The organism is Vibrio astriarenae, assembly GCF_010587385.1.
Taxonomy (GTDB): Bacteria; Pseudomonadota; Gammaproteobacteria; order Enterobacterales; family Vibrionaceae; genus Vibrio; species Vibrio astriarenae.
In genome coordinates this window covers 2,825,067-2,882,737 of the sequence record NZ_CP047475.1, presented here as the reverse complement: position 1 = coordinate 2,882,737, position 57,671 = coordinate 2,825,067, and the positions used below count along the sequence as shown (strand labels likewise).

Sequence of the window (57,671 nt, the reverse complement as noted above, 5' to 3'; positions counted from 1 at the left end):
AAGTGCTTCTGGAGTCAAACATCAAAGATAAAGTTGTTATGGTTACTGGTGCAGGAGGCTCTATTGGTTCAGAGCTATGTCGACAAATTGTGATGCAGAACCCTAAAGCTGTTGTGTTGTTTGAACTTTCTGAGTTTGGGTTGTATCAAATAGATAGAGAGCTTTCTGAACTAGTAAAAGAGAGAGACTTAACTTGTGAGATCATACCTTTAATGGGATCTATTCAACATGAGCATCGTTTGAAAACTGCCATGGAGTCTTTTGGTGTTCAGACTGTTTACCATGCTGCTGCTTACAAGCATGTACCTTTGGTTGAGTACAATGTAATTGAGGGTATTCGTAACAATGTCTTTGGTACGTTCTATACAGCAAAAGCTGCGATTGAATGTGGTGTAGAGTCGTTTGTTCTTATCTCAACTGATAAGGCTGTGCGCCCTACTAACGTAATGGGAACAACTAAACGTTTAGCAGAATTGGGACTTCAAGCTCTGTCCGAACAAGAAAATAAAAAATCAAAAGGCACACGCTTTTGCATGGTGCGTTTCGGCAACGTACTTGGTTCTTCAGGTTCTGTTATCCCACTCTTTAAAAAACAAATTGAAAATGGTGGGCCGTTAACCGTTACGCATCCAGATATCACACGTTTTTTCATGACGATACCTGAAGCCGCACAATTAGTGATTCAAGCCGGAGCAATGGGGAAAGGCGGAGACGTTTTCGTACTGGATATGGGCGAATCAGTCAAGATTGTAGATTTAGCGAAAAACCTTATCCAGTTATCTGGACTAGAGGTAAAAGGGGAAGACAATCCTCATGGTGATATTGAAATAAAATTTGCAGGCTTACGACCTGGAGAGAAGCTGTTTGAAGAGCTGCTTATTGGCGATAATGTAAAACGCACAGCGCATGAGCGCATCATGACGGCTAATGAGGTTTTTCTATCAATAGAAAAATATGAAGAACTACTTGAAAAGCTTGATTTAGCTTGTCATAGCTTTGATCATGAATCAATTAGAGAACTGATGCTTGAAGCTCCAGCTGGGTTCAAGCCAACAGATGGTATTGGTGATTTAGTTTGGAATTATTCACACTTGGCCAAAAATAGTGATAGTGAATTTATAGTTAACAGTTAATCAAAGAAGGCGCTCTATTGGGCGCCTTCTTTATTTTTGAAATTAGTATTAGAACTGATAGCTCCAATGTGCCCAGACAGCGATGTTACTTTCGTCAGTACCATCTCTATTCTCTATAAAACTATATTCTGTCCCTAGCTCTATTTCACCACGCCTAATAGGGAAAAGGTAGCTAAAGTCTATGTTCCATGTGTTCTCACCGTTGGGGGAAACTTTATTACCACCGCCATCTTCGACCCAATTATTATCACCATTCTTGTTCAGTTCTAGGTAGCGAAGATTTGCTTTCCATCTGTGGGTAGTTGCATGTGAAAAACCGATAAAGCCTAAAGTATAAGTATTGGCATCGTTGTCGTAGGTTGAACCAAGAACACGATTATAATATCGATATCCTGAACGGTAGTTATGGTGCTCATAAGCGCAGTTCCCTCCACGGGTACCGCAAGTAGGATTAGTTTCAGAGTATTCAATAAAGGATGTAATTGAGTTTCCCAGCGCATCATAGGTTATATCAGCACCATACAAATAACTTTTTGCTTGGAATGGCGGAAACCTATCAAGTCTTACTCCATCTTCTCCCATTGACTCCCAGTATAAACTATACGGAATGCCATATGCGGTGTCTCCCCACCTAGCATCTACAGCCGCAAGCTGATTAACTTCCCCTGCATCTTCGTACTTATTATTGGTATCGCCAATAAGCATTTTCCACCAAGTATTGGCATTGCATTTTTGATTTCCACCGCAAAGCTGGGCTGTACGTGATACTCCAAACTCAAAATTAGGATGGGGCTTTATGGTTCCGCGAAAAGTCCATAACAGAGTGTCTTCCATAAAGCGTTCATCATTCATCCACCCTATACCAGTCGTTAAAGTCCATGGGCCAAGCCACTCAAGTACCGGAACGTCAAAGGCTTCAGGGTTATGTCTTGTTAGATTCACTGAGGGCAGAGGTCGCGCATTGGTACTCATTGTTAGAGCCGTGTCCCAACCAGGTCCATACCACTGCTGTTGATATCCAGCACTTAACACCCAGTTGCCCATTATCGCAGCAATATATGAACCATCGAGGCGTACATCTTCGTCATCTTGTGCATCATAAGCATAGGTTGCTTCTAGATTGTAAGCCCACCAACTGCCTTGGGTGCTGTATCCTGCTGTCACTTCAGCTTGTTCACGCATTGGTGTACCAAAGTGCTGAAAACGTGAAGCTTCAGAAGCGACACCCGCTTCCAGCTTTACACTGGCTTGCTGAGAGGCCTGAAATGCACGTTTTACTCGTCTAACGGCATCTACTGCCACCCCCGATTTTGCTTGATGGGCGTTTTTATTCACATCGTTGATAACCCCGTCCCACATTAAGGGATAGGTTGTGATGGGAACATTAATGATTCCTGCATTAGCAAGAAGCTGAAGATCAGCCCTGAGGTGTAGGTCATTGGGTTCAATCCATGGTTTAGCATGTGATAGGCTTGCAACGACCAAGGTGGAAAGTGCTAGTCCTTTGGCAAAAGTGCGCATCGGTGATTCCATACTTGTTGGTGTGTTGTACATTGTTCACTCGATCATACCGTATCTTCCTATGCCCTAACAACACACCATTTGTTCTGATTCAGTTGAAGATAAACTCATAAAATACTGATAAAGTATTGCCAATTTAAAAACTAGTTGTGTTAGGGAATAAAAAATGAAAATTGCTATTGCAGGTACGGGCTATGTCGGCCTATCAAACGCAATGTTGCTTTCACAAAATCATGATGTGATTGCTGTTGATATCATCGAAGAGAAAGTGAGCCTTCTTAATAATATGCACTCTCCAATTGTCGATGCAGAAATTTCAGACTTTCTTGCAAATAAAGAGCTGAACTTTACCGCGACTCTAGATAAAGAGTTAGCCTATAAAGATGCGCAGTATGTTGTTATTGCAACACCAACAGACTATGACCCTGAGACAAACTACTTTAATACCAAGTCCGTTGAAGCGGTCATTAAAGATGTAATGGCGATTAACCCTAATGCAGTAATGGTGATCAAATCGACCGTTCCTGTAGGTTACACTAAGCGAATCAGTGAAGAGCTGGGCACTGATAATTTATTGTTCTCTCCTGAATTTTTACGTGAAGGTCGTGCGCTGTATGACAACCTTCACCCATCACGTATTATCGTGGGTGAGCGTTCTGAACGAGCGAAAGTGTTTGCAGATTTGCTTCTTGAGGGCGCTGAAGAGACAGATGTACCTGTGTTATTTACAGATTCTACTGAAGCAGAAGCCGTGAAGTTATTCTCTAATACCTACCTAGCTTTGCGTGTGGCTTACTTCAATGAGCTTGATACCTACGCTGAAACTCATGGTTTGAACTCACGTCAAATTATTGAAGGTGTCGGCTTAGACCCACGTATAGGTGATCACTACAACAATCCATCATTTGGGTATGGTGGGTATTGCTTGCCAAAAGATACTAAGCAACTGCGTGCAAACTACCAAGACGTACCGAATGAGATTATCGGTGCAATCGTAGACGCAAACCGCACTCGTAAAGATTTTGTTGCTGACTCAATAATCAGCCGTAACCCTAAACGTGTGGGTATCTACCGCTTAATCATGAAGTCAGGCTCTGATAACTTCCGAGCGTCTAGCATTCAAGGTGTTATGAAGCGCATCAAGGCAAAAGGCATTGAGGTTGTGGTTTACGAGCCTGTTTTGAAAGAAGATGAATTCTTCCACTCAAAAGTGATGCGTGATCTGGAAGAGTTTAAAGCAAGCTGTGACGTGATTGTGTCAAACCGTATGGTTGATGAGATTCGTGATGTTGAAGAGAAAGTCTACACACGTGACCTCTTTGGTAGTGACTAAGTCAGCACTTTGACTGAGTAATAAGTAAAAACGCCTTGGCTTAGACCGGGCGTTTTTTTTTGTTTATGCGAAGTTATCCTTTTTTATTTCAATGGTTTAAAGCGCTAACGTTCTTTGCTACTACATGTTGTATGTAAATGGTTACATTTGTGTATTGTTTTTTTATTGGACCTGTCTCAATGTTGAGATAAGTCGCAAGTCGATATGCAATTGGTTGAAATTAAAGTTAGTTTGTATGATTTCTGTTCCAAAAATGCGCTAGTAAACGTCATTTCACTAAAATTAGGGAGTATTAAAGTGAAACTGTCGTACTGGGCATTAGCTCTGCCTGTTATCGCGTTAACAGGTTGTAATTCAAGTAGTGGTGGCTCTCCAAACCCACCAACCGATTCTCTATCTCAAATCTCTATTATTTCGAAACCAACAGAGTTAAATGTGGGTGAAAGCCTGACTCTTGAGGCGCTTGCTACATGGGAAAGTGGCAAAACACAGGACATTTCAACTACAGGAAGCTGGGCCGTTACCCCGATGGATGCCGCTAGTCTGAATGGTAATGTCCTGACCGCTATCGCAGCGGTTGAAACGGCGAGCCTGACCATCTCTTACCAAGGAAAATCAGATAGCACGAACTTCACTATCCTCGCTGAAGAAGAAGAGGTGACGTTAGATAGTCTTCTGCTGTCTGAGGCTAAACCTGAAATGCTGATAGGTGAAACTCAATCGCTTAAGCTGACGGCGGTTTACAGTAACGATCAACAAGTCGATGTGACGGAAAAGGCGAGTTGGAACAGCTCAGATGCATCGGTGGCTGAGGTGCAGTTAGGTACTATCTCTGCTCAAGGTGTAGGAAGTTCTTCTATCCAGGCAAGCTTTGAATCTTTTTCTCAAACGGTTTCTATCGAAGTATTAGCGCCAATTCCTGAGCTAGAGTCTGTTGCCATCCGAGGTGGTAGCGACAGTGTTATTGATGGCTACAATGTGTCTTTTGAAGCGTGGGCACTTTACAGTGATGAAAGTGAAGAGAAGATCACTGAAAAAGCGAGTTGGACTAGCTCAGATGAAAATGTCGCTACCTTTAACGGTAACGTGCTGCAAAGTCATTCCGACGGTAATACTGAGATTACGCTAACGTTTGAAGAGAAAGAAGCCAAGCAAGCTTTTACCGTTCTTCCAGCCGTGGCCGAGTCAATCTTGCCAAATATTTCTAGCAACAACACGTTGCAAATTACTGAAGATGACAAGCTGTATAATACGGTGTCGATAGAATTATCGAATGGCAAAACTGAGACATTCTCTGATGCTGAGTTTGTGTTTAACACCAGTGCTCGGGATGAACAAGGTTATAAAATGCTTGAGATGGATGAGTTGTATACTCGTGCGCTGCGCAGTGGTGAGACTGAGTTTGAGCTAAACAATATCCCACGCCTGTTGCAAAAACGATTGGATGAGTTACATATCGAGTATGAGCTTGATCGCAATGGTGAAATCGGCTCAGCTAAGATCGCACTAGAAGTGACTGATAACCCCGATGTTTACCAGTGGAATAAGCACACGTTCCCACAGCCCGAGAATGGTAAGTTTGTCTCTACTTTCACACAGGGGGGTAATATCTACTTCATCTGGGATATGGAAGAGGGCAATATTTCATTAGGTGTTGCCGTTTCGGTATTCGACGGAGAAACACTATCTGAGCCAGTGATGGTGCTTGAAAACGTCAAGACTCAAAGTAGACCTCACACTTATATGATCAACGGTGGTGGTAATGGCTATTTTGTCCTTAATGTGGAGTGGGCAAATAGAGAACAGGCAAGTTTTATTGTTAATGTTGACAACTTAGAGGCTGAACCTCATAAGGTGGACTTTAGTTCTGCTAGCTTTGATTCTTTCCCTTATTTGCACCAAAGAGGGATGCTTGCGTTTAACAAGCAAGGTCACTTGATCCTGGCGTATCCTGACAGTAATAATGCAGGTTTGCTACCTTTCCATCGTTATCGTCCAGAGTTATCACAATGGGTTGAGCGTGAATTTGAATTGCCTATCTCGCGTTGGCGTATGGGCCAACAAATGGTGCATTCGAATCATATGATGGCAATTGATACACCGTTGCAAGGGAAGCCCACCTTTTACTTTGTTGAGCTCGATGAGCTTGAAGTTGGTTACTCCGTTCAGTTGCAATATCCACAAACTGACAAGACTGATAATTGCGGCTCGGATCCAATGCTTGGCGTCAGTTTGACTAGCGAATTAGACGTATTCTCGGTTTATTGCTTTGGTTATGAAGGACTGTCTGGTACAGCTTTAGAGCGATATTTATGGACAGCCCCACAAGATTACCCTCATGTATACACGCCAGAGCAGGGGGCTTCACTGATCGGGCATAAAGGTGATCATCGACCAAGTGTTGCGCATATCGGTGACAAAGTAGTTGGCTCTTATGCTTACGTGAAAAACGGTAATTCCTCGAACTCTCGTCATATTGATAGTGCGACGGAAGATGGGTTTTCAACACAGACATTTGAAATGACTAAAGATGGTCAAGTCATCAATTACGCTTATACCAGCTCAAGCTACAACCAAGTAATAGATTCGTCTCACATGGCTCAGCGTAATCCGCATGTCGAAGATGAAACCGTATACATTCATTATGATGCGATTTCGGTATGGAATGAAAAAGAGCAAACATGGAGTGTGGACGAGAACATGTTTGGTACTCAATACCTGTCGACTTTTAGTCAAAGTGGAATGGGCAATCGATATCTCTATAACCTCAATGGAGGTTGGCATTATATTTCCCATGACTCAAGGAACGGTGGGCGGATTGATTTTGTGAGTTTCCAGATGCGCAATCCGAATCTAGCGGACTAGTGCTGTCATTAATTATCTATGCTTTAGGCTCCTTCGGGAGCCTTTTTTGTTATTGAACTTGAAACAGTTATAGTAATTTTTTCAACAAAATAATTTGGAATAACAGATATAGTTTCTACTCTATCTTGGAGTTAGTTCGTCAAATCGAGCCGAGCCTTACGAGTGTGCTGCTAACCAATTTGTTTAGAACTTGGGTGGCTTATTATCAAGCAAGGAAGTGACTATCGTTGATAAGTCACCCCCAATTTTTAGGGCTAGGGAACTATGAATCGAATAAAAACAACCCTGATATTAGGGTTACTCACAGTGGGGTTGATTGGCTGCTCTGACTCAGATAGTGCGACCAACCCAGAACCAACACCACCACCTCAAGCACAAGAGTTTTCAACCGTATTATCATTGGTTGTACCTGACAGCAATGGCAACCCGCGAACGGATCTCACCAACGCAAAAGCAGATGTCTTCGTTACTACCTCCACAACTGAACAACTGGTCGCTGCACGCAATAGTGATGAAGTGAGAGTGGTTGATGGGCAAGGTGAGACTATTACGTCGATAGAGATACCGGCCACTGGTATAGCTGCGGCAGCGTTAATGTACAACGAGGGCTTCTTTGAAGCAGGTGGTATTGCCATTATTGATTTTGTGGTATCAGCCGATGGGAATTACGCCAATAAGGTAACAGCGGTAGTCGATCAAAGCGCAGTGCAATCTGGAACGATTTCAGTCGAAGCGCAATTAACCTCCAAACAATTTGACGCTGAAGAAGAAGGGATTGCTATCGCATCCGCTCCTGAGGTTAAAACCAGTGCCAGTGATGTCTCGGTGGATGAGGAAGCTAAAACTGCGGTTATTTTGGTGCCGATAGAGTCATCGACTCCGACCTTCTCAGATTCAGAAGAACTGCAAGAAGTTAATCAGGGGGGGAAAGCAGAAGTATCGATTCCGGCTAACACTACTCTGGTTGCGAAAAATGCCGCAGGAGAGACGGTACCGATCGTTGGCGCTCTCTCTACGAATGTGGCCTATTTCTCTGCCGATCCCTCTAATGCCGCTGATGAGTCTTTGTCTCCACTGAACCAATTTCCTGGCGGTTTATCACCAGAAAGTGTTGTCGGTATCGATGGTGGTGAAGAGGGAGGAAATTTCATTAGTGCAGGCTTTGTGGCTATAGAAATTGCCGATGAGGCGGGAAATCTAGTTCGTGAGTTTAGTTCTGGTAACGATGAAGACGCAAAACCGGTGCAAATTACCTTTACGGTTCCTGCTGGCACTAAAGATGACGAAGGTAACGAAGTCAAAGAAGGGAGTGTTATTCCTTTCTGGAGTTACGATGAGTCTACCGGACAATGGGCCTATGAAGGCGAAGTCACGCTCTCTGCTGCAAATAGTGATGGTAACTTCCCTGCCGTTGCTGCAGTTGATCACTTGTCCTATTTTAACCTCGATTATTTTGGTCAAGACCGCTGTAATATTCAGATGACTGTATCTGACTCTGTGGGTGAGACTTCAGAAAATCTTAACTTTGCTATGCGCCGCTCAGCTGGTGGCTGGAACAAATACAAAACGACGTATGACAATAGTCCTAATATTACAGTCGTAAATGTTCCTCCTTATGATGGAACCTTCTCGATGAACTTTCGTGGTGTAGATGGTTCTGCTATCTCAGCATTAAGCCTAACCGATGGCAGTGGAAATGCATTACCCAGTGGTACCGTCGGTGCTGATGGTGTGGTGACAGGCCTGAACTTCTGTGGTGGTGATGGTGAGCGAGGTAGACAGGTAAATTACGTCGTGACATTAGATGCGACGCCGCCGGTTCGCTATGACGTGCCTTTCTCTATTGTTGATCAGTGTACTGATAGCAACCTGTCAACGCAGCAACCGGGCTACATTTATATCTACGAAAATGGACGTTGGGTAACCTGGCTCTATAGTTCTTCCACTTCTACTGTCTCTAAAACGTTAGAAGAGGGCAGCTATTCCGCTACTATCTATGTTTGGAATGTTGAAAAAGGTTACTACGATAGTTTCGTAGAAACATTCAGCGTCGATAGTGATGCTCCGGTTGTCTTTACTAGAAACTTTATCTGTGACCCATCCGGGGGGACTGGTGCCAGTGCCGGTGGTGGTACAGGGAACTAAATCACTAAGGTATTTATCCAAAGAGGCCTAACGGCCTCTTTTTTTTTGCCGCAATATAAACGGCTTTTGGCTTGCGGAAATTTAATTTATTCAATTATCAATAGACAAAACTTTGAAGCTAGTTCAAAGAATTGTCATACTTATGCAACCAATTTATTTGAAACTGCGATAGTAAAGTTGTGATTAATACTTTAGTATATGCCAATCTGGAGTAGTGAACTCTTTGGCCTTTTAATTACTCGACTTATCAATAACGTAGTTGGAAATGGATTTGTTTTATCGACACAAGGTTGTGGCAGTAGAGCCAGCTTTTGCTCGTCTCTACAAAAGACGCGACTTTCAGCGCACGGCTTTGTGCTTTTCAATCGCACTCTCATTAGGCTCTCTTCATGCAGATGATGAAGTTGGGCGGTTAACCTATACCCCTTTCCATAACTCGATGGCTCAAACGGGGGGGACTGGCTTGCTGCGTACCCCTCATGCGCAAGTCTTACCCTTTGGCGATATTAACTTTAGTTATCATCATGAAGACAATATTGATACGTCAACGATTCACGGTATCGGTGCTCATAACACGGTCATGATGGGCGTGGGTATCTTCCCGCACTTAGAGCTTGTGGTTCAAAATACGCACAAAGACTTTAGTGGTGAGCCTTGGGAGCCAGCAACTTCAAGTGATCTCTCTGTTTCAGGTAAAGTGAACTTTGATTGGTTGATTCCGACCGATTGGTTCCAGTTTGCTGTCGGTATTCAGGATGTGGGTGGTGAAGCCAGCTTCCATGAGACTTATTATGCGGTTGCTAGTAAACGTTTTTATGATTTTCGTTTCTCGCTAGGTTACGGCTATAACGACGAAGAGACTCTGTATGAACACCAAATGGGCTCAGATTATCTGTCTGGCGCATTTGGAGGAGTTGAATATCAGCCTTTGTCTTGGTTACAGCTCGTGGGAGACTATGACGGTACGGGTCTCAATGCTGGTGTAAAAGCTTTTACACCATCTTCTTGGTTACCATGGGGGCTTCAGGCCAATATTAGTTACCAAGCTTATTCTGATTCATCGACTCCAGGGCGTGATAATCAATGGATTGGTGCAGGGTTAACTTTGCCGCTTGCTGGTTCAAACTATTCGACCCGTTACAATCGTGACACTTCAGTGGGCGTTGATTCAGAAGAGCCAACCGTTGCAGTAAGGGAAGCGTCGATGGCCGAGTTTGCACTTGCTTCTCGTGCTACCGATAAAGACCAGCCCAAAACAAGTATTGAGCAAGCTTTACTTGAACCGACACCAGTGGTACCAGCCGTTGCGCCTGAAGTTGCTGAGCAGCTACTGAGCCAAAGGCTTGTTGAGTATGGTTTTGAGAATGTTTCCGTTGGTAGTGCCGGCTCTGAGTTGATTGTTCGAGCTGAAAATAACTTATTTAACCAAAATGAGCTGGATGCAATCGGTGTCATTCTTGGTTTTATTAGTGAACAGTCCAGCTACCCCGCATTTAGCTTGTATCTGTTGAATAATAATATTCCGGTGATCAAAGTGGCGGGCAGTGAACAAGACCTGGCCGACATTTTCCATTCAAATTATACACCTCTTTCTAGGCTCACCGTCAGTGATGGTCATGATCAGCATGATCATGTTGCTTGGGTATCAGAGCGAGAGAATAGTCATACGTTGAAACCTCGAGTTATCCTCTCTCCAAGCTTGTACTCAACCATTGGTACTGAGCTAGGAGTGTTTGATTACTCTCTTGCACTGTCGACAAACTTACAAGTGCCAGTCTGGACTGGGGGGTTAGTCGATGTGCGTCACATGCTGCCTATCGCTAACTCTGATGATTATGAACCAGGGGAGTATTTTGGCAACGATCGTCACCAGAGTGAGATTGACCGAGCGCTGATCCACCAAGGCTTTAAGCTTCCTCAAGATGCTTTTGCACAAGTGAGTGTAGGGCAGATCAAAACGGATTATCTAGGTGGTACGGGTGAGCTGCGCTGGCAGTCGCCTGAGGGGACCCACAAATTTGGCTTAGAGGCCTCTTATTATGAACACAAGGACAACAGCAATGCGCGCAACGCAACGCCTGTTCTTGCACATTATCGTTATTATTTCGACCAGTATGATTGGGCCCTAGAGGCGAATGCTGGTGAATATTGGGCTGGTGATACAGGTTTTAAAATCACGAGTAAACACTGGTTCGGTGATACGGCAGTAAGCATCTTCTTTGAGCACACAGATAGCAGCTTTGCTGGGCTGAACATTGCTCTGCCTCTGACCTTCAGAAAAGACATGGCACCAGACCCAATTCAGATTCGCGGTATCGAACAGTGGACGTGGGGCTACCGCACCATGGTTCGAAACGAGAATAACTTCCTTGACGGCACCCTTGTGCAGGAAGTGGATCTACAAAATCGTATTGATCGAAATTACTACAACCGAGATAGGCTCTCTGCGCGTTATATCAACTCGAATTTAGAAAGGCTTCGAGACGCCTACCTGCTGTATCGATAAGTTGTGTAGTTTCAAATTTAATAGGCTAGGAAATAGGGGAAAACAATGATGAAAAAATCATTCTTGGCACTGGCAGTGGTGTCTTCATGCGCGGCATATGCCGCAACTGCACAAGAAACGAACCCGACTTTTTACGTTGCTGCACAAGTGGGTGGCAGTAGTGTAACGGATATGGATAGAACTGCGACTCAAGGTACAGGTATCGACAAAAACACAACAGTGTGGGGTCTATATGGTGGCTTGAAATTCGACACTGTGCCATGGCTAGCCCTTGAGGTAGGTTATGTTGATCTAGGTAAGATCAAGTTTGATAACGCGAACGCAGATTTCCAAGCTTCTGGCTTTGATTTTGGCGCGAAGTTTATCCACTCGGTGAATGAAAAATTTGACGTATTTGCTCGTCTTGGTGGTATTGCTTACGACTGGGATGCGAATGGCGATGCATGTTGTAGTGATTCGGATGTATCTGCAACCGTTGGTCTAGGTGGTGCATACAACTTCCAAGAAAATTGGAGCGCGCTACTGGATTACAAATTCTACAACAATATCGGGGGCTCTCCTGATTTTCACACATACAACATTGGTGTGCAGTACACATTCTAATTTGGGCTTCCCAATTAAGATTGTGTCTTAAGGGATTGAAATTTTTAAAGGTATAAGCAATGAAAAAAACGATATTAGCAACAATGATCGGTATGGCAGTGCTAACAGGTTGTGAGCGCTCAGATAACCAAAATGAGGTGGCGATTCCAGTGCCACCACCAGCAGCAGAAGAGTTTAATTCACCGCTTTCTATCTTCTTTGAAGGTATGGGTGAAGGCTCGTTAACAGATACAGAAGTTCGCTTCAACTTATCTGGTTCTGCAATTGAGCTTGATGCGCTAGACGTGAGTGGTGCTGAAATCGATAGCACTGAAGGCCGTAATGATACTGAAGTGAAACAGAATAAGTATGTATCTTCTACTGGTGGCTTCATTCTATCTCGTACTGATGCATCAAGTTTAGACGAAATTCAATTAGATCTAGTTGTCTTTGTTGATGGCTACTTCACAACGGGTCAAACAATCATCATCCCAGCAGCAGCTGACATTCCAGAAGATGGTGCAGGTTTTGTGGTTGTCACTGTTACGCCAAATGTTGTTGATGACTCAGGTGAGTCAACAACAGCCGTTACTGGTAGTACAGAAACCGTTAAAGTAAATGATGACGGTACAGTTGCTGAAGAGATTGTAATCTCTACACCAGTACCTCAAGAGGGTGATAAGAACGAAGAAGCCGTTGCTGGTGGTACCGTTGACCTTGCTATCCCTGCAGGCACGACTCTAAAAGATAGAGAAGGTAATGTGGTTACAGGTCCAATTGAAGCAAACGTGGTTTACTTCTCAAATGAGCCTGTAGGCACGACTGATCTTGATACTGAATCAGCTCTTCTCTCTTTCCCTGGTGGTTTAGCACCAAGTCAGATTCTTGATGAAGATGGTAACCCAGATGAAGAACTCTCAGAGATCACTTTCATTTCAGCGGGCTTCACAGCAATCGAAATGCGTACTGAAGATGGCACCCTTGTAAGGGACTTTGAGCCACCGATTGATCTAACTTTCCAAGTTTCTGCAGAGACAGTGAACCCGGACACAGGTAATAAGGTTCAGACTGGTGAGACTATTCCTGTGTGGTCTTATGATGAGCTTGAAGGTTTGTGGAAAGCTGAAGGTGATGCGGAAGTTGGTGTATTTAACGAAGATTCGAACACCTTTACTGTAACCAAGCAAATCAGCCACCTTTCTTACTACAACCTTGATTATAAAGCTGAGCGTTGTGATGTTGAATTCACGGTTAGAGATTCTGTAACTGAGAACTATAGACCTCGCGTACTATTCGTTCGTGATGGTGGTGGTTGGACTGGTCAAGCTGTAGTGAGTTTTGGCACACATACCTACCGTAATGTTCCTGAAAATGGTGAAGGAACAGTCGCTATTACTAAGTACCGCACAACCAGAGCAGCGAGCTTAATTAAGAGTGCAGTTGATAAAGATGGTAATGCAATCAACGTAAACACTGATGGTACGTTGACAGCAAACTTCTGTAGTTTAGATGGAGCTACATTCACAGTTGAGTCAGAAGTTGTTGATAATGCTGATTACTCTGTGTCACTACAAAGTGTTTGTGAAGGCAATGGTGAAACAACACCTCAGCCAGGTTATGTTCGTTATTACAAAGCGGTTGGTGACCAAAACTACTCTCTGGGTGGCTTCAGCATTGGTAAAGGCAGCACTAGCACATTGAGTCTAGAGCCGGGTACTTACGAGTTCCACGGTGAACTGCGTGGCAATAACTTGAAGGGTGAAACTAAGACGTTTAATCGAGTAGAGCTAACTTCAGGTCAGAACATTGTAGATACACTCGACTTTATGGTCCCAGCATCTGAATGTGTTGTTACCGGCGGCACAGGCGGTAACGGCGGTGGTGGCGGTACTGGTAGCTAATCCAGTATCAAATCCATTCGATTAAATAAAAAGGGAGCAGGCGCTCCCTTTTTATTTGGGTTTTTTTGAGTAAGTTGCTGGGCTTTACCCGTGTTGTAACGTACCTCGTAAGTCAGCTTTTGTATCTCGTGCTGATTAGCGGGGATAAGCCGCTATTTGCTTTCTTTACTGAGAGAGAGGCAATACCAGACGCTGGCACAAGCAATAAGCGTATAGCTCACCAACTCTGTCCCCTCTTCGGCTGTATTTTTGGCTGAACGAGCATACCCACCTTCTAATAAATGCTGCCAAAGATCCCCCATACCGAAAAGACGTGAGAAAACCATGAGCATTGACATGGCACCTAGCATGAGACCGAAGCTTGGGTGCTGCATATATTGGGCTAGTGAGTCGAGAGTGGCTTCACGATGCAGGAATAGGCTGTAATAGCACGCTCCGATAGCGATAATCCAGGCTGGATACTTCCAAAAACCATGGGTGATTTGATCGAATACTCCGTCAAGCTCTCTGATAAGTAAGCAGCTAAAGAAGGCGCTCATCAGAAATAGAAAACTTCTTTGAGCTTGGATTCTTCGGCCAGCGACAAAGAGCATGACAATTAAAAACAGAAGAATAAGGTCTTGGCAGTATTCGATGAGTGAATCCTCACCGGCTTTGCTGTCTAGTAGTCTAACGTCTGCATGTATTACCAATGCAGCTAAAGCGGTAATAGTGAAGCATAAGAAACTTTTCTTTATCAGGCTCAATAGAGGTTGGGGCATAAAGCATCCTTTTTGTATTTATTCCCTATAGTTAGGCTAGAAAAGGACGATGTAAATCTCAATTTTATAATCAGCTTCTTTGAAGCTATGCATTATTTTGTGTGAGTGATTCCTATGATGAGGCTTAGCCTAATAAAATAGGCTAATTCTAGTAAGAGAATTGGTGACTTGAGTCGTCTTGATAAACTCTTGCCATTGTTCACTCTACGTTCACACTATTAATGTTTATAATGCGCGCTCAATCTACAATTTCTATGCATTTTCAAGGACGTCCATGAATCCCCAAACTCATCTGTCGTTAGGCTCATTGTGTGCGTTAGCGCTCAGCAGCTCTGTTTACGCCTCTGATATAGAGCCTCTATTTGAAACCCCTGAATACCTTGAACATACCTGGGTGGACGAGGTGCTTGACGTGTTTGGTGCGGATGGTGAGTTTGATGAGAATAAAACCATCGATATGAGTTACTTGCCAACGGCTTACTACACACCTGAGAAGAAGTTTGGTGTGGGGCTGTTGATGGTGGGCTTGTATCATACCGAGGGCTCAAGTAGCACGGAGCAGCCTTCTTCTTTGGTGGTGAACTCGTTTATCTCTCAGAACAAGTCCTATGGCGTGTCGATTGAGAACATGACCTATTTCAATCAAGGTAAGCAGCGCTTGCTGCTCGATGTTGAGCTGCATAATGAAGCTTCCGTGTATTACGGCAAAGGGATCGCTGCGGGTGATGTGGATAGTAATAAGCATGAGTTCGATGAGATCTTATACTCCTTCAAACCAACGTGGATGACAGCCTTTGGTCATCATTACTACCTTGGCTTAGGCGGTGATGTGACTTATGCCAAGGCGGATAAGCTTGAGCACAGCGAAAGCGGTAGCGCAGTATCGAGTCGTGAACTGCCAAGTGGTACCAGTGCGGGTGTCGTGATATCGAGCATTTATGACTCGCGTGACTATCGCCTGAATGCCAGCAAGGGTTGGCTGTTTCAGTTAGATGCAGGCGTCTATCAAGACTTTGAGAGCGACAATACCTACAGCTTGTATGATGTAGAGTTGGCGAACTACGTGAACCTGAACCCCGTACCAGGCCTTATCGCATGGCAAGTGCAAGGTCAGTTTAGTGAGGGTGACGTGCCTTGGTATGCTTTGCCAGATTTAGGTGGTTCAAGTGCGATGCGTGGGTACATCAAAGGACGCTATCGTGATGATCATATGATGATGGGGCAGGTGGAGTACCGCGTGCCGATTGTTCAGCGCTTGGGAATGGTTTTTTGGGGCGCGGCGGGCAGTGTTGCCCCTTCAGTTTCTGCACTGAGTGATGATATTCTTACCTCTTACGGTACGGGCTTTCGCTTCCGTATCAAAGATAAAATCAATTTAAGAGCAGATGTCGGGTTCGGTCAGAATGAAACCGCCTTCTACCTCAACGTCAACGAAGTATTTTAGGGTAGTGATATGATGAAGTATTGTGCAGTGGGCTGTTTAACACTGCTGACCAGTTTTGCTGTGCAGGCTCAACCGCAGGCTTCATCAACTCCTCAGGGTGCAGTGCAATCTTGTGAGAAAACGGCGTACTACCATATTTATCTGAGTGGCATTCGTACCGGCTACATGAATCGCACAGAGTTCTGGGAAGGCACGAATGCGACAGTGACTTCACAAAGTAAAGCCAGCATCTTGGGTATTGGCACTCAATATGACCAAGAGGCGACACTGACTTGGTCGGAATCGAGTGATAGCTGGCTGACGACTTCATTCCATCAAGTGGTGTCTGGCTTTAAGAGCCGTGACATGAAGGTGAGCTTTTCTGATGATGGTAGCGAAACGCAGGTCGATCTTAATGGAGAAGTGACTGAGTATCAAAATAATGGTGAGCCGCTTCGAGACGTAGATACCCTGTCAGTACAGATCCGCCAGCATGTGTTGGATGGCGATAAGTCGTTCTCATTAACTCGCCAAGCAACGGATGGCCCAGAGCCGTATAACTACGAAGTACGAGAGTTGACCACTATTAAACTCGATAAATGGGGTGAGATAGAGGTGATTCCTGTTAAGCAGACTGGGGAGGAGCGTATTACGTTTTGGTATGCCCCGTCGCTCGATCATCAGCTGGTTAAGGCGCGTTATCATGGTTTTTTGCTGCAGGGTGGGGCGGAGCTTCAAAGGTATGAAAGCAGTTGTGAGGGTAAGTAACGGTATTGCTTTGAGTGTTGTGAACACTTTGAGTAGATGCTGAAACGAGTTCAGCATGACGGTGTGGGGCGGCATGGTAAACTCTTGAGTACAGCAATGCTAAACCTGGTTGAATTGCTATGACTTAGCCAAATGATAGTAATGTCGTCACCCTGAATTAGGGCCCTTAGACACATGAGTTCGTCACCCTGAATTTATTTCAGGGCCTGCTTATCGCGAGTTCTGTCCCTAGATTCTGAAATAAATTCAGAATGACAGATTTAGGGCGCTTATGCTCAAATAAGTGCGTCACCCTTAATTTATTTCAGGGTCTACTTACCACGTGCACCAAGTCACAAATTATCAACGCTCTATGTCGCTTAAGGGTGAAATCCACTGACACCTGTCGCGTTTAAAGTCGCATAAGTAAATCCCATGCCAACCTAATCCATAATCAAACCTCAGCAATCAATATGGATAGAGCGATGGAGAAGCCCCCCTTCGTATACATGATGGCATCAGCAAATAGAAAAGCGCTTTATATTGGTGTCACTACCAATTTACAGGGAAGAGTGTGGCAGCATAAGAACGGTGTCGTTGATGGATTTAGCAAAAAGTACCAAACCCACCGACTTGTCTTCTTCGAACAGTATCAGGATATCATTGCTGCCATTGCACGTGAAAAGCAACTAAAGAACTGGCATCGACAGTGGAAAATAACCTTGTTGAGCAACGAAACCCGCAATGGTTGGATTTATCGCTCGGCTTTTAAAGCAGCTGCTTCAATAGCCCATCCGCCTTAACGCGCTTAATCTTGCGAATCAATCGCTGTGCCGACTCCGGATAGTTCTCAATCTTCTCTACTTGCTTGTAAGTGCAAATTAGCTGCGTGTGCTCGAGGATCTGTTCGCGCTCAGCCTCTAACTTATCGTTGAGGAGGTGGTAGTGATCTTGAATTAGGATGGCGTTTTCTAGATCCAGCTTCCAAGCGCGTGGGTTGATGTTGTTACCTGTGATCAGCATGTAGCGCTTATCAATCCACATCCCTTTTAGGTGATAGCTGTTGGCATCGTGTTTCCAGAGGCGAATCGATAACTTGCGGCTAGCGATGTGTGACTCGTTGGCTTTGGCAAAGCGGCGTAGGTTCATCTCGTAGAGATATGGCACACCACCGATGGTTTTGAACTCTTCTTCTGGTGAAATGAAGAAATCGTTCGCCGTTTTATCACCCACTACGATCGTCACTTGAACGCCACGCTTGAGGGCTTTACGCACTTCTTTTGCCACACTGCGTGGGAAGTTGAAGTATGGCGTGCAGATGAACACTTCATCTTTGGCAGAAGCAATCAATTGAGTGATGGTTTTATTAAGCTTGTTGCGCTTGTTGCCTAGGCCAACTAGAGGTGTGATAGCCACATGTCCAGAGTCGACCTCTTGCGATGTGAACTGGTATTCCGAGCGCGCGAGTGCCGAGCGGAACTGGCGAATATCAGACTTAATCTCTTTGGTTTGAGGCTTACTTGCACTGGTCAGATCGTTCACTGCAGGATGGTCAATCATTTCGGTTTGCACGAAGTTCACCATGCTGTCAGCAAGCGCTTGGTGCTTGAAGATATGGTAACGGTCGTAGCGATAGCGCTCTTCTTGGTGAAGATAGATGTTGTTGAGGCTCGCACCACTATAGATGACTTCATCATCAACCACATAGCCTTTAAGGTGCAGTACCCCAAATACTTCACGACCACGCACAGGAATGCCGTAAACCGGCACTTTGTGCTCATGGTTATTGGCATATTGCTTGTACATCTGCGCATTGCCTTCTGAGCTTTCAGCGCCAATAAGGCCACGTTGTGCACGGTGCCAGTCAACACAGACTTTGATATCTAACTCTGAGTCACGCTGTTTTGCAGCATACAGCGCATCCATAATTTCACGCCCAGCTTCATCATCTTCCAAGTACAGAGCGACCAAATAAATGCGCTCAGTTGCCCCAGCGATAGCTTCAAGTAACTTCGCCTTGAAGGCTTTGGCCGAATGCAGCACATCAAAGTGCTCCGGCGCGATAGCGAGGGTTGGAAGTTGTGAAAGTAGATTGCGAGTGACCATCATGGTGTCAGTGTTACCTATCTGTATGCAAAATTGCGAACACTGGATATTAGCAAATTTCTATTTCCCAAGTATAGAAATAGCGCACAGAAGGGGGGAACAAATGTAACTGGGTGTGAGGTTCATGCCTATTATGCAGCTTTGAATAGTGGGGAATGGCTGTTGAAGTTGTCCTACCCGAAATCGTCATCCAACACCAAAGATGTCTTCCTGAACATGTTTCAGAATCTACTGACCACGCGCTAGAAGTTTGTCGCCAATCCTACCTAGATGCTGAAATAAATTCAGCATGACGAATATGAGCCAAACTACCAATGGACGTCATCCTGAACTTGTTTCAGGATCTACTGACCACGCACAAGATGTCAGTCGCTAGCCCTACCCAGATTCTGAAATAAATTCAGAATGACAGTTGTTGGGTTCATTATATTAGGTGCTTTCAGCCTGATACTTAATACAAAAACAAAACGCCCAAACCACAGAGTGATTTGGGCATTTACCTATCAATTGGCTTTGCGGTTAAAACAGCTCTTCACCGTCGCTATCTGAGTAAATATCGCCAGAGCTACCACTTCTTACGAAGTCTTTTGGCTCTGTACCTTCTTCAAAGTACTCAAACATTGACGTGCCATCGAATTGGTTTGTCAGCAAGCCGCTGTCGCGGTCAATGCGCACGCGCACAATATTTTTCGGGATCGCTTTGCGCTCTTGTGGTACGCCTTCTAGTGCAACACTCATGAAATCGACCCATGCAGGTTGTGCGGTTCTCGCACCAGCTTCTGCGCCAGTTACTTGGTCTTTGCCGAGGTTTCTGTTGGTAGAGGTACGACCTAGTTTGCGGGTGTGAGTATCAAAACCCACCCAAGCCGTCGCGACGATACCTGGGCCGTAGCCATTATACCAAGCATCTTTTGAGTCGTTGGTGGTACCGGTTTTACCACCGATATCGCGACGTTTTAGGCTTTGTGCGCGCCAGCCAGTACCATTCCAGCCAGTACCCTCGCGCCAGTTACCGCCACCCCATACGTTGCTGTACATCATCTCGCGCATCAAAAAAGCCGTTTGCTCTGAGATCACTTGTGGTGCGTATTGTGATTCTAAGTCTTGCTCTTGGAACTCGTCATCGACAGCGGTTGTGCAGTTTTCGCGACAGATGGTCTGTGGCTCTGCTTGGAACTCAAGATCGCCATAAGGGCCTTCTACGCGCTCGATGTAGTAGGGCTCAACATAGTAGCCTCCGTTCACAAATACCGAGTAACCTTGTGCCATCTGAACTGGCGTTAAGCTGCCCGCACCTAGAGCGATAGTTTCAGAGCGAGGCAGGTCAGCCTTATCAAAGCCAAATCGTGTCAGGTAATCACGTGTTTCATCGAGGCCTACATCACGCAGCACGCGCACAGCCATAACGTTCTTCGATTGTGCTAGACCAATACGTACACGAGTCGGACCGGTGTACGTCGGTGGTGAGTTTTTAGGGCGCCACGCGGTGCCTTGACTCTTGTCCCATTGGTTGATTGGTGCATCGTTCACGAGCGTTGCGAGGGTCATACCGTTATCCAGTGCCGCTGAGTAAACAAACGGCTTGATACTGGAGCCTACCTGACGTACTGATTGCGTCGCGCGGTTGAACTTGTTGTGCACAAAGTTAAAGCCGCCAACCAGTGACGTCACTGCGCCATTTTCTGGATTCATTGCTACAAAGGCGGTGTTGGCTTCAGGAACTTGGCTCAGGCGCCAAATCGATGCCGGCTCTGGGTTTTCTTCAGTTGCCGCTTGTTCTTTCTCGCGAACCCACACCATCTCACCAACGGTCATGATCTCTGACGCTGTTTTCGGTGCAGGGCCTTGGCGGTCATCGTTGATAAATGGACGAGCCCACTTCATCTCATCCCAGCTGATGGTTTGCACACCACGGGTCTTAACCTGAACTTCCGCACTATCGTCATTTACCGCAGTCACCACGGCAGGGCGCAAGTCGCCGTAGATTGGGTGCGGGCGCAGGAAGCGATTGATTTCATCGCTCGACAGCGGCGCTTGCCCTTCTTTCCAAGCGTTTTCTCGAGCACCGCGATAGCCATGTCGCTCGTCATATCCGAACAGGTTTTCAATCGCAGCGGTATTTGCAGCCTCTTGCAGTTTTGAATCTACCGTGGTGTAGATGTTCATGCCTGAGGTGTACGCCTCTTCTCCATAGCGCTCTACCATCCAAGCACGTGCAAGTTCTGCAACGTATGGCGCACGCAGCTCAATCTCGGCGCCGTGATACTTAGACAGTACCTCCTCATTGCGCGCTGCATCATGCTCAGCTTGAGTGATGTAGCCTTCTTCAAGCATACGCATCAAGACGATATTACGGCGGCTGGTGGCACGCTCTGGAGAGTAAATAGGGTTCATGGTTGACGGAGCTTTTGGCATGCCTGCTAGCGTTGCGATTTCTGACAGACTCAAATCTTGCAGGTCTTGACCGAAGTAGGTTTGCGCAGCCGCGCCAAAGCCGTATGAGCGGTAGCCAAGGAAAATTTTGTTGATGTAGAGCTCAAGGATCTCTTCTTTTGTCAGCAACTGCTCAATCTTCATCGCCAAGAAGATCTCTTGGATTTTACGCATGATCTTCTTCTCATTAGATAGGAAGAAGTTACGCGCAAGCTGCTGAGTGATGGTACTCGCACCTTGCTTAGCACTGCCTGACATCGCCACGACGACGGCGGCACGCGTGATACCGATCGGGTCAACACCGTAGTGAGTGTAGAAACGGCTATCTTCGGTAGCGATGAGTGCGTCAATCAGCTCTTGTGGAATGTCTTCAAACTGCACAGGAATGCGTTTTTTCTCACCGAATTGCGCAATCAGTTTGCCGTCTTGGCTAAACACCTGCATCGGGGTTTCGAGTTCGACGTGACGTAGTTCATCTACGTTAGGAAGGTCTTTTTCCACATAAAAATACATGGCAAAAATTGCACTGACTCCAAGAATCATGCAAACCAATGTAAATACAAACAGTCGCTTTATGAATTTCACCGAAAAATCCTTGATTTGTTAAGGCTGCCAATAAGCAAACCCTTGTACTCTAAGCCAAAAACCAGCTCTTTGCTAATTATCGCTCAAATTAGCAACAAAAGGAAAATAGTTGATGGTCTACTAAGGGAGCACTAGAGCATGGGTATGTCACTGATCACGGGTATAGATATCGGCCGCTATAGTATCAAGGCTGTCGTCGTAAAGCCCGAAAAACAACACTTTACCATTGTGGCTTTTCATGAGCTCCCCGTGAGCGACGCCGTATTTTCCGATAACCACACACTTAATTATCAAGATAGTGTCAAGAAACTTAAAGATCTAAAGAAAATGTTGCCGTGGATGAGTCATGAGGCGGCGATGGCCATTCCTGACAGTACGGTGATCAGTAAAGTGCTGCAAATTGATGCGTCGACCGATGATGCTGAGCAAGAGTTTGCGATTCATCAGGCCTTCTCCTACCAATCTCCTTTCTCTATTGAAGAACTGCGCTTGGATTATGTGGCAGCCAGTACAACGGGTCCAAGCTCTACCAAGGCCTTTCAAGTGTTCGCAGCCAAGCGAGAGGTGATTGAATCACGGCAAAGAGCAGCAATTAAAGCTGGCTTTAAGCCACGTGTGATGGACACGCAAGCGCATGCATTGGCAAGGGTGTACCAGCAAGCGGCCGAGAAAACTCACAAGTCAGGTTGGCTGCTGGTGGATGTTGGTCACGTGCAAACCACCTTATGTCTGGTGGGAGAGGCGGTGGTTCATAAGGAGTTTGCCTTTGGCACCCACTCTGCGCTCAGCCAAGAGCAAGCGGTAACGGGTGATGATGGGTTTGTTCGGCAGCTAAGTGAGCGTCTGCGCCGGCAGATTCAAATGCTGCCGATGGCTTCAGGCCAATCTATTCAGGGGATTTGGCTAACGGGTGGCGGTGCGTATCTGGCAATGATTGAAGAGCACCTGTCGAACGCGCTGGGCTTACCTTGTGAAAAGCTCGCACCTTTGTCGTTAGCCTCGGTTAAGCCCAAATTATGTGAGCAGGCGATGCAAGGGCAGCATCAGTATGCGGTGGCTTTGGGGGCGGCACTGGGCGCTTATGAGTGGGAGAGCCAACACTATGCTACCTAGCATCAACATACTCCCATGGCGGGAGCAACGCAGAGAGGCGCATCGCCAGCGCTTTTTCCAATCAGTCGTATTGAGCTTAGTGGTGGCCTTTGGTTTGCAGTTTGCGCTGGGGCGTTATGCCGAGCAGCAACAAAGACAGCAGCAGACACGTTTAGACTATTTGAATCAACAGATTGTAAAGGTAGACAAACGTATTGCCGCGATGAAGGTGAGTGAAAAAGAGCATCAAGCACTGCTGACTCGCCTAGAAGTTGTTGAGACATTGCAGCGCCAGCGCAATAAAACCACCGATTTTATGAACCTAATGCCAACGCTAATCCCCGAAGGGGTCTACGTCGACAAAATCAAGATGAATGGTGTGCTGGTTGAGGTAACAGGCATCAGTGATAGCACCGCTCGGCTGGCGACGATGCTCGATAGTTTGGAAAAATCACCGCAGCTAAACAATGTTGAAATGCATTCGATTGTTCATGACAAGCCGCGCTTTGGCAAAAAGTATCAAACCTTTAAGGTCTCTTTTGAGCTCGCACAGGATGCTGATACAGCCAGTGTATTGCCTCGCTTTCATGCAGAGGAGGTGAGACGCTATGGTTGATATACACGACCTTGAATTGGATGAGATGCCTGACTGGCCGCTATGGGCACAACTGGTGATTCTTGTAGCGTTAGTATTGACCCTACAAGGCGTCGGCTATTGGTTTTATCTCGCCTCTAAACATGAGCAACTCGCCCATTTAAAGCAGCAAGAGCAGACACTGAAAACAACGCTGAGGATCAAAGTCAATAAAGCCGCTGCACTACCTAAAATTCAGGCGCAGCTAGAAGAGCTTAATCAGCGTTATGATTACCTATCGCGTCAACTTCCATTGCAAAAAGAGTTAGCGAGCATGCTGGCCTCGGTAAATGAGAGGGGACTCGAGAGCTCACTCACCTTTACTCGAATTGATTGGGGGGAGAAGCAGAGCCATACCTTTCTATACCGCTTGCCCCTTAATATCGAGTTGACTGGACATTACCATGATATTGGCGCCTTTTCTCAAGCTATTGCACAGCTGCCGAGGATCATTCATTTCGATGACGTGGATTGGCAGCGGGTCAGTCAAGAGAGCAGTACATTGCACTTTCGAGTGCGAGCTTACACCTATCAGTTTAAGCCCGAGGTACGCGATGAAGAGTAATTGGCCTACCATGATCCTTTCCACTTTATTGCTGCTCGGCTGTAAGGCAAATCAAGAATCTTTGCATAATTACGTGCAGCAAATTGAGCAAAGCGCCTCTAGTCAAATTCAGAGCTTAGCCCCCGCGATGAGCTTCCAGGCTTCCCGTTACTCACAGCAAGAACCCCGACAACCTTTTGTGCTGCCTCAGGCGGCACTTGTTGTTGATCAGCCCTTGGCGCGTCGTGATTGCTGGCAGCCGACCCCGCGACATAAAAGCGGCAAGCTAGAGCGTTATCCACTGCAAAAACTTAAGCTACGCGGAATGATGGGGAGCGAGGGTGATTTGTCAGCTTTGGTACAGACGCCACAAGGAGATGTGGCAAAGGTTCGTGCTGGACAATATATCGGGTTAAACAACGGCAAGGTGACATCAGTCAGTAGCAATCGACTAGTGATTAAAGAGACTCTGCCCGATGGCTTGGGGTGTTGGAGCACCCGTATGGTCACACTCGCATTGAAATAGATTTGGCCTATGGCTGTGAAATGAAACTAAGGATGAGTTGTCATAATGAAGAGCTATTTTCACCGTATCTGTCTTTGTTGCCTTACGGTTTTAGGGATGCCGCTTGCAATGGCCAGCGATAGCAATCAACTGCAGAGTATCGATTTTCGTTTAAATGCCCAGCGAGAAGCTCTGCTCATTGTTGAGCTAGCATCACCGTCAGTGGTGGTGGATCTACAGCGAAAGAGTGATGGACTGAATATTGAACTGCTGAAAACCGATGTCAGTGATGACCAATTGTATCTGCTCGACGTCAAAGATTTTTCCACGGCTGTCGAGACAATAGAGGTGTTTCGCAATGAGCCAAGCACGCGCCTATTGGTGTCGATTGAGGGGAATTATCACTATGACTATCGCTTAAAAGGTCAATATCTGGAAGTCACGATAGGGGAGGAAAAAGAGCTGCAGGTATTTACCCCGAGTGCGTTAGACAAAGAAGGCAAGCTCATCTCGATTAATTTTCAGGATATTCCTGTGCGCAATGTCTTGCAGCTGATTGCCGATTACAACGATTTCAATCTTGTCGTCTCGGACTCAGTCGCTGGTAATCTGACTCTTAGGCTTGATGGCGTGCCTTGGCAGCAGGTGCTAGAGATTATTCTGCAGGTGAAAGGGTTAGATAAACGGGTCGATGGCACTGTTATCTTGATTGCCCCAAAGGCTGAACTTGATTTGCGAGAGCAACAACAACTGGAAAAGGCACGCCTTGCCGAAGAGCTCGGTGAGCTTTCGTCTGAAATCATCAAAATTAACTTTGCTAATGCTGCCGATATCGCCGATATGATTGGTGGGGAAGGGGCGTTCAGTATGCTTTCTGAACGTGGGTCAATCAGCATTGATGATAGAACCAATTCGCTGCTTTTGCGTGAACTGCCAGACAATATTGGGGTCATTCGCGAGATTGTCAGCTCGCTGGATATACCGGTTAAACAGGTGCAAATTGAAGCGAGGTTGGTCTCTATTAACGAAGGGGACATGGATGAACTTGGCGTCCGCTGGGGCTTTACCTCCACCAATGGTCACAATACCGTTGGTGGGAGTATTGAGAGCAACCTGTTCCAAAAGGGTTTGTTGGATGAGGACACCCTGCCGATTGAAGACTTCCTCAACGTAAACCTAGCAGCCACATCTGCCAACGCCTCATCCATTGCGTTTCAGGTCGCCAAACTCGGCTCAGATACCCTGTTGGATTTAGAACTCTCTGCGCTACAACGGGAGTCAAAAGCCGAAATTATTTCGAGCCCACGCCTTATCACCACCAATAAAAAGCCTGCTTATATTGAGCAAGGTACAGAAATTCCTTATCTAGAGTCCTCTTCTAGCGGAGCAACAACGGTCGCCTTTAAGAAGGCGGTGTTGAGTTTAAAGGTGACGCCGCAGATCACGCCGGATAATCGTTTGGTGTTGGATCTGAGCGTCACTCAAGACAGACCGGGTGAAGTGGTGAAAACAGGCACGGGTGAGGCGGTTGCCATTAACACTCAACGTATTGGTACGCAGGTATTGGTCAATAATGGTGAAACCGTGGTGCTGGGTGGCATCTTTCAGCACAGCGTGACCAACTCTACCGATAAAGTGCCTGTGCTTGGTGATTTGCCGTTGTTTGGTACCCTGTTTAAACGTACCTATGAACAGGTCGGTAAGAGTGAGTTATTGATCTTTGTTACCCCGAAAGTGGTGATTCAATAACGGATGCTTATATCAATAAGGCGATTAATTTCTAGTGGCAGAAAAATAAATTTGCATTAGTGGCATCAGATCTAGATAATTTCGGGTCTTATCACGTCTGTCTGTGAGGAATTGGTGCTACAAGAGGGCAATATGCGAGCTCTTCTAAAGAGGGTTCTTGTAGCAATGTCATTGATTTTAAAGATGTAAGTTACTGCTAACATGGCTGAAAAACGAAACATATTTCTTGTTGGTCCTATGGGCGCGGGCAAAAGCACAATTGGCCGCCACCTAGCTCAACAATTACACATGGAGTTTATTGACTCCGACACGGTTATCGAAGAACGCACTGGTGCGGATATCGCATGGGTATTTGATGTTGAAGGCGAAGACGGTTTCCGTAAGCGCGAAGAAACAGTGATCAACGATCTTACTCAAGAGCAAGGTATCGTATTAGCCACTGGCGGCGGTTCTGTAATCAGCAAAGAGAACCGTAATCGTCTTTCTGCTCGCGGTATCGTTGTTTACCTAGAAACGACTATCGAAAAGCAGCTAGCGCGCACTAACCGCGACAAAAAGCGTCCACTTCTACAAACGGACGACCCGCGTGAAGTGCTTGTATCGCTAGCCGACGAGCGCAACCCACTTTATGAAGAAGTGGCGGACTACACGGTACGCACTGACGATCAAAGTGCAAAAGTGGTAGCCAACCAGATCGTAAAAATGCTAGAAGAACGTTAATACGTTTAATTTCTAGCGGAGAACAACCATGGAACGGATTACGGTCGAGTTGGGGGAGCGAAGCTACCCAATCTCAATTGGTGCCGGATTATTTGATGATCCGGCTCAACTCTCTTTCTTATCTTCTCAAGCACCTGCAAAACAAAAGGTTGTCGTGATCAGTAATGTCACTGTTGCGCCTCTATATGCAGACCAAGTGCTTGCACTTCTGGAACAACAAAACTGCGAAACAGCGCTACTGACCTTACCTGATGGTGAGCAGTACAAGAGCCTGGACACGTTCAACCAAATCATGGATTTCTTCCTCGAAGGCAGCTACGCCCGTGATGTCGTGGTTGTGGCCCTTGGTGGCGGTGTGATCGGTGATCTCGTTGGCTTTGCGTCAGCCTGCTATCAGCGCGGTGTAGATTTTGTTCAAATCCCCACCACCTTGCTATCACAAGTTGACTCATCAGTGGGTGGCAAAACGGCGGTCAATCACCCTCTGGGTAAGAACATGATTGGCGCGTTCTATCAGCCGCAAGCCGTTATTATCGACACCAACTGCTTAAAGACATTGCCTGAGCGTGAATTTGCAGCTGGCATTGCTGAGGTGATCAAGTACGGCATCATTTACGATGCGGACTTCTTTGTTTGGCTCGAAGAGAACCTAGAGCGTTTGTATGCCTTAGATGAGCAAGCGCTAAGCTACGCTATTGCACGCTGCTGCCAAATAAAGGCGGAAGTGGTGGCCCAGGATGAAAAAGAATCGGGTATTCGAGCTTTACTTAACCTTGGGCATACCTTTGGTCACGCGATTGAAGCAGAGCTGGGTTATGGTCAATGGTTGCACGGTGAGGCGGTGTCTGCTGGAACCGTGATGGCGGCCAAAACGGCTCTGATGCAAGGTCTTATCGAACAAGCGGATTTTGAACGCATTGTGAATTTATTGAAGCGCTCAAAACTGCCGGTTCAAACGCCTGACTCAATGACATTTGATGATTTTATGACTCATATGATGCGTGATAAAAAGGTGCTCGCAGGTCAATTGCGCCTAGTATTGCCAACCTCTATCGGAACTGCCGAAGTGGTTAAAGGCGTGCCTGAAGATGTCTTGGAACAAGCCATCGAGTTTTGCCGTCAGGTATAGTCGATTTTCATTATCTAAGTTATAGCGAGTAGGGCGGTCAACGCGATGAGAGATTCTCGGGTGTTAGAACTGGATTCACAAAGAGAGCTTCTAGAGCGACTCTCTTTACTTACTCGCTTTGGCTCAAACCTTGTGGTTGTCGGTGGTACGCCTGGCTCTGGTAAAAGTTGGTTAGCGCAGCGATTTTTAGAGACCTGGTCACAAGAAAAAAACCAAGCACTATTGTTGTGTCACCCAAACCAAACCGAAGACCAGCGGCGAGCTTCTCTAATGGAGCAGTGGTTTCCTAAGAAGGGTTTCTACACCAACACGTCTCTTACTGATAATCTTGAGCAAATATTAGATGGAGAGTCGTGCGATCTCATTTTAGTCATCGATGACGCGCATTTACTTTCAGAACAGCTGCTTAGTGAGCTATGGTTACTGTGCGTCGCCGCAAATCAATGCAGTCACTGGTCTGTTAACGTTGTATTGATGGTACACAATAACAGTGTGAACCCGTTATTGAAGCGTTTGAGCTATGGTCAAGAGCTTAAACCTATCGAGTTGGATATTGATCTGCTCTCTGATTCAGAGGCAGAGCGTTTCTTTGAGTATTTAGTCATGCGTTATGTTGAACCGGATATGGAAAAGCAGGTTCGACAGTCATTTGAGAAAGTGACGCGCTATCCGGGAGAGATTATGGCACTCGCAGAGCAGAAAAAAGAGAAGAGAGTTATTGTGCGTTCGATCGTCGGATCGCCGCTCAACCTCGCTCTTATTGTCTTACTGTTTTTGGCTTTGATTGCTGGTGGTTACTGGTGGTTAGGGCAACAAAACTCTCCTGATGACAGCCGCGCACGCATTGAATCACTGGTAGAGCAAACCGTGATTCCAACGCTGCCAGAGTCCTCTGCAGTCACGAGCAACACTGGTTCGATCAGCGACCCTACGTTTTCAGAGGCCGTGGATGACAGTGCTTCACTGACTCCAGAAGTAACAGACTCCACCGCCACCGTCGGTATTGACGATAGTGAACGCCGCGTTGTGATCACCTCTGATGTGGTGGATGCTCTGCTTGATGAAACCGCAACAGCCGAGCCAATCCCGGAACTGCAAGAGCTTGAGGAAACGGTTATTCAGGAGGTTGTGCCTGAGGAAACCTCGATTGCTACGCCCGATCTCGCCCCAGTGGAGCCGGAGGTAGTGGAGCAACCACCGCAAACCCAGATTAACTTCTCTTTCGCTCGCGAAGAGCTACTTGCCTATTCACCTCGTAGCTACACGCTGCAATTGGCCGCACTTAACTCACTAGAAGAGGTGCAGCAGTTTATTGATGCTTATCCTGTGGAGGGTGAAGTGCGCATTTACCCAACGTTACGTAACGATGTGAACTGGTTTATCGTAACGTTTGAAAACTACCCAACCATACAGGCTGCGCGTGATGCGGTCTCGAGTTTACCCAATGATGTCCAGCAACTGAGTCCTTGGGCGAAGGCGATGGCACAAGTTCATCGTGAAATCGAAAGCACAAACTAATCCTAAGGTTACTTAGGGTGGTAAATATGGTACATTCCGCAGCCTAATTTTTAAGTGTCAGAAAATACAACAGAGCAGTAGATGAAAAAGCAGCGCGCCTTTTTAAAATGGGCTGGTGGAAAATATGGTCTAGTTGAAGACATTCAACGTCACTTGCCACAAGCGCGTAAGCTCGTCGAGCCTTTTGTTGGTGCGGGCTCCGTGTTCCTCAATACGGACTATGATCAGTATCTGCTTGCTGATATTAACCCTGATCTTATCAATCTCTATAACCTGCTAAAAACCGATGCAGAGCTGTATATCTCTGAATCGAAGCGTTGGTTTACCCCAGAGAACAATCGCAAAGAAGCCTATCTTGATATTCGCGCTGAGTTTAATAAAACCGATGACGTGATGTATCGCTCGTTGGCCTTTCTCTATATGAACCGTTTTGGCTTTAATGGTCTTTGCCGTTATAACAAGAAGGGCGGTTTTAATGTGCCTTTTGGTTCTTACAAGAAGCCGTACTTTCCTGAGCAAGAGCTTGAGTTTTTTGCTGAGAAAGCCAACAAGGCCACGTTTGTGTGTGAAGGGTATGTTGAGACGTTCAAACGCGCTCGCAAAGGTTGCGTAGTGTATTGCGATCCACCTTATGCCCCGTTATCCAATACGGCGAACTTTACCTCTTACGCAGGCAATGGGTTTTCATTGGATGACCAAGCGGCACTGGCTGATATTTCAGAAAGGACCGCACTAGAGCGCGATATCCCTGTTCTGATTTCGAACCACGATACCACGCTAACTCGCCGTCTATACCATGGCGCGGATCTCAATGTGGTGAAAGTGAAGCGCACCATCAGCCGCAATGGCGCAGGGCGCAACAAAGTCGATGAACTCCTCGCGCTGTACAAAGCAGCACAATAAACTCCTCAATTAATCGTTTGCTCTCATACCTCGGTTAGGTAGAATGGCGCGCAACTGTTAACCGCCGTTCATTCACCGAGGTCCGTAATGAAAGATTTCCTAATTGCTCCTTCTATCCTGTCTGCAGATTTTGCTCGTCTAGGCGAAGATGTTGAAAAAGTACTTGCTGCAGGCGCTGACGTTGTTCACTTTGACGTGATGGACAACCACTACGTACCTAACCTGACTTTCGGTGCTCCTGTGTGTAAAGCACTGCGTGACTACGGCATTACTGCTCCTATTGATGTTCACCTAATGGTGAAGCCAGTGGATCGCATTATTCCAGACTTTGCTAAAGCGGGCGCGACCATGATCACTTTCCACATCGAAGCTTCTGAGCATGTGGATCGTACTCTTCAGCTGATTAAAGAGCACGGTTGTCAGGCGGGTGTAGTACTGAACCCAGCAACACCACTGAGCCATCTCGAATACATCATGGACAAAGTGGACATGATTCTACTGATGTCAGTAAACCCAGGTTTTGGCGGTCAGTCTTTCATTCCAAACACCCTCGATAAACTGCGCGCGGTTCGTAAGATGATTGATGAGTCAGGTCGCGATATTCGCCTAGAGATCGATGGCGGTGTTAAGGTCGACAACATCAAAGAGATCGCAGAAGCTGGCGCGGATATGTTTGTTGCAGGTTCTGCAATCTTTAGCCAGCCAGATTACAAGCAAGTGATTGATGAGATGCGTGCTGAATTGGCACAAGTGAAGTAATCAAGAATCAAAATTTCAGGGAATTTGAATGAACAACATCAAGCTGATTGCTTTTGACTTAGACGGTACATTACTCGATAGTGTGCCTGACTTAGCCGTAGCTGCTGACCAAGCGGTGCAAAAGCTTGGCTACCCGCCAGTGACAGAAGAGCAGGTGCGTGATTATGTTGGCAATGGCGCAGACATTCTTATCGGTCGCTCTCTGAGCCAGAGCTTAACGGTCAATCCAGAGTTATCACCTGAGCTTCGCGCCGAGGCGCGTGAGCTATTCGATGACTTTTATGAAAAGACGGGCCACAAGCTTAGCCATCTGTACGCAAAAGTGACGGAAACCTTGGCTGAATTGCATGAAGCAGGGATCACGCTTGCGCTCGTCACCAACAAACCGTCAAAGTTTGTGCCAAGCGTATTGGCTAAGCATGGCATCGACAAGTACTTTATTGATGTTATTGGTGGCGATACCTTCCCAGAAAAGAAGCCAAACCCAATGGCGCTCAACTGGTTGATGGAAAAGCACCAGGTGACACCAGAGCAGATGCTAATGGTGGGGGATTCGAAAAACGACATTCTTGCCGCGCAAAACGCAGGCTGTTACTCGTTTGGTTTGACCTACGGATACAACCATGGCGAGCCGATCAGCAATGCAAATCCGCACCATGTGGCTGACTGCGTGGGTGAATTAGTTGACCTAGTTTTAGTTTCTGCTGAATAACGACGAAACTACTAGCAAAATACTTGTTAATAAGTACACTGACATAACCGTGTGGGTAAGGCTCACACGGTTTTTTTCATTTTATTAGATTAAGAAGTCAAAGGAATAATCCCTATGAGCAAACCCATCGTATTGAGTGGTGTTCAACCATCAGGTGAACTAAGTATCGGTAACTACTTGGGTGCTCTACGTCAATGGCAACAGATGCAAGATGACTACGATTGCCAATACTGTGTCGTAGACCTTCACGCGGTAACGGTTCGTCAAGACCCGAAAGCGCTGCATGAAGCGACTCTCGATGCACTCGCAATTTGTCTTGCTGTTGGTGTTGATCCTAAGAAGAGCACGCTATTTGTTCAGTCACATGTACCAGAGCATGCTCAACTAGGTTGGCTTCTTAACTGCTACACCCAGATGGGTGAACTGAACCGTATGACGCAGTTCAAGGATAAATCACAGCGTTACGCGAATGACGTAAACGTAGGCTTGTACGACTATCCAGTACTGATGGCTGCAGATATCCTGCTGTATGGCGCACACCAAGTGCCAGTCGGTAGCGACCAGAAACAGCACCTTGAGCTCGCGCGTGATATCGCAACACGCTTCAACAACATCTACAGCCCAGAGCAGCCAATTTTCGAAGTGCCAGAGCCGTACATTCCAACGGTGAATGCGCGCGTAATGAGCTTACAAGATGCGACTAAGAAGATGTCGAAGTCAGATGATAACCGTAAGAACGTTATCACTCTGCTAGAAGAGCCTAAGTCGATCATCAAGAAGATCAACAAAGCGCAAACAGATACAGAGACCCCGCCGCGTATTGCCAACGACTGGGAAAACAAAGCTGGTATCTCTAACCTAATGGGCCTTTACTCTGCAGCGACAGGCATGAGCTTTGAAGAGATTGAAGCGAAGTACCAAGGTGTTGAGATGTACGGTCCATTTAAGAAGGATGTGGGTCAGGCGTTGGTAGAAATGCTGGAGCCAATTCAAGCGGAATACCGCCGCGTTCGTGAAGACCGTGCTTACCTAGATGCTGTGATGAAAGAGGGCGCAGAAAAAGCGTCAGCGCGCGCAGCGGAAACATTGAAAAAAGCCTATGCGGCTGTGGGTTTTGTTGCCCGTCCATAGTCTTCAATGCAAATACTTCCAAAAGGCCAGCATTGCTGGCCTTTTTTGATCTTGCCTATTAATAAATCACTCATTCCTCCAACCAGTCAAATAAGTTGTCTGACAATTAACCATTCTTGCATTATCCATAGTAATATTGTGGAAAATAGTGCCGCCCATGCTGTCGGGTGAGTACTGATAAAAAGAACAATAAAAAGCTCAGAAAATAGAGCGCACCAGTGCTTAGGAGGCACTTATGATTCAAATTGTGATCGATGGAAAATATCGAGTAGTGGAAGAGGGACTGACACTGCTAGAAGCTGCAAAAGTCTGTGGCGTTGAGATTCCATCTCTTTGCGGTGCTAATAAGACCGACGAAAAAATCCCCTGTGACTTATGTGTGGTTGAAGTTGAAAGCGGCGGCGTAAAGCGCTCGTGTGAACTTGAAGTGTATAACGGTTTGAGTGTAAATACTCAGTCTGACTATTTGAGTGAGCATCGCCGTAAAGCGCTGAACCGCATTATGGAAGATCACTACGCCGATTGTGAAGCGCCGTGCAAAACGGCCTGTCCTGCGGGCGTAGACATCCAATCGTACCTTTACCATATCGCACAGAATGACCATCAAAAAGCGATCGAGGTCATCAAGCGCACTCTCCCTATGCCGCTCTCGATTGGTCGAGTGTGCCCTGCATTTTGTGAAACCGAATGTCGCCGTGGCCTAGTCGATGACTCTATCGCCATTCGCCAGTTAAAGCGCCACGCAGCAGATGCTGACCTTGACGCGCAAGAGGCCTATGTGCCGCCAAAGAAGCCAGACAATGGTAAGCGAATTGCGGTTGTCGGCAGTGGCCCTGGTGGCTTAACGGCAGGCTACTACCTGTCGAATGAAGGCTATGAGGTAACGGTTTTTGAATCGATGCCACACGCTGGTGGTTGGTTGCGTTATGGTATTCCAGAGTACCGCCTGCCAAAGAGCATTCTCGATAAAGAAATAGAACTGATGTGTCGTAATGGCATGCAGGTTGAGTGTGGTAAGAAGTTGGGTGAGGACTTTACTCTTTCTTCTCTGAGTGAAGACTATGATGCGGTGTGTTTGGCGGTTGGCGCGTCAAAAGCGGTAGAGATGCACTACACCGGAAGTGATCTCGATGGCTGCTATTTGGGTGTTGATTACCTAAAAGACTATGTGACAGATAAAAATTACCTGACAGGCAAAAAGGTGGCGGTGATTGGTGGTGGTAATACCGCCATTGACTGTGCTCGTACTGCGGTACGTGATGGCGCAGACACCACTTTGATCTACCGTCGTACTCGAGCTGAAATGCCAGCCGAAGACTACGAGATTGAAGAAGCAGAGCATGAAGGGGTGAAATTTCATTTCTTGACTAACCCTGCAGAGAACATTGCTGATGATAATGGCCGTGTTAGTGCGGTTCGTCTTGAAAAGATGGCATTAGGGCCTGCGGATGCTTCGGGTCGTCGTAGCCCCAAAGCGACGGGAGAGTTCTTTACTGAAGAGTTCGATACGGTTATCGCCGCGGTTTCTCAAAAGCCAGATTTGAGCTTTATGGATGAGGAAACACTGGAAATCCCACTGACTCGCTGGAATACGGCAGATGTAAACCCACAAACCCTGCACACGGGCACCGGCAATATCTTCAGTATCGGTGACTTTCGTCGCGGCCCTGCTACCGCAGTAGAAGCCGTGGCAGACGGTCGCATCGTGGCACAAGCGATTGACCGATTCTTTGACGGTAATATGGATGACGTGCCTGTGACGCCATTCAATGCGCGTAAAGGTAAGTCGGTTAAGCAAGTTGATCCGGAGCATTTCTCTCGCATTCAGAAGGTGGCTCGCAAGATCATGCCCGAGCTCACCAGCGCTCAGCGTGAACAGAGCTTTGCGGAAGTGGAGTTGGGCTTTGACAATGCCGAAGCCATGGCTGAAGCGGCGCGCTGTTTAGAGTGTGGCTGTCAGGCCAACACCAGCTGTGACCTGCGTGACTACTCAACTGAATACCAGGCGACACAGTCCTTTGATGGTGTCGTTGAGATTAAATCTGATGCTGATTGGCAAGCCATGCGCAGTAGTGATTCGCGTCAGAAGTTTGCGGTGGATGATAGCTCAGAGTTCATCGTGTTTGATGCCAACCGCTGTATTAGCTGTGGTCAGTGTGTCCAAGCATGTCGTGAGCAGTCAGTGCATGGTGTGCTGAGCTTTATGACCAATAAAGAGGGGCGTCCAGCCTCTCGCCCTGAGTGTCGTCCTAACTTTGGTCCGAATCAAACTCTGATGGGAGACTCGGCTTGTGTGCAGTGTGGCGCATGTATTCAGGTTTGCCCAACGGGCGCGATGATGGATGGTCGTGACCGAGCGCAAGGTCGAGTTGAGAACCTTAAGGTAGTTGATACCATCTGTACCTACTGTGGTGTCGGCTGTAAAGTCAGCATGCATGTGGATGAAGCCACCAACCAAATCCGTTATGTCAAAGGGGGAGACTCTCCGGTTAACGAAGGCATGCTGTGTGTCAAAGGCCGCTTTGGCTTTGATTTTATCGGTAGTGATGCGCGCTTGACGACGCCACTGATCCGCAAAGATGGTTGGTTGCAGCCAGCGTCTTGGCAAGAAGCCATTGACTTGGTAGCGAGTAAGTTCAGCTCTATCAAGCAGACTTTTGGCAGCAATGCGCTCGCGGGTTTCTCATCAGCAAAAACCACCAATGAAGATAATTACGCATTCCAGAAGTTTATTCGCCGAGAGCTTGGCACTAATAACGTCGATCACTGTGCTCGCTTATGTCACGCCTCAACCGTCACCGGTCTTGAAGCCTCACTAGGTAGCGGCGCGATGACCAACGACATTCCAAGTATCAAGCACTCGGATGTCATCTTTGTTATTGGCTCCGATACCACCGCTGCCCACCCAATTATTGCTTCGCATATCAAGCAGGCGATTCGTCACAATGGTGCACGCTTAGTCGTTGCCGATCCGAAACGTATTGAGCTCGCCGATCACGCGGAGCTGTATATCGCTCAACGCCCGGGTACCGATGTGATGCTGATTAACGGCGTGATGCAGCAGATCATCAAAAACGGTTGGTACGACATGGCGTACATCGAAGAGCGTGTCGATGGCTTTGATACGCTGCTGCAAGAGGTCATGTCTCCAAGTTACTCACTGGATAAAGTCGAGTTGGTCACCGGCATCAAAGCGGAAGATATCTTTGCGATGGCACGTACTATCGGTACAGCCAAGCGCACAGCTGTCTACTATGCGATGGGTATTACTCAGCATACAACGGGGCATGATAATGTTCGCTCTATTGCGAACTTGCAGCTGTTGTGTGGCAACATTGGCATTGAAGGCGGCGGTATCAACCCACTGCGTGGTCAGTCAAACGTACAAGGTGCGTGTGACATGGGGGCGCTACCAAATAACTTCCCGGGCTACCAAAAGGTGTACAACCCGCTTGTACATCAAAAGTTTGCCATTGAGTGGGATGCGCCGCATCTTCCTACTGAAACAGGTTTAACCCTAACGGAAATTATTGATGCAGCGTGCAAGCGTGAAGTACGCGGTCTGTACGTAATGGGTGAGAACCCAGTGTTGAGTGACCCGAACCAAGCACATGTCTTGGAAGGGCTAGAAGCACTCGACTTCTTAGTGGTGCAAGATATCTTCCTCACTGAAACTGCACAGTATGCAGATGTGGTGCTACCGTCTTGCTCCTTTGCAGAGAAGTCAGGGCACTTCACTAATACGGAGCGCCGCGTGCAGCGTCTACATCAAGTGGTCAACCCACCGGGTGAGGCGAAAGAGGATTGGGTGATCATCCAAAAGCTGGCAAATGCGATGGGTGGCAACTGGCACTACAGCGATGTCAGTGAGATAACCAACGAGATTGCGCGTGTGACACCACAATATTCGGGTCTACGTTGGGAGGCCATTCCTGCCGATGGTATGCAGTGGCCGAGTAATAAGAATAACCCTCAAGGTACTCGTATCATGCACCAAACGCAGTTCACGCGTGGTCGTGGTCAGATGGAAGCCATTCCGTTCCGATACGCAGCTGAGATGCCAGATGAGGAGTATCCACTTATCTTGACTACTGGGCGTGTGTTGGAGCAGTTCCACACCGGTACGATGACACGCAAGACCAAAGGTCTGGATAACCTGGCGGGCCCTCGCGCAATGATCAGTGTTGCAGATGCCGAAGCGATGGGGATTGGTAATGGTGAGATGCTGACGATATCGACGCGTCGCGGCACGATAGATATTGCTGCGTTTGTTACTAAGCGAATGCAAACAGGGGTGGTATTTGTGCCGTTCCACTTTGCGGAATCGCCAGTCAACAAGCTGACCAATACTGCGAAAGATCCGCATGCGAAGATACCGGAGTTTAAGGTGGCGGCGGTGAAAGTTGAAAAGAAGGTCACCGAGCCGACGAACTAATCGTCCGGGTTCCAAAATGAAAGCCAGAGCAGTTGCTCTGGCTTTTTTGTCGCTGAATAAGTGAGTTAGTTGATTGCCATTGAGATCACGTAGCCCACACCGGTTGCCGTAACCACACCAATAAATCCAGGCAGTAGGAAACTATGGTTGAGTACATACTTACCGATCTGTGTGGTGCCTGAGCGGTCAAACGAGATTGCGGCGAGATCGCTCGGGTAGAACGGGAAGAAGAAGTAGGCATAACAAGCGGGAAGCACACCAATCAACACTGGTGCAGGGATGCCCATCGCGAATCCAAGAGGGAGCATGATGGTCAGCACCGCTGCTTGGCTTTTCAGGAACACAGACACGACGAACATTGCAATCGCAAAGGTCCATGGGTGTGCAGCAACGATGTCGCTCACCAAGCTGATAAGATACGGTTTGTGGAAACCGATGATGGTGTCACTCATCCACGCAATACCGAAGATGATGATCACCGCCGTCATACCCGCAATGAACACATTACTGTGAACAATCTTCTTCGGCTCAACTTTGGTCACTAGCAAGATGATGGCACCGACAGATAGCATCAAGAATTGAATTGCCACCGACATGTTGACGCCATCGGGAAGGAGCGACAGATCTTTACCAAACATGGCGACAAAGATCACGGTCGCGATACCGGCCAAGAAGATCATCAATCCGCGTTTGGCGGTTGGTGCTATCGCGCCTTCATTGCTACCTTCCTCGATATCAATCAGTTGTGCTTTAAACTCAGGATCTTTGCAGCGCTCAATGAACTCTTGGTCTTTATCGAGATCTTTACCGCGCTTAAGGCTCCACAGACACCCAGTCAACACACCGATTAGGGTGGCCGGAATCGTCACCATCAGAACATTGACCAAGCTGATATCAAGATTGTTGTCAGCAGCGGTAGCCATCACAACAGCGGCAGCAGCGGCGATTGGACTTGCAGTGATACCCATCTGCGAAGCAATCGTCGCCATCGCCATTGGGCGCTCTGGACGGATGCCTTTCTTATAGGCGACATCATAGATGACCGGAAGCAGTGGATAGACAGAGTGACCGGTACCAACGAGCACCGTCAGAGAGTAGGTACAAAGCGGGCCGAGAAAGACAATTTGGTTCGGGTGCTTACGCAATAAGCGCTCTGCAAAACGTACCAAGAGCTTTAGACCACCGGTGGCCTCTAAGGTCGCAGAGGCGGCAACAACGGCGAGAATAATCAGCATCACACTGATTGGTGGGGTGCCTGGAGCGATCCCAAAGACGAAGGCGAGGATAGAGACCCCAAGACCACCAAGTAAACCAAAAGCAATGCCACCGTGGCGAATGCCAATAAATATCACGGTGAGCAATAACAGCATATGTACGTAAAACATGATCGTATCTCCACTGAGTTATTTTTACTCATCGTAGCGGAGAACTCTTAGGGGATATGTGAGCTAACTTGCTTATTGCGTGCCACATTTTTGTCATCTAATGGTTCATTGTTTTTGGTCAAGTTTCGTGACTGACAGGACCTAATTGATTGATATTTGTGATGTTGAGGGAGAAATGAAATGTGGAGGGTGCATTGGGAGCAGTTAAACATCCTTGTTTATTTGTCGGGATTTAATCCACCTTGTCCATTGAGCGTGGCACTTTAGTACGCGTCTTTCTGCGTAGCTGGATTTTTTGGTGTACCCCGCGACGTAGCGCTTTAAACTGATTCTCAGCTTTATCGACACCGAGCAGAATAAGCAGGGCGAAAAGCGTCAGAACAACCGATTGGTGCCAGTAGCCAAGACCAATGGTCATGCCTAGCGCGGCAAGTAACCAAATGATGGCGGCGGACGTCACACCATGAATCTTTCCATCACGAGTCATCATCACCCCAGCACCTAAAAAGCCTACTCCAGTAATGATCTGCCCGAGCACGCGTGCGTGATCCAGGCTGTTCACTGACAAGGACTTTGCCAGGGTCATAAACATATAGGTGCCAGCAATGATCAGGATTGAGGTGCGAATGCCAACAGGTTTGCCTCGCGTTTGGCGTTCAATACCGATCATCAAGCCATTGATGGCACAGCACAGCAGCGCCGCCCATTCAAACGGTGCGATATCGACAATTTGTGAGATGAGATAATCCATACAAGCCCCCTATAAAAAGAGAGCGAGTATGGGGGCAATATCTTGCAGAATTAAACGAAAAATATTTGTCGAGACGACAACTACTCAAGGTGCAGATCGAGCGGAGTTTTGCTTTTTTTACCGCTCTGTTCACGGGTGAGTTTTGGTACGAGGTAGCCTGAGACTTGTTCAATAAGGCCAGCCATGATTTCGCGGGCTCGTTTATCACTGACGTAGAAGTGCGCCGCGCCTTGAACCTTATCCAGCACGTGCAAATAGTAGGGTAGGATACCTGCTTCAAACAGGCGGTTGCTTAGGGCAACTTGCGTATCCACATCGTCATTCACCCCTTTGAGTAGCACGCCTTGATTGAGCAGCGTCACGCCCGCAAGTTTGAGTCCAGCCATTGCTTGTGTCACTTCATGGTCAATTTCGTTGGCATGATTGATATGTGTGACCAAGACCACCTGCAGGCGGGAGCGCTGGAGTGTCGCGCGCAATTCTGGCGTGACCCTTGACGGCAGCACGATTGGGAGGCGGGTATGAATGCGCAGTCGTGTGATATGCTTGATACCTGCAATTTGCTCGATCAGCCATGAGAGTTCATGATCTTTTGCCATTAGGGGATCACCACCAGATAAGATGACCTCATTGAGCTCTGGGTGCTCGGCGATATAGTTGAGACTCTGTTGCCAAACGGCTTTACTGCCCTTGTTGTCTTGGTAAGGGAAGTGGCGACGGAAGCAGTAGCGGCAGTTGATCGCACAGCCGCCCTTAACAATCAAAAGAACGCGATTTCGATACTTGTGTAGCAAGCCGGGTTGCTCATTGTCTTGCTCTCCCAGTGGATCGGTCACATAGCCCTTGGGTTGCTCAAACTCTTCGATAATCGGTAACACTTGACGCAGTAGTGGGTCATGAATGTTGCCTTTTTCCATTCTTTCTACAAAACTCAAAGGCACTCTTTGTGCAAATAAAGAGCGTGCGGCAAACCCTGATTGCCATGGCGTGGGATCAATATCGAGCTGTTCTAGCAGTTTTGTCGGATCAGAGATCCCATTAGCTAGCTGTTTGAGCCAGTTTTGCTCAACAGAATCGACTTTTCGGGTTATGATGTGCGGCATTAAATTTAACTCGAAGAATGGTAAGAGGAAAAAATGGCTACTGTTAGCACGAATGAATTCAAAGGCGGTCTTAAAATTATGCTTGATAACGAGCCTTGTGTCATTCTCGAAAACGAGTATGTAAAACCAGGCAAAGGTCAGGCGTTTAACCGTGTTAAAATCCGTAAGCTGCTTTCTGGTAAGGTTCTAGAGAAAACATTCAAGTCTGGTGAGAGCGTTGAAGTTGCAGACGTACTAGACACAGACCTAGACTACCTATACAGCGATGGCGAATTCTTCCACTTCATGAACGCTGAAACGTTCGAGCAAATTGCAGCTGACGAGAAAGCGGTTGGTGAAAACGCAAAATGGTTGGTAGAAAACAACACATGTATGCTTACGCTGTGGAATGGTAACCCAATCGCAGTAACACCACCAAACTTCGTTGAGCTAGAAGTTACTGAAACTGACCCTGGCCTAAAAGGCGACACTCAGGGTACAGGCGGTAAGCCAGCGACACTAACGACAGGCGCTGTGGTACGTGTTCCTCTATTCATCCAGATCGGCGAAGTGATCAAAGTGGATACTCGTACGGGTGAATACGTAGGTCGTGTGAAGTAATCACGCTACTGTATGTAAAGAAAGGTCGCTATTAGCGGCCTTTTTTCTTATCTATCCCTGTGACACCCTCTTTGTGGTGTGACAGAATGCAATCAATAACTCATTATTTGATTTACGATTTATGACTCAAACATCGTCGCCAGCAACCTTGTCGGTATGGCTCAGCGCCGCAAGGCCAAAGACTCTGCCACTGGCATTAACCTCTATCATTACGGCCAGTGCGCTGGCGTACAGTGAAGGTGCGTTTTCGTTGCCTGTAGCACTGCTGGCCTTGTTAACGGCGACGCTACTGCAAATCTTGTCAAATCTCGCCAACGATTACGGTGATGCGGAAAAAGGCACCGACAACGAGAAGCGCATTGGGCCAATGCGTGCGATTCAATCAGGCGCGGTGAGCTTATCGACCATGCGCAAAGCCATCGCGGTGAACGTAGTGCTCACTGTGATATCGGGCTTGGCTTTGGTGACTTATTCTCTAGATTCGCTGCAAAATGTACTGGTGTTCTGTGGCCTAGGGCTGTTGGCCATTGGAGCCGCCATCGCCTACACCATGGGCTCTAAGCCCTATGGTTATGTTGGGTTAGGGGATATCTCGGTTTTCACCTTCTTTGGTTTACTGGGTGTACTTGGGACCTATTTCTTGCATACCGGAACACTCTCAGTAGTGACGCTTTTACCTGCGATAGGTTGCGGCTTACTCTCTGTCGCGGTTCTGAATGTGAATAACATGCGCGATATCGAAAATGACGCAGAGTGTGGAAAACGCACGGTAGCGGTGAGACTAGGCCTAGATGGGGCCAAGCGCTATCACTATGTTTTGGTGGTGACAGGCATCGCGAGTTTGATGATCACCAACTTGCTGATGGCGACGCCATTTTGGTTGTTAGCGGGCTGGCTGGTCGCACTGCTTGTGACCAAGGAGCATCTTGCGATTGTTCAGCAGGCTAAAGAGCCAAAGGAGCTCGCACCGCAACTCCCACAGATGGTGAAATGCGCCTTAGTATCAAATTTAGTGTTTGTTTTGTTGACTATTTTTACCCTAATTGTGAGCTAGAAAACGGCCTGTCATTGCAATGACTTGTTGACGCGATATACTCGAAATAGGCTCATTTTACGAAGAGAACCGTTATGGAATACAACACCTCCGCGCTATGTGATATCTATCTCGATCAAGTCGATGTGGTTGAACCCATGTTTACCAACTTCGGTGGTTGTGCCTCTTTTGCCGGTCAAGTGACAACGGTAAAGTGCTTTGAGGATAATGGCATTATTCGTGACGTCCTGGAGCAAGAAGGTGAAGGACGTGTTCTCTTAGTTGACGGTGGCGGCTCATTGCGCCGTGCGCTGATTGATGCTGAGCTTGCGGCCTTGGCAGAAGAAAACGAGTGGGAAGGGCTGGTTATCTATGGCTGTGTGCGCGAAGTCGATGAGCTAGAGGATATGAATATCGGCATTCATGCCTTGGCGTCGATTCCCGTCGGTTCATCACAACAAGGTATTGGTGAGATTGATGTCGCGGTTAACTTCGGTGGTGTCACTTTCCTCGCTGAAGACTATGTGTACGCAGACAATACGGGCATTATCTTGTCGCAAGAGCCTCTTGATGTCGATTTCGAGATTGAGGAAGAAGGCCCAGAAGCCTAACGGTTGACTTGCTTGTGCGCTGAACCGCCAGAGGTTTAGCGCATATCTATAGGCTTACCGCACAGTAGCGCCTGCGCAAGTGCAAGGCATACAGATACCCCAAACACCCACCGACAACGTTACCCACCGCAACACCGATAAATATCCCTTCAGCGCCATACCAATAGCCTCCTAGCCATGCACACGGCAGGGTGAATAGGAATAAGCGCATCGCATTCCATTGGAAAGCAAGCAGTGGGCGATGAAGTGCATTCAAGGCGGAGCTTAACATCATCAATATCCCCTGAAAGCCATAGCTGGCTGGCACAATAAGCAGATACTGCCAAAGCAGGTGTTTGACGTGTGCTTCTTGAGAGAATAGCGCTGAAATTGGCACGCTCAGTGGCACCATGATAATAAAAATCAGCAGCTGAAAGACGATAGAGAAGCGCATACTCAGGAACAAACCTTGAAAGCTACGCTGCGGTTGATTCGCGCCAAAGTTTTGCGCCATAAAAGGGGTGAGGGCGGAGGTAAGCGCCATCAGTACCAGAATTAATATTGATTCGACCCGCTGCGCTGCGCCCAACGCAGCAACCGCAGAGTTGCCATACACAGAGAGCATTTTCATTAGGATTGCGCCGGCCAGTGGTGTCATTGCGGTTGAGAATGCTGCGGGTAAACCGACACTTAAGATGGCAACCCAGTCATGAATGATGCGTTTAAGCTTGGGTAGCGAAAGCAGTTTTTCCCGATACTTTAAGACATACAGTGAGGCACACAGTGCCGCTAGCCAACTGATGGCGCTGGCAATCGCCGCGCCCTGAATACCGAGTTCTGGAAAAGGGCCAACCCCAAAAATCAACAATGGGTCGAGTAGACCATTGAGCACGCCCGATAGCATCATAATTTTCGCGGGTGTCTTGGTATCACCCGAGGCACGAATCGCGCTGTTGCCAGCCATTGGAATCACCAGCAGCGGAACGGCGAGATACCAAACCTGCATATACTCTTTTATTAGCGGTATAAGCTCTTGGTCTGCACCTAGCAGCGAAAAGAGTGGTTCGATGGAGAAGAAGCCCGCAATGCTGGCCAGAACCATTAAACTGATTGCGAGTAGTAGTCCGTGGGTCGATAGGGCAGCCGCTTGTTGAGTGTCCCCTTTACCGAGCAGTCGGCCGATATGAGTGGATAGCCCCATACCAATACCCATGGTGATGCAGTTGACTGCGAATGTCACTGGGAAGGTAAAGCTGATCGCCGCTAGCGCTTGTGTCCCTAACAGCGAGATAAAGAAGGTATCAACCAGGTTAAACATTAATACCGCGACCATACCGAAGGTCATCGGCACCGTCATTTGTCTGAGCACTTGCGTTACGGGCTCGGATAATAACCCGTGTTTGTCTAGCATCCCTTCACCACTACTTGAGATTTCCTCAGAACTTGAGACTGTCTTTAAATTTTAGATAGGAAAGCTAGGTTACTTGATTTGCTCTTTATGGGACATAAAAAAATGGCCAGCAGCAGCTGACCATTTTCTTTATCTAGAAATGAATCTAGTGATTAAGCTTTTGCTGCTGCCGCTGCTTTAGCGATAGCTGCGAAACCTTCTGCATTTAGAGCTGCACCGCCAACTAGAGCACCATCGATGTCTGGTTGTGCGAAGTAAGATTCAGCGTTCTCTGGCTTAACAGAACCACCGTATTGGATGATTACTTGCTCAGCTACAGCTGCGTCTTTTTCTGCGATCATTGCACGGATAGAAGCGTGGATGCGCTGTGCATCTTCAGCTGTTGCTGCTTTACCAGTACCGATAGCCCAGATTGGTTCGTAAGCGATGATAGCGCCGTTTAGTGCTTCTACACCGTACGCGTCAATCACTGCGTTGATTTGACGAGCACATACTGCTTCAGTTTCGCCTGCTTCGTTTTGTGCTTCAGATTCACCGATACAGAAAACAGGTTTTAGGCCGTTCTCTTTTAGGAAAGCGAATTTCTTAGCAACGAACTCGTCTGATTCGTTGTGGTATTCACGACGCTCAGAGTGACCGATGATGATGTGAGTTGCGCCGAAGTCTTTCAGCATTTCAGGAGACATGTCGCCAGTGTATGCGCCACTGTTGTTTACGTCAGTGTTTTGTGCACCAAGAATGATCTTGTCGCCGCCTTCTTTGATTAGGCGCTCAGCTAGATCGATGTAAAGTGCTGGTGGAGCAACGGCTACGTCAACGCCAGTTACGCCTTCAAGTTCCTTATTAAGGCCAGTAAGTAGCTCAGTTACCATTGCTTTGCTACCGTTCAGTTTCCAGTTACCCATCACTACAGGACGACGCATAGGAATATCTCCATATCTAATTAAATAAAATAATAAAAATCTATCGTGAACAACCGTCTTTGCCCCCGCAAGGTCATTCACTAGTGTGCGAATGAATATAACAGATAAATTTTGCTAGATCATGACTCCCGTCATATCTTTCTGGGTTTCGCTGCTTGGTTGCTCTGTGACCGACTAGACACTATGCAGCTCTGATATGCCAAATTGACTGATTTACAGGTATAACGACACAAGGAGTTTGTGCAATTAAGGAAGATGAACGTGCCCAATTTGATCATGGAATACACCAATACGGTGGAAGAGCAGGTAAATGTACAGGGGCTACTTGAGGATTTGCACAGAGTAGCAATCGATAGTGGCTTGTTTGACGTGACATCCATCAAATCACGAGCACTGCGTTGTCACCATTGGCTGATTGGTGAAGACGAGGACGATAGCGATTTTATTCATATCACCTTTGAGCTGTTGGATGGTCGCACCGAGGAGCAAAAGCGAGAGTTGTCGCGAGGTTTGATGGTCGTCCTTGCAGAGCAAGCCAGTCATATCAAGAGTTTGACGATTAATATTCGCGATATGGATCGAAGCTGTTTCCAGAAAGTCGTCAATTAAGCACGTTATTGCTGCCAACTGTGGTATAACCTAGCGACGCCCACCGCAGAGTGGGGTTAGATGTACAATACAAGTTGGATAGCAATGAAAGAGTTACTGTTTTCTTTTCAAGGCCGTGTCGGTCGAAAGACATTTTGGATTTGGAATGTGGTGTATTACCTGTCGATAGTTGGCTTTGCCGCAGGAATTAATACCTTATTTCCGAATCTCGCCCATTTACTACTGCCCGCATTTTTGCTGGTCATACTCATCCCCGATTTAGCGATCACCGCAAAGCGTTGGCATGACAGAAATCGTCCTACGACTTTTCTTCTGCTAAATATTCCTCTGATAATAGGTCGACTCGCAGCCCCGGCGGGAGACTTGGTCACTGAATCGTCGATGATTCAAATGCTGGTATCAATCGCGGCGTTAGCTTGTGGTCTATGGATATTCATTGAGTGTGGTTTGATGAAAGGGACAGATGGCGCTAATCAGTATGGTCAAGATCCTGTAAGGAACTAGGTTCGGACAAATGAGTTCTCAACGGCAGCACAACAGTGCTGCCGTTTTTGTTTTTCTAACAAATGTATTGACCAAAAATGGAATCGTCATGCTGAATTTATTTCAGCATCTAGCCGAGAGGGACGCAGACATTTCACGTGCGATGAGTAGATCCTGAAACGAGTTCAGGATGACGGGGCGTTGGGATGACGGTTTTTTTGGATGGCAGAGTCTTAGAATTTAGAATAAAGTTACTTTCTAAGCAGTACCTGTTCCACCAAATGCCTCTCACCCTTCTTCAAAATCAGCCGAGCGCGTTCTCTTGTTGGCAGGATATTGTCAAAAAGGTTCTTACCATTGATGCTTGCCCAGATTGACTGAGCTTTGTCTATCGCTTGCTGCTCGGTTAATTTGGTGTAGTGATGGAAATAAGAGTTTTCATCCATAAATGCCCCTTTACGGAACTTGAGGAAACGCTCGACATACCACTGTTCAATCGTTTCGGGCTCTGCATCCACATACAAAGAGAAATCTAAGAAATCAGAAATGAACACACGGTGCGGCTCATGGGGATAATCCATACCGCTTTGCAGCACGTTCAGTCCTTCGATGATGATCACATCTGGTGTATCAATCACGTACTCTTCATCGGTAATATCATAGGTGAGGTGTGAGTATACCGGCACGCTCAAAGGAAACTGTCCCGCTTTGGCTTTTGCAACAAAGTCGACGAGTCTGCGAATGTCATACGACTCAGGAAAGCCCTTACGATGCATAATGTCACGTTCCTCTAAAATCTTTTTCGGGTAGAGGAAACCATCGGTGGTTACGAGCTCTACCTTGGGGTGGTTGTCCCAGCGTGAGAGCAGTGCTTGAAGAAGACGAGCCGTAGTACTCTTTCCAACTGCGACACTACCTGCAATACCAATAATGAATGGTGGCTTGTTGGTGCGATTGCCCAGGAAGTTGTTTAACACGGTATTTCGGCCTTGGCGCGACTCAATATAGAGATTGATAAGGCGAGCAAGCGGCAGGTAGATTTCTACCGCCTCTTCCATCGTCAGGCTCTCGTTCACACCTTGCAGCTCGATCAGGTCCTGTTCACTCAGGGTCATTGGCACTGAATTGCGCAGTTCAGCCCACTGTTGGCGATCAAAACTAAGGTAAGGTGTCATGGTTTTGTCCATTATTGAGTTCATTGAATCAAAAGCTAGCCGAATCATAGACTAATACGTGTTTGTTCGAGGAACATACCGCACACACTATAGAATGCAAATATTGACGCCAGATTAATGTGGTTAATGCATAACTTTTGTACAAAATCACGCTGCAAACAAAAATTGTGTTTAAATTCGCGATTTTTTTTACTTTTAGTATTGCAAGGGAATAAATCATTCAATAGAATGCGCCCCACTTGTGCCGACTTAGCTCAGTAGGTAGAGCAACTGACTTGTAATCAGTAGGTCACCAGTTCGATTCCGGTAGTCGGCACCATTTTCACTTTGCCTAGGGCAATGAAGACGAAAATGGATACAAGTTCTGTGGGGGGGTTCCCGAGTGGCCAAAGGGAGCAGACTGTAAATCTGCCGGCACTGCCTTCGATGGTTCGAATCCGTCCCCCCCCACCATATTCTTTAGGAAATAGCGTTTAAGAGTTACGTGTGCGGGCATCGTATAATGGCTATTACCTCAGCCTTCCAAGCTGATGATGCGGGTTCGATTCCCGCTGCCCGCTCCACTCCTTTAGAGTGCTGATATAGCTCAGGTGGTAGAGCGCATCCTTGGTAAGGATGAGGTCGGCAGTTCGAGTCTGCCTATCAGCACCAGCTCTCAAGCAAACATTTCCTTTTGATACTTTCTTTCATCTAAACTACGTTTAGTTGTTGAGAGTAAGTTTATTGCCAAACTATTTTGGTAGCGTGGTCATCAAAGCCACTTAATATCCGTACCTAGAGGGACAAACCATGTCTAAAGAAAAATTTGAACGTACGAAACCGCACGTTAACGTTGGTACTATCGGCCACGTTGACCACGGTAAAACAACTCTAACTGCTGCGATCTGTACTACTCTTGCAAAAGTATACGGCGGTGAAGCGAAAGACTTCGCATCTATCGATAACGCTCCAGAAGAGCGTGAGCGCGGTATCACAATCGCTACTTCTCACGTAGAGTACGACACTCCATCACGTCACTACGCACACGTAGACTGTCCAGGACACGCGGATTATGTTAAGAACATGATCACAGGTGCTGCACAGATGGACGGTGGTATCCTAGTTGTTGCTGCAACTGACGGCCCAATGCCTCAGACTCGTGAGCACATCCTACTAGGCCGTCAGGTTGGTATCCCATACATCATCGTATTCATGAACAAATGTGACATGGTTGACGATGAAGAGCTACTAGAACTAGTAGAAATGGAAGTTCGTGAACTTCTTTCTGAGTACGAATTCCCAGGTGATGACCTACCAGTAATCCAAGGTTCAGCTCTTGGCGCACTAAACGGTGAGAAGCAATGGGAAGACAAGATCGTTGAGCTAGCAGAAGCTCTAGATTCTTACATCCCAGAGCCAGAGCGTGCTGTAGACCAGCCGTTCCTACTACCAATCGAAGACGTATTCTCAATCCAAGGTCGTGGTACAGTTGTAACTGGTCGTATCGAGCGCGGTATCCTAACTGTAGGTGACGAAGTAGAAATCGTTGGTATCAAAGACACTACTACTACTACATGTACTGGTGTTGAAATGTTCCGTAAGCTTCTTGACGAAGGTCGTGCTGGTGAGAACGTTGGTGCACTTCTACGTGGTACTAAGCGTGACGAAGTTGAGCGTGGTCAAGTTCTTGCAGCTCCTGGCTCAATCAACCCACACACTAAGTTCGAGTCTGAAGTATACGTACTTTCTAAAGACGAAGGCGGCCGTCACACTCCTTTCTTCAAAGGCTACCGTCCACAGTTCTACTTCCGTACAACTGACGTAACAGGTGACATCCAGCTTCCAGAAGGCGTAGAAATGGTAATGCCAGGCGATAACGTTCAAATGACTGTTGAACTAATCGCTCCTATCGCTATGGACGAAGGTCTACGTTTCGCTATCCGTGAAGGTGGCCGTACTGTAGGCGCTGGTGTTGTTGCTAAAATCTTTGATTAAGATTTGACGAAACACTAGTAAAAAGGGCATCATTTGATGCCCTTTTTCTGCGCTGAAACAAGAGGCTATTAGTTTCGATTAATATTTTCTTGTTTTAGCGTCGAGTTTTAATCGAGTTAACTGCTTGATTGCTAAGGTAATTGTTGTTTATTTCTCTGTTTGGATAAACTGCAAAAAGTAGTGAGCCCTGCAACAGCGGGGTTGTTGTCGTCTATATTAAGACTTATCACAGGTTGGTTTTATGAAAGCAAATAATGCTGAAACTCCTGAAAGCTCAAATGGCGCAGACACATTTAAGTGGATCGTAGCATTTGCGCTTGCGGCTGCCGCTGTTGTAGGTAATTACCTGTATGGCGAAATGTCTGTAGTAATCCGAGCTGCAGGTGTTGTTGTTCTTATCGCCGCTGCACTTGGTGTTGCTGCAACAACAATGAAAGGTAAAGCTGCGATTAGCTTTGCGAAAGAATCTCGTATGGAAGTTCGCAAGGTTGTTTGGCCGACTCGTCAAGAGACTACGCAAACAACGTTAATCGTTTTAGCTGTAAGTATTGTAATGGCTCTGGCTTTATGGGGCATCGACGGCATCATGGTTCGTCTGGTTGCTTTCGTAACTGGGGTATAGAGGGTTTTTATTCATGAGTGAAGCTCCAAAAAAACGCTGGTATGTAGTTCAAGCCTTCTCTGGTTTTGAAGGTCGTGTGGCTCAATCTCTACGTGAACACATCAAAATGCACGACATGGAAGAATTCTTCGGTGAAGTACTAGTACCAACAGAAGAAGTTGTCGAGATGCGCGCGGGTCAACGTCGCAAGTCTGAACGTAAATTCTTCCCTGGCTACGTTCTTGTTCAAATGATCATGAACGATGAGTCATGGCACTTAGTGCGCAGTATTCCGCGTGTAATGGGCTTCATTGGTGGTACCTCTGACCGTCCTGCACCTATCACTGACAAAGAAGCTGATGCGATTCTTAATCGTCTTGAGAAAGCAAGTGAAGCTCCTCGTCCACGTACAATGTACGAAGCGGGTGAAGTGGTACGTGTTAACGATGGTCCATTTGCTGACTTCAACGGTACTGTTGAAGAAGTGGATTATGAGAAGAGCCGCCTGAAAGTGTCTGTATCGATCTTTGGTCGTGCAACACCAGTTGAGCTTGAATTTGGTCAAGTGGAAAAACTTGATTAAAAAAACACCTTTTAAAGGGTTGTGTAAGGCGCGAATTATGACTATAATTTCGCGCCTTTTTACAGCAATGCTGTAATAAAGTTGTTTATGAAATCACGGGGAGCAAGCTGTATAGCTAGCGTTTGAACCCAATACTTAGGATATATCATGGCTAAGAAAGTTGAAGCTTATATCAAACTGCAAGTTGCAGCTGGTATGGCAAACCCAAGTCCACCAGTTGGTCCTGCTCTAGGTCAACACGGTGTTAACATCATGGAATTCTGTAAAGCGTTCAACGCGAAAACAGAATCAATCGAGAAAGGTCTTCCTACTCCAGTTGTTATCACTGTATACAACGACCGTTCTTTCACGTTCGTAACTAAGACTCCACCTGCTGCAGTTCTTCTTAAGAAAGCGGCTGGCGTTAAGTCTGGTTCAGGTCGTCCAAACACTGAAAAAGTGGGTACTGTAACTGACGCTCAGCTACAAGAAATCGCAGAAACTAAAGCTGCTGATATGACTGGTGCTGACATCGAAGCGATGAAGCGTTCAATTGCTGGTACTGCTCGTTCAATGGGCCTAGTGGTAGAGGGTTAATAACATGGCTAAACTAACTAAGCGCATGCGCGTAATCCGCGAAAAAGTTGACGTAACTAAAGAATACGAAATCAACGAAGCTGTAGCTCTTCTTCAAGAACTAGCAACTGCTAAATTCGTTGAGTCTGTAGACGTTGCTGTTAACCTAGGCATCGATGCTCGTAAATCTGACCAGAACGTACGTGGTGCAACTGTACTACCTCACGGTACTGGCCGCGAAATCCGCGTAGCAGTGTTCACTCAAGGTGCAAACGCTGAAGCAGCTAAAGAAGCTGGCGCAGACATCGTTGGTATGGAAGATCTTGCTGAGCAAGTTAAGAAAGGCGAAATGAACTTTGACGTAGTTGTTGCTTCTCCAGATGCAATGCGCGTTGTAGGTCAACTAGGTACTATCCTAGGTCCTCGCGGTCTTATGCCAAACCCGAAAGTTGGTACTGTAACTCCTAACGTTGCTGAAGCGGTTAAGAACGCTAAAGCTGGTCAGGTTCGTTACCGTAACGACAAGAACGGTATCATCCACACAACTATCGGTAAAGCTAACTTCTCTGCAGAGCAGATCAAAGAGAACCTAGAAGCTCTTCTAGTTGCTCTTAAGAAAGCTAAGCCATCTTCAGCGAAAGGCGCTTTCCTGAAGAAAGTAAGCATCTCTACTACTATGGGTGCTGGTGTGGCGGTTGATCAAGCAAGCCTGGATACTCAAGCTAGCTAATTCAATTTGCTTAGGCGTGAAATTAGTGTATAATTTCGCGCCTAATATTTGTGGTTGGGGCTGAGTTGATTCTGCTGAATTAATCTCCAGTCTCCGTCCAAGACCGTAGGTGTTTGACTCGTCAAACTTAATCATCCTACGTAGATGGTGCCCGAACTGACTGAAAGATTTATTTTAATTAGTAAACTTTCTTCTGGGACTGCACCTAATAAGCTCTCACTGTCGTGATGATAGTGAGTGGTGTAACGACAACCAGGAGTAAATCCAAGATGGCTTTAAACCTTCAAGACAAAAAAGCAATTGTTGCTGAAGTCAACGAAGCAGCCAGTGGTGCACTTTCTGCAGTTGTAGCTGACTCTCGTGGCGTTGAAGTTGGCGCAATGACTACTCTACGTAAACAAGCTCGTGAAGCTGGTGTTTACATGAAAGTCGTGCGTAACACTCTAGCGCGTCGTGCGGTTGAAGGTACTGATTTTGAGTGTCTTACTGAGACATTCACTGGTCCTTCTCTAATCGCTTTCTCTAACGAGCACCCAGGTGCTGCAGCGCGTCTTTTCAAAGACTTCGCTAAAGAGAACGACAAATTTGAGATTAAAGCTGCTGCATTTGAAGGCGCAGTTACTGATGCTGAAGTACTAGCGACACTACCAACTTACGACGAAGCAATTGCACGCCTAATGATGTGCATGAAAGAAGCTTCTGCTGGCAAGCTGGTACGTACTATCGCTGCACTCCGCGACCAAAAAGAAGAAGCTGCTGCATAAGCCTTGCTTTTCACTGGTTGCTATTTAAACTTATTGTTGACTTAAAAGAGAATTGTTATGTCTATTACTAACGAGCAAATCCTAGACGCAGTTGCAGAAATGTCTGTAATGCAAGTTGTTGAACTAATCGAAGCTATGGAAGAAAAATTCGGCGTATCTGCTGCAGCTGCTGTTGTAGCTGGCGGTGCTGCTGGTGGCGAAGCTGCTGCTGAGCAAACTGAATTTGACGTAATCCTAGAAGCTGCTGGCGGTAACAAAGTACAAGTTATCAAAGCAGTACGTGGCGCAACTGGCCTAGGTCTTAAAGAAGCTAAAGCTCTTGTAGACGGTGCTCCAGCACCTCTAAAAGAAGGCGTTGAAAAAGACGAAGCTGAAGCTCTTAAAGCTCAGCTAGAAGAAGCTGGTGCAACTGTTGCAATCAAGTAATTATTACTTGAGCTTCTTAGCCTAACGGCTATTGGCTGATGGTTTTTTAACCATCAGCCTTTTTGCGCTGTAGGGTATAGGCAATTTTTCCGCTGTTTTCGGCGCCTATATCTAGCAAAAAACGCTTCATTTCCAAGGAATGGGGTGTCACTACTTGAGAAACAGCAGTTAGTCACTGTCTCATAATGTGAGAGGCAGTTTGGGTCACTTATCAGCGAGCTGAGGAACCCCATGGTTTACTCCTATACCGAGAAAAAGCGCATCCGTAAGGACTTTGGTACTCGTCCACAAGTGTTGGACATTCCATACCTGCTATCGATCCAGCTCGATTCGTTCGATAAATTCATCGAACAGGATCCTGAGGGACAGTACGGTCTTGAAGCTGCTTTCCGTTCTGTTTTCCCAATTCAGAGCTACAACGGCAACTCTGAGCTGCAATACGTTAGCTACCGTCTTGGTGAGCCAGTTTTTGACGTTAAAGAATGTCAAATCCGCGGTGTAACTTATTCAAAACCACTACGCGTAAAACTACGCCTTGTGATCTTTGATAAAGACGCGCCAGCAGGTACTGTAAAAGATATTAAAGAACAAGAAGTCTACATGGGTGAAATTCCACTCATGACTGACAATGGTACCTTCGTAATTAATGGTACCGAGAGGGTTATCGTATCCCAGCTGCACAGAAGCCCTGGTGTATTCTTCGACAGCGATAAGGGTAAGACCCACTCTTCAGGTAAAGTACTTTATAACGCACGTGTAATTCCTTACCGTGGTTCATGGCTCGACTTCGAGTTTGATCCTAAGGACAACCTATACGTTCGTATCGACCGTCGTCGTAAGCTTCCAGCTTCAATCATCCTTCGTGCACTAGGCAAATCGACAGAAGAGATCCTTGGTCTATTCTTCGAGAAGGTGAACTTTGAAGTTAAAGATCAAACTCTACTTATGGAGTTGGTTCCGGATCGTCTACGCGGCGAAACAGCAACATTTGATATTGCTGCAAACGGCACAACTTACGTTGAGCAAGGTCGTCGTGTAACGGCTCGTCATATCCGCCAACTTGAGAAAGACGGCGTTGAGCACATCGAAGTACCAGTAGAGTACATCGTTGGTAAAGTCGCTTCTAAAGATTACATCAATGAAGCAACTGGCGAGATCATCTGTGCGGCGAACCAAGAACTTAGCCTAGAAGCTCTAGCTAACCTATCTCAGGCTGGCCACAAAGCGCTAGAAGTTCTGTTCACTAACGACCTGGACCACGGTCCGTTCATGTCTGATACGCTACGTATCGACAGCACGGTTGACCGTATCTCTGCGCTAGTAGAAATCTACCGCATGATGCGTCCTGGTGAGCCACCAACGAAAGAAGCTGCAGAAGCGCTATTCGAAAGCCTATTCTTCTCTGACGAGCGTTACGACTTATCGACTGTAGGTCGTATGAAGTTCAACAGCTCGATCATGCGTGAAGACGCTCAAGAGCAGGGTACTCTAGACGAAACTGATATCATCGAAGTGATGAAGAAGCTTATCGCTATCCGTAACGGTATTGGCGAAGTGGATGATATCGACCACCTTGGTAACCGTCGTATCCGTTCTGTTGGCGAAATGGCTGAGAACCAATTCCGTGTTGGTCTAGTACGTGTTGAACGTGCAGTTAAAGAGCGTCTAAGCCTTGGTGATCTTGATGCGATCATGCCTCAAGACCTGATCAACGCTAAGCCAATCTCTGCAGCAGTTAAAGAATTCTTTGGCTCTTCACAGCTGTCTCAGTTCATGGACCAAAACAACCCGCTTTCAGAAGTAACGCACAAGCGTCGTATTTCTGCGTTGGGTCCTGGTGGTCTAACACGTGAGCGTGCTGGCTTCGAAGTACGTGACGTTCACGTAACTCACTACGGTCGTCTATGTCCGATCGAAACACCTGAAGGTCCAAACATCGGTCTGATCAACTCTCTATCTGCGTTTGCGCGTTGTAACGAGTACGGTTTCCTAGAGACTCCATACCGTCGCGTTGTAGATGGCGTTGTTACTGACGAAGTAGATTACCTATCTGCTATCGAAGAAGGTCAGTTCGTAATCGCTCAGGCGAACACAGTTCTTACTGAAGCAGGCACATTCTCTGAAGAGCTAATCACTGCTCGTCAGAAAGGTGAATCTGGTCTACACCCTCGTGAAAACGTCGACTACATGGACGTTGCAACGAACCAGGTTGTATCTATCGCTGCGTCGCTTATCCCGTTCCTAGAACACGATGATGCGAACCGTGCATTGATGGGTGCGAACATGCAACGTCAGGCCGTTCCAACACTTAAGGCTGACAAGCCTCTAGTTGGTACTGGTATCGAGCGCAACATCGCGGTTGACTCTGGTGTTACAGCGGTTGCTAAACGTGGTGGTGTTATCCAGTCTGTGGACGCATCTCGTATCGTAGTTAAGGTTAACGAAGAAGAGTTGATTCCTGGCGAAGCGGGTATCGATATCTACAACCTAACTAAGTACACACGTTCAAACCAAAACACGTGTATCAACCAGCGTCCATGTGTGATGCCAGGTGAACCAGTACTACGTGGTGACGTTCTTGCTGATGGTCCTTCAACAGACCTTGGTGAGCTAGCGCTTGGTCAGAACATGCGTATCGCATTCATGCCTTGGAACGGTTACAACTTCGAAGACTCGATCTTAGTATCTGAGCGCGTAGTTCAAGAAGACCGCTTCACGACGATCCACATTCAAGAGCTTTCTTGTGTGGCGCGTGATACCAAGCTTGGTGCGGAAGAGATCACGGCTGATATTCCAAACGTAGGTGAATCTGCTCTGTCTAAACTAGACGAGTCAGGTATCGTTTACATCGGTGCTGAAGTTAAGGGTGGCGACATCCTAGTTGGTAAAGTAACCCCTAAAGGTGAAACTCAGCTAACGCCTGAAGAGAAGCTACTACGTGCTATCTTCGGTGAAAAAGCATCTGACGTTAAAGATACTTCACTGCGTGTACCAAACTCTGTTTCAGGTACGATTATCGACGTACAAGTCTTCACTCGCGATGGCGTAGAGAAAGACAAGCGTGCGCTTGAAATCGAACAGATGCAGCTTAAAGAAGCGAAGAAAGACCTAACTGAAGAGTTCCAAATTCTTGAGGGTGGCCTTCTAAACCGTGTTAAAGCACTTCTAATCGAAGGCGGTTACACGGAAGCGAAACTAGACACTATCGAACGTAAGAAGTGGCTAGAGCTAACGCTTGAAGACGATGCACAACAAACTCAGCTAGAACAACTAGCAGAGCAGTACGACGAGCTTAAAGCTGACTTCGATAAGAAGTTCGAAACTAAGCGTCGCAAGATCACACAAGGTGATGATCTAGCACCTGGCGTACTGAAGATCGTTAAGGTTTACCTAGCGGTTAAACGTCGCATCCAGCCTGGTGATAAGATGGCGGGTCGTCACGGTAACAAGGGTGTAATCTCTAAGATCAACCCTGTTGAAGACATGCCTTACGATGAAACTGGTCAGCCAGTAGATATCGTACTTAACCCACTGGGTGTACCTTCGCGTATGAACATCGGTCAGATCCTAGAAGTACACTTAGGTCTGGCAGCGAAAGGTATCGGTGACAAGATCAACCAGATGGTGAAAGAGCAGCAAGAACTGGCTAAGTTCCGCGAGTTCCTTCAGAAGGTTTATGATCTTGGTGATACCCGCCAGAAGATCGATGTTGCAGCTCTATCTGATGATGAAGTTCGCACACTGATCAAGAACCTACGCGGCGGTCTACCGATCGCAACGCCTGTGTTCGACGGTGCATCTGAGCGTTCTATCAAAGACCTTCTAAAACTAGGTGGCCTACCAGAATCTGGTCAGCTAACTCTGTTTGATGGTCGTACTGGTGATGCGTTTGAGCGTCCTGTAACTGTTGGTTACATGTACATGCTGAAACTGAACCACCTTGTTGATGACAAGATGCACGCTCGTTCAACGGGTTCTTACAGCCTAGTAACTCAGCAGCCACTTGGTGGTAAAGCTCAGTTCGGTGGTCAGCGTTTCGGTGAGATGGAAGTATGGGCACTAGAAGCATACGGTGCTGCTTACACCCTTCAAGAGATGCTAAC

Annotated in this window: 46 protein-coding genes and 4 tRNA genes (2 of these 50 cut by a window edge); 40 read left to right on the top strand and 10 right to left on the bottom strand. The window is 46.8% G+C overall.

All coding sequences use genetic code 11. The annotated features are described in order from the left end of the window. Nucleotides 1-1,133, top strand: the 3' portion of a protein-coding gene (locus tag GT360_RS13380; protein WP_164649328.1) for a polysaccharide biosynthesis protein. Its footprint begins 811 nt before the window's first position; 1,133 of the gene's 1,944 nt are visible here — the last part of the coding sequence; its start codon lies off the left edge, out of view; it ends in the stop codon at nucleotides 1,131-1,133. A 48-nt stretch (nucleotides 1,134-1,181) separates the two neighbouring features. On the opposite strand, the gene GT360_RS13375 is transcribed toward GT360_RS13380, so the two are convergent. Further along, the gene (locus GT360_RS13375) at nucleotides 1,182-2,687 is read right to left on the bottom strand and encodes a capsule assembly Wzi family protein (RefSeq protein WP_164649327.1); all 1,506 of its coding nucleotides are present in this window, start codon (nucleotides 2,685-2,687) and stop codon (nucleotides 1,182-1,184) included. Nucleotides 2,688-2,820: 133 nt separating this feature from the next. Here GT360_RS13375 and GT360_RS13370 point away from each other — a divergent pair, with 133 nt between their 5' ends. From GT360_RS13370 to GT360_RS13345, 6 genes are all read left to right on the top strand, one after another. Further along, on the top strand, nucleotides 2,821-3,987 hold the full coding sequence (locus tag GT360_RS13370) for a nucleotide sugar dehydrogenase (protein ID WP_164649326.1): 1,167 nt from the start codon (nucleotides 2,821-2,823) through the stop codon (nucleotides 3,985-3,987). Nucleotides 3,988-4,284: 297 nt separating this feature from the next. Then, nucleotides 4,285-6,852: an Ig-like domain-containing protein gene (locus GT360_RS13365; protein ID WP_164649325.1), complete on the top strand. Its 2,568-nt coding sequence runs from the start codon at nucleotides 4,285-4,287 to the stop codon at nucleotides 6,850-6,852. Between the two features lie 264 nt (nucleotides 6,853-7,116). Then, nucleotides 7,117-8,997 (top strand): hypothetical protein, encoded by a 1,881-nt coding sequence (locus GT360_RS13360; RefSeq protein WP_164649324.1) that lies wholly within the window; start codon nucleotides 7,117-7,119, stop codon nucleotides 8,995-8,997. 265 nt (nucleotides 8,998-9,262) lie between these two features. After that, nucleotides 9,263-11,503 (top strand): YjbH domain-containing protein, encoded by a 2,241-nt coding sequence (locus GT360_RS13355; RefSeq protein WP_164649323.1) that lies wholly within the window; start codon nucleotides 9,263-9,265, stop codon nucleotides 11,501-11,503. Between the two features lie 45 nt (nucleotides 11,504-11,548). Continuing rightward, a complete protein-coding gene (locus GT360_RS13350; RefSeq protein WP_164649322.1) occupies nucleotides 11,549-12,106 on the top strand; it encodes an outer membrane beta-barrel protein in 558 nt (185 codons plus the stop codon). Between the two features lie 59 nt (nucleotides 12,107-12,165). Continuing rightward, nucleotides 12,166-13,986 (top strand): flagellar basal body L-ring protein FlgH, encoded by a 1,821-nt coding sequence (locus GT360_RS13345; protein ID WP_164649321.1) that lies wholly within the window; start codon nucleotides 12,166-12,168, stop codon nucleotides 13,984-13,986. Nucleotides 13,987-14,138: 152 nt separating this feature from the next. Here GT360_RS13345 and GT360_RS13340 read toward each other — a convergent pair whose 3' ends face one another. Next, a complete protein-coding gene (locus GT360_RS13340; protein ID WP_164649320.1) occupies nucleotides 14,139-14,747 on the bottom strand; it encodes a hypothetical protein in 609 nt (202 codons plus the stop codon). 274 nt (nucleotides 14,748-15,021) lie between these two features. Here GT360_RS13340 and GT360_RS13335 point away from each other — a divergent pair, with 274 nt between their 5' ends. From GT360_RS13335 to GT360_RS13325, 3 genes are all read left to right on the top strand, one after another. Continuing rightward, nucleotides 15,022-16,191: a BamA/TamA family outer membrane protein gene (locus tag GT360_RS13335; RefSeq protein WP_164649319.1), complete on the top strand. Its 1,170-nt coding sequence runs from the start codon at nucleotides 15,022-15,024 to the stop codon at nucleotides 16,189-16,191. A gap of 9 nt (nucleotides 16,192-16,200) precedes the next feature. After that, a complete protein-coding gene (locus GT360_RS13330) occupies nucleotides 16,201-16,938 on the top strand; it encodes a DUF3108 domain-containing protein (protein ID WP_239502557.1) in 738 nt (245 codons plus the stop codon). A gap of 464 nt (nucleotides 16,939-17,402) precedes the next feature. Beyond that, nucleotides 17,403-17,720, top strand: a complete 318-nt coding sequence (locus tag GT360_RS13325) for a GIY-YIG nuclease family protein (RefSeq protein WP_164649318.1) — start codon at nucleotides 17,403-17,405, stop codon at nucleotides 17,718-17,720. Here GT360_RS13325 and pssA read toward each other — a convergent pair. Then, the gene (gene pssA / locus GT360_RS13320; protein ID WP_164649317.1) at nucleotides 17,686-19,026 is read right to left on the bottom strand and encodes a CDP-diacylglycerol--serine O-phosphatidyltransferase; all 1,341 of its coding nucleotides are present in this window, start codon (nucleotides 19,024-19,026) and stop codon (nucleotides 17,686-17,688) included. The genes GT360_RS13325 and pssA overlap by 35 nt on opposite strands. 516 nt (nucleotides 19,027-19,542) lie before the next feature. Next, complete coding sequence (locus GT360_RS13315) at nucleotides 19,543-22,041, bottom strand: penicillin-binding protein 1A (protein ID WP_164649316.1); 2,499 nt, start codon at nucleotides 22,039-22,041, stop codon at nucleotides 19,543-19,545. Between the two features lie 138 nt (nucleotides 22,042-22,179). Between GT360_RS13315 and pilM the strand changes: the two genes are divergently transcribed. The 13 genes from pilM to fdhF all read left to right on the top strand — a co-directional run bounded on the left by pilM (nucleotide 22,180) and on the right by fdhF (nucleotide 37,872). Then, on the top strand, nucleotides 22,180-23,154 hold the full coding sequence (gene pilM, locus GT360_RS13310; protein WP_164649315.1) for a type IV pilus assembly protein PilM: 975 nt from the start codon (nucleotides 22,180-22,182) through the stop codon (nucleotides 23,152-23,154). Then, the gene (locus tag GT360_RS13305; RefSeq protein ID WP_164649314.1) at nucleotides 23,144-23,749 is read left to right on the top strand and encodes a PilN domain-containing protein; all 606 of its coding nucleotides are present in this window, start codon (nucleotides 23,144-23,146) and stop codon (nucleotides 23,747-23,749) included. Before pilM ends, GT360_RS13305 begins: the two co-directional genes overlap by 11 nt. Beyond that, the gene (locus tag GT360_RS13300) at nucleotides 23,742-24,332 is read left to right on the top strand and encodes a type IV pilus inner membrane component PilO (protein ID WP_164649313.1); all 591 of its coding nucleotides are present in this window, start codon (nucleotides 23,742-23,744) and stop codon (nucleotides 24,330-24,332) included. The genes GT360_RS13305 and GT360_RS13300 overlap by 8 nt, the downstream gene beginning before the upstream one ends. Then, nucleotides 24,322-24,837, top strand: a complete 516-nt coding sequence (locus tag GT360_RS13295) for a pilus assembly protein PilP (protein ID WP_164649312.1) — start codon at nucleotides 24,322-24,324, stop codon at nucleotides 24,835-24,837. The genes GT360_RS13300 and GT360_RS13295 overlap by 11 nt, the downstream gene beginning before the upstream one ends. A 96-nt stretch (nucleotides 24,838-24,933) precedes the next feature. After that, on the top strand, nucleotides 24,934-26,565 hold the full coding sequence (locus GT360_RS13290; RefSeq protein ID WP_239502635.1) for a type IV pilus secretin PilQ: 1,632 nt from the start codon (nucleotides 24,934-24,936) through the stop codon (nucleotides 26,563-26,565). Between the two features lie 201 nt (nucleotides 26,566-26,766). Continuing rightward, complete coding sequence (aroK, locus tag GT360_RS13285) at nucleotides 26,767-27,285, top strand: shikimate kinase AroK (RefSeq protein ID WP_164649310.1); 519 nt, start codon at nucleotides 26,767-26,769, stop codon at nucleotides 27,283-27,285. Nucleotides 27,286-27,313: 28 nt separating this feature from the next. Continuing rightward, nucleotides 27,314-28,414, top strand: coding sequence for a 3-dehydroquinate synthase (aroB, locus tag GT360_RS13280; RefSeq protein ID WP_164649309.1), 1,101 nt, complete (start codon nucleotides 27,314-27,316; stop codon nucleotides 28,412-28,414). Between the two features lie 45 nt (nucleotides 28,415-28,459). Then, on the top strand, nucleotides 28,460-29,932 hold the full coding sequence (locus tag GT360_RS13275; protein WP_164649308.1) for an AAA family ATPase: 1,473 nt from the start codon (nucleotides 28,460-28,462) through the stop codon (nucleotides 29,930-29,932). A gap of 81 nt (nucleotides 29,933-30,013) precedes the next feature. Then, nucleotides 30,014-30,835 (top strand): Dam family site-specific DNA-(adenine-N6)-methyltransferase, encoded by an 822-nt coding sequence (locus GT360_RS13270; RefSeq protein WP_164649307.1) that lies wholly within the window; start codon nucleotides 30,014-30,016, stop codon nucleotides 30,833-30,835. Nucleotides 30,836-30,922: 87 nt separating this feature from the next. Beyond that, nucleotides 30,923-31,594, top strand: a complete 672-nt coding sequence (gene rpe, locus GT360_RS13265) for a ribulose-phosphate 3-epimerase (protein ID WP_164649306.1) — start codon at nucleotides 30,923-30,925, stop codon at nucleotides 31,592-31,594. Between the two features lie 28 nt (nucleotides 31,595-31,622). Next, nucleotides 31,623-32,306: a phosphoglycolate phosphatase gene (locus tag GT360_RS13260; RefSeq protein WP_164649305.1), complete on the top strand. Its 684-nt coding sequence runs from the start codon at nucleotides 31,623-31,625 to the stop codon at nucleotides 32,304-32,306. A 114-nt stretch (nucleotides 32,307-32,420) separates the two neighbouring features. Beyond that, entirely contained in the window at nucleotides 32,421-33,437 is a 1,017-nt protein-coding gene (trpS, locus tag GT360_RS13255; RefSeq protein WP_164649304.1) for a tryptophan--tRNA ligase, read from the top strand. 235 nt (nucleotides 33,438-33,672) lie between these two features. Continuing rightward, nucleotides 33,673-37,872 carry a formate dehydrogenase subunit alpha gene (gene fdhF, locus GT360_RS13250; protein WP_164649303.1) on the top strand — a complete coding sequence of 1,400 codons (4,200 nt, stop codon included), beginning with the start codon at nucleotides 33,673-33,675 and terminating at the stop codon, nucleotides 37,870-37,872. 65 nt (nucleotides 37,873-37,937) lie between these two features. Here the strand turns inward: fdhF and GT360_RS13245 are convergent, their stop codons facing one another. The 3 genes from GT360_RS13245 to epmB all read right to left on the bottom strand — a co-directional run bounded on the left by GT360_RS13245 (nucleotide 37,938) and on the right by epmB (nucleotide 41,111). After that, complete coding sequence (locus GT360_RS13245; RefSeq protein WP_164649302.1) at nucleotides 37,938-39,257, bottom strand: anaerobic C4-dicarboxylate transporter; 1,320 nt, start codon at nucleotides 39,255-39,257, stop codon at nucleotides 37,938-37,940. Nucleotides 39,258-39,489: 232 nt separating this feature from the next. Continuing rightward, on the bottom strand, nucleotides 39,490-40,008 hold the full coding sequence (locus GT360_RS13240; RefSeq protein ID WP_164649301.1) for an MgtC/SapB family protein: 519 nt from the start codon (nucleotides 40,006-40,008) through the stop codon (nucleotides 39,490-39,492). Nucleotides 40,009-40,088: 80 nt separating this feature from the next. Then, complete coding sequence (gene epmB / locus GT360_RS13235) at nucleotides 40,089-41,111, bottom strand: EF-P beta-lysylation protein EpmB (protein WP_164649300.1); 1,023 nt, start codon at nucleotides 41,109-41,111, stop codon at nucleotides 40,089-40,091. Between the two features lie 33 nt (nucleotides 41,112-41,144). Between epmB and efp the strand changes: the two genes are divergently transcribed. From efp to rraA, 3 genes are all read left to right on the top strand, one after another. Further along, nucleotides 41,145-41,711 carry an elongation factor P gene (efp, locus tag GT360_RS13230; protein WP_164649299.1) on the top strand — a complete coding sequence of 189 codons (567 nt, stop codon included), beginning with the start codon at nucleotides 41,145-41,147 and terminating at the stop codon, nucleotides 41,709-41,711. Between the two features lie 121 nt (nucleotides 41,712-41,832). Beyond that, the gene (locus tag GT360_RS13225) at nucleotides 41,833-42,765 is read left to right on the top strand and encodes a 1,4-dihydroxy-2-naphthoate polyprenyltransferase (RefSeq protein ID WP_164649298.1); all 933 of its coding nucleotides are present in this window, start codon (nucleotides 41,833-41,835) and stop codon (nucleotides 42,763-42,765) included. A 74-nt stretch (nucleotides 42,766-42,839) separates the two neighbouring features. Further along, nucleotides 42,840-43,355: a ribonuclease E activity regulator RraA gene (rraA, locus tag GT360_RS13220; RefSeq protein ID WP_164649297.1), complete on the top strand. Its 516-nt coding sequence runs from the start codon at nucleotides 42,840-42,842 to the stop codon at nucleotides 43,353-43,355. Between the two features lie 46 nt (nucleotides 43,356-43,401). Here the strand turns inward: rraA and GT360_RS13215 are convergent, their stop codons facing one another. Next, the gene (locus tag GT360_RS13215) at nucleotides 43,402-44,745 is read right to left on the bottom strand and encodes an MATE family efflux transporter (RefSeq protein ID WP_164649296.1); all 1,344 of its coding nucleotides are present in this window, start codon (nucleotides 44,743-44,745) and stop codon (nucleotides 43,402-43,404) included. Nucleotides 44,746-44,897: 152 nt separating this feature from the next. Beyond that, complete coding sequence (tpiA, locus tag GT360_RS13210) at nucleotides 44,898-45,668, bottom strand: triose-phosphate isomerase (protein WP_164649295.1); 771 nt, start codon at nucleotides 45,666-45,668, stop codon at nucleotides 44,898-44,900. Between the two features lie 261 nt (nucleotides 45,669-45,929). On the opposite strand from tpiA, the gene GT360_RS13205 reads away from it, so the two are divergent. Both GT360_RS13205 and GT360_RS13200 read left to right on the top strand, forming a co-directional pair. Beyond that, nucleotides 45,930-46,277, top strand: coding sequence for a 5-carboxymethyl-2-hydroxymuconate Delta-isomerase (locus GT360_RS13205; protein ID WP_164649294.1), 348 nt, complete (start codon nucleotides 45,930-45,932; stop codon nucleotides 46,275-46,277). A gap of 78 nt (nucleotides 46,278-46,355) precedes the next feature. After that, entirely contained in the window at nucleotides 46,356-46,781 is a 426-nt protein-coding gene (locus GT360_RS13200) for a DUF805 domain-containing protein (protein ID WP_164649662.1), read from the top strand. Nucleotides 46,782-47,011: 230 nt separating this feature from the next. On the opposite strand, the gene coaA is transcribed toward GT360_RS13200, so the two are convergent. Next, a complete protein-coding gene (gene coaA / locus GT360_RS13195) occupies nucleotides 47,012-47,935 on the bottom strand; it encodes a type I pantothenate kinase (RefSeq protein WP_164649661.1) in 924 nt (307 codons plus the stop codon). A 243-nt stretch (nucleotides 47,936-48,178) separates the two neighbouring features. Here coaA and GT360_RS13190 point away from each other — a divergent pair. The 12 genes from GT360_RS13190 to rpoB form a co-directional block, all read left to right on the top strand. Continuing rightward, nucleotides 48,179-48,254 (top strand) — tRNA-Thr (locus GT360_RS13190). Nucleotides 48,255-48,303: 49 nt separating this feature from the next. Further along, nucleotides 48,304-48,388 (top strand) — tRNA-Tyr (locus GT360_RS13185). Between the two features lie 35 nt (nucleotides 48,389-48,423). After that, a tRNA-Gly gene (locus GT360_RS13180) sits at nucleotides 48,424-48,498 on the top strand. Between the two features lie 12 nt (nucleotides 48,499-48,510). Then, nucleotides 48,511-48,586: transfer RNA gene (locus GT360_RS13175), tRNA-Thr, on the top strand. A gap of 138 nt (nucleotides 48,587-48,724) precedes the next feature. Continuing rightward, complete coding sequence (tuf, locus tag GT360_RS13170) at nucleotides 48,725-49,909, top strand: elongation factor Tu (RefSeq protein WP_164649258.1); 1,185 nt, start codon at nucleotides 48,725-48,727, stop codon at nucleotides 49,907-49,909. Between the two features lie 241 nt (nucleotides 49,910-50,150). Continuing rightward, entirely contained in the window at nucleotides 50,151-50,531 is a 381-nt protein-coding gene (secE, locus tag GT360_RS13165; RefSeq protein ID WP_164649293.1) for a preprotein translocase subunit SecE, read from the top strand. A 13-nt stretch (nucleotides 50,532-50,544) separates the two neighbouring features. After that, nucleotides 50,545-51,093 (top strand): transcription termination/antitermination protein NusG, encoded by a 549-nt coding sequence (gene nusG / locus GT360_RS13160; protein ID WP_164649292.1) that lies wholly within the window; start codon nucleotides 50,545-50,547, stop codon nucleotides 51,091-51,093. Between the two features lie 147 nt (nucleotides 51,094-51,240). Beyond that, the gene (gene rplK, locus GT360_RS13155) at nucleotides 51,241-51,669 is read left to right on the top strand and encodes a 50S ribosomal protein L11 (RefSeq protein ID WP_164649291.1); all 429 of its coding nucleotides are present in this window, start codon (nucleotides 51,241-51,243) and stop codon (nucleotides 51,667-51,669) included. Nucleotides 51,670-51,673: 4 nt separating this feature from the next. Continuing rightward, nucleotides 51,674-52,378, top strand: coding sequence for a 50S ribosomal protein L1 (rplA, locus tag GT360_RS13150; RefSeq protein ID WP_164649290.1), 705 nt, complete (start codon nucleotides 51,674-51,676; stop codon nucleotides 52,376-52,378). A gap of 269 nt (nucleotides 52,379-52,647) precedes the next feature. Further along, nucleotides 52,648-53,142: a 50S ribosomal protein L10 gene (gene rplJ / locus GT360_RS13145; RefSeq protein WP_164649289.1), complete on the top strand. Its 495-nt coding sequence runs from the start codon at nucleotides 52,648-52,650 to the stop codon at nucleotides 53,140-53,142. Between the two features lie 57 nt (nucleotides 53,143-53,199). Further along, nucleotides 53,200-53,568, top strand: coding sequence for a 50S ribosomal protein L7/L12 (rplL, locus tag GT360_RS13140; RefSeq protein WP_164649288.1), 369 nt, complete (start codon nucleotides 53,200-53,202; stop codon nucleotides 53,566-53,568). Between the two features lie 231 nt (nucleotides 53,569-53,799). Continuing rightward, nucleotides 53,800-57,671: the 5' portion of a DNA-directed RNA polymerase subunit beta gene (gene rpoB / locus GT360_RS13135; RefSeq protein ID WP_164649287.1), read on the top strand. Its footprint extends 157 nt past the window's final position; 3,872 of the gene's 4,029 nt are visible here — the first part of the coding sequence; the start codon lies at nucleotides 53,800-53,802; its stop codon lies beyond the right edge, outside the window.

What these genes read in the sequence shown, in the direction of transcription:
- rplA (WP_164649290.1), top strand. Translation starts at nt 51,674, where the DNA reads ATGGCTAAACTAACTAAGCGCATGCGCGTAATCCGCGAAAAAGTTGAC.
- GT360_RS13370 (WP_164649326.1), top strand. Translation starts at nt 2,821, where the DNA reads ATGAAAATTGCTATTGCAGGTACGGGCTATGTCGGCCTATCAAACGCA.
- rplL (WP_164649288.1), top strand. Translation starts at nt 53,200, where the DNA reads ATGTCTATTACTAACGAGCAAATCCTAGACGCAGTTGCAGAAATGTCT.
- GT360_RS13325 (WP_164649318.1), top strand. Translation starts at nt 17,403, where the DNA reads ATGGAGAAGCCCCCCTTCGTATACATGATGGCATCAGCAAATAGAAAA.
- pilM (WP_164649315.1), top strand. Translation starts at nt 22,180, where the DNA reads ATGGGTATGTCACTGATCACGGGTATAGATATCGGCCGCTATAGTATC.
- rpe (WP_164649306.1), top strand. Translation starts at nt 30,923, where the DNA reads ATGAAAGATTTCCTAATTGCTCCTTCTATCCTGTCTGCAGATTTTGCT.
- epmB (WP_164649300.1), bottom strand. Translation starts at nt 41,111, where the DNA reads ATGCCGCACATCATAACCCGAAAAGTCGATTCTGTTGAGCAAAACTGG.
- trpS (WP_164649304.1), top strand. Translation starts at nt 32,421, where the DNA reads ATGAGCAAACCCATCGTATTGAGTGGTGTTCAACCATCAGGTGAACTA.
- GT360_RS13330 (WP_239502557.1), top strand. Translation starts at nt 16,201, where the DNA reads ATGATGAAGTATTGTGCAGTGGGCTGTTTAACACTGCTGACCAGTTTT.
- GT360_RS13335 (WP_164649319.1), top strand. Translation starts at nt 15,022, where the DNA reads ATGAATCCCCAAACTCATCTGTCGTTAGGCTCATTGTGTGCGTTAGCG.
- GT360_RS13350 (WP_164649322.1), top strand. Translation starts at nt 11,549, where the DNA reads ATGATGAAAAAATCATTCTTGGCACTGGCAGTGGTGTCTTCATGCGCG.
- nusG (WP_164649292.1), top strand. Translation starts at nt 50,545, where the DNA reads ATGAGTGAAGCTCCAAAAAAACGCTGGTATGTAGTTCAAGCCTTCTCT.
- aroK (WP_164649310.1), top strand. Translation starts at nt 26,767, where the DNA reads ATGGCTGAAAAACGAAACATATTTCTTGTTGGTCCTATGGGCGCGGGC.
- coaA (WP_164649661.1), bottom strand. Translation starts at nt 47,935, where the DNA reads ATGACACCTTACCTTAGTTTTGATCGCCAACAGTGGGCTGAACTGCGC.
- GT360_RS13340 (WP_164649320.1), bottom strand. Translation starts at nt 14,747, where the DNA reads ATGCCCCAACCTCTATTGAGCCTGATAAAGAAAAGTTTCTTATGCTTC.
- GT360_RS13360 (WP_164649324.1), top strand. Translation starts at nt 7,117, where the DNA reads ATGAATCGAATAAAAACAACCCTGATATTAGGGTTACTCACAGTGGGG.
- GT360_RS13275 (WP_164649308.1), top strand. Translation starts at nt 28,460, where the DNA reads ATGAGAGATTCTCGGGTGTTAGAACTGGATTCACAAAGAGAGCTTCTA.
- GT360_RS13375 (WP_164649327.1), bottom strand. Translation starts at nt 2,687, where the DNA reads ATGTACAACACACCAACAAGTATGGAATCACCGATGCGCACTTTTGCC.
- GT360_RS13355 (WP_164649323.1), top strand. Translation starts at nt 9,263, where the DNA reads ATGGATTTGTTTTATCGACACAAGGTTGTGGCAGTAGAGCCAGCTTTT.
- aroB (WP_164649309.1), top strand. Translation starts at nt 27,314, where the DNA reads ATGGAACGGATTACGGTCGAGTTGGGGGAGCGAAGCTACCCAATCTCA.
- GT360_RS13260 (WP_164649305.1), top strand. Translation starts at nt 31,623, where the DNA reads ATGAACAACATCAAGCTGATTGCTTTTGACTTAGACGGTACATTACTC.
- GT360_RS13345 (WP_164649321.1), top strand. Translation starts at nt 12,166, where the DNA reads ATGAAAAAAACGATATTAGCAACAATGATCGGTATGGCAGTGCTAACA.
- GT360_RS13215 (WP_164649296.1), bottom strand. Translation starts at nt 44,745, where the DNA reads ATGCTAGACAAACACGGGTTATTATCCGAGCCCGTAACGCAAGTGCTC.
- pssA (WP_164649317.1), bottom strand. Translation starts at nt 19,026, where the DNA reads ATGATGGTCACTCGCAATCTACTTTCACAACTTCCAACCCTCGCTATC.
- GT360_RS13245 (WP_164649302.1), bottom strand. Translation starts at nt 39,257, where the DNA reads ATGTTTTACGTACATATGCTGTTATTGCTCACCGTGATATTTATTGGC.
- rplK (WP_164649291.1), top strand. Translation starts at nt 51,241, where the DNA reads ATGGCTAAGAAAGTTGAAGCTTATATCAAACTGCAAGTTGCAGCTGGT.
- GT360_RS13305 (WP_164649314.1), top strand. Translation starts at nt 23,144, where the DNA reads ATGCTACCTAGCATCAACATACTCCCATGGCGGGAGCAACGCAGAGAG.
- GT360_RS13270 (WP_164649307.1), top strand. Translation starts at nt 30,014, where the DNA reads ATGAAAAAGCAGCGCGCCTTTTTAAAATGGGCTGGTGGAAAATATGGT.
- tuf (WP_164649258.1), top strand. Translation starts at nt 48,725, where the DNA reads ATGTCTAAAGAAAAATTTGAACGTACGAAACCGCACGTTAACGTTGGT.
- fdhF (WP_164649303.1), top strand. Translation starts at nt 33,673, where the DNA reads ATGATTCAAATTGTGATCGATGGAAAATATCGAGTAGTGGAAGAGGGA.
- efp (WP_164649299.1), top strand. Translation starts at nt 41,145, where the DNA reads ATGGCTACTGTTAGCACGAATGAATTCAAAGGCGGTCTTAAAATTATG.
- secE (WP_164649293.1), top strand. Translation starts at nt 50,151, where the DNA reads ATGAAAGCAAATAATGCTGAAACTCCTGAAAGCTCAAATGGCGCAGAC.
- tpiA (WP_164649295.1), bottom strand. Translation starts at nt 45,668, where the DNA reads ATGCGTCGTCCTGTAGTGATGGGTAACTGGAAACTGAACGGTAGCAAA.
- GT360_RS13225 (WP_164649298.1), top strand. Translation starts at nt 41,833, where the DNA reads ATGACTCAAACATCGTCGCCAGCAACCTTGTCGGTATGGCTCAGCGCC.
- GT360_RS13290 (WP_239502635.1), top strand. Translation starts at nt 24,934, where the DNA reads ATGCCGCTTGCAATGGCCAGCGATAGCAATCAACTGCAGAGTATCGAT.
- rplJ (WP_164649289.1), top strand. Translation starts at nt 52,648, where the DNA reads ATGGCTTTAAACCTTCAAGACAAAAAAGCAATTGTTGCTGAAGTCAAC.
- GT360_RS13240 (WP_164649301.1), bottom strand. Translation starts at nt 40,008, where the DNA reads ATGGATTATCTCATCTCACAAATTGTCGATATCGCACCGTTTGAATGG.
- GT360_RS13295 (WP_164649312.1), top strand. Translation starts at nt 24,322, where the DNA reads ATGAAGAGTAATTGGCCTACCATGATCCTTTCCACTTTATTGCTGCTC.
- GT360_RS13300 (WP_164649313.1), top strand. Translation starts at nt 23,742, where the DNA reads ATGGTTGATATACACGACCTTGAATTGGATGAGATGCCTGACTGGCCG.
- rraA (WP_164649297.1), top strand. Translation starts at nt 42,840, where the DNA reads ATGGAATACAACACCTCCGCGCTATGTGATATCTATCTCGATCAAGTC.